The sequence below is a fragment of the Limnohabitans sp. genome, from assembly GCF_017848645.1.
Classification (GTDB): domain Bacteria; phylum Pseudomonadota; class Gammaproteobacteria; order Burkholderiales; family Burkholderiaceae_C; genus Limnohabitans_A.
The window spans coordinates 1-54150 of record NZ_JAFEIF010000054.1; the positions used below are offsets into that span (position 1 = coordinate 1).

Here is a 54150-nt window from a genome sequence, read left to right on the forward strand (position 1 = left end):
CCCAGGCCCCGCCCACGTTCAGCACCCAATCCAGGTTGGAAGGCACCCGCACCGGCAAGAACATCTGCAGCGACTCCATCGCCAAGGACAAGCCTCCTGCCACCAAAGCTGCGAGGGTGACGGCTGGCCAGTGTCGGCGGCTGCGGTGCACGGCCAGCGCCAGCAAAAAGCCCAAGGGGGCATAGCCCAACACATTGGAAAACACGTCAAACCCGGTCCAGTAACGTGGCCAGGGTGCCGTCAGGAATGACCAGGACACCAGGCCCTGAAACCGCCAGTTTTCAAACGGGTACAGGCTGGCGTAGACGATCAGGACCGCATACAGCCAAAACAAAGGCCAGGCGGTTGTTTTGCGCCAGGTTGGCTTGCGCATAAGCCTTGCTTGTCAGGCCTTAAAAAGGCTTGACCACCACCAACACAACGGCAGCGAACATCATCAACACCGGCGCTTCGTTGAACCAGCGAAACCAGACATGGCTGCGCTGCATCTGGCCGTTCTCGAACTTGCGCAGGAGCACACCACAACTGTGGTGGTAACCCAACAAAGCCAGCACGATCAGCAGTTTGGCGTGCATCCAGCCTTGGCCCGGACCCATGCCTATGCCGTAGTAAAGCCAAAGCCACAGGCCCAGCGCCAAGGCCGGAACGGCCAGGATGGTCATGAAACGGAAGAGTTTGCGCGCCATCAGCAGCAGGCGATCGCGCTCGGCGGTCGAGTCGGCCGGCACCATGGCCAGGTTGACGTAGATGCGAGGCAAATAAAACAGACCAGCAAACCAGCTGGCGATGAAAACGATGTGAAGGGCTTTGATCCAGAGCATGCGTCGAGTGTAGCCAGTGATGCCCGAGCCAAGGGCCTGTGCGCGGAGCAAAAAAAACCCCCGACCAGAGGCCGAGGGCAGGAAGCCTTTTTGCTGTCACACATCAAGGCGCCCGCTCAGGGAGGAAAAGCGGGAGGCAGCAAGCTGCCCGAGGTGGAATTTATCAAATAACAAAACCAATAACAAGCATGTGTTTGTCTTTTATGTTGTTTTTATCATTTGTGGTCGGCGTGCCGTTCTGGTCACCCAAACTGCCGCCTGAGCGACTGCGCGCAACCTGCAACTTTTGGCATCCACGGGGACTTCAGGCACAATTTTCGACATGAACCCTGTCGCCCCCTTCCCCGCCAACCGCCCACGCCGCTTGCGCCGTGACGAATTCACCCGCAACCTGGTGCGCGAGCACCGGGTCACAGCGCATGACTTGATCTACCCGGTCTTTGTGCTGGACGGGCAAAACCAGCGCCAGGCCGTGGGCTCCATGCCCGGTGTCGAGCGCCTGAGTCTGGACCTGCTGCTGCCGGTTGCCGAAGACTGCGTGAAGCTCGGCATCCCGGTCATGGCCCTGTTCCCGGTGATCGACGCCAGCCTGAAGGACCCGACAGGCAGTGAAGCCATGAACCCCAACGGCCTGGTGCCGCGCGTGGTGCGTGAGCTGAAAAAACGCTTTCCCGAGTTGGGCGTGATGACCGATGTGGCGCTCGACCCCTTCACCAGCCACGGCCAGGACGGCCTGCTGGATGAGACCGGCTACATCCTGAACGACGAAACCACCGCCGTGCTGGTGCAGCAAGCCCTGACCCAAGCCGAAGCGGGCGTGGACATGGTGGCACCCAGCGACATGATGGACGGGCGCATCGGCGCGATCCGCCAGGCGCTCGAGGCGCGCGGCCTGATCCACACCCGCATCATGGCCTACAGCGCCAAATACGCCAGCGCCTTCTATGGCCCCTTCCGCGACGCGGTGGGCTCGGCCGGCAACCTGGGCAAGAGCAACAAAAAGGTCTACCAGATGGACCCCGGCAACACCGACGAAGCCCTGCGCGAAGTGGCCATGGACCTGGCCGAAGGCGCCGACATGGTCATGGTCAAACCCGGTATGCCGTACCTGGACATCGTGCGCCGCGTCAAAGACGAGTTCAAGGTGCCCACATTCGCCTACCAGGTCTCGGGCGAATACGCCATGCTCAAGGCCGCTGCGCAAAACGGCTGGCTGGACCACGACCTGGTCATGATGGAAAGCCTGCTGGCCTTCAAGCGGGCGGGTGCCGATGGCGTGCTGACTTACTTTGCCCGCGACGCCGCACGCTGGATCGCCACCCATTGAAAGACGCCCACAGCCCTGCCGAAGTGCCCGGTGTGCGGGTGTTCGGCATCCAGGGCAACCAGGTGCAGGCTTGGCCTTCACAAGGCTCTGAGACCGCGTTGCCCCAGGCTTTGCCCGAGCAAGGCTTTCTCTGGCTGGCTTTTTCCCGCTCGCATTTTGAGCAGCACTTGCCCGCCATCCAGACCAGCCTGCAGCAGCTGACAGGCCAAAGCCTGGTGGACCTGCATGTCTCGGACTTGCTCAACGGCCAACTGCCTTCGCGCTACGACTTCACCTCGCACTACGACCTGCTGGTGTTTCGCCGATTGGCGCAGCACACGGGCACCGCACCCCGTCACAGCGAAACAAAGACCCCACACGCCCCGGGCAAACGGCCCGGCCCCCCCATCTTGCAGCGCATCGACACCAGCCCGGTGGGTTTTGCGGTGTTTGAGCGGGTGCTGCTGAGCGTGCACCCCGACGACTGCGCCGTGCGCGAAGCCTATGCCAGCCGCCTGTTGAACGCGACAGGCGACAAGGCCTTAGCCAACGACCCCCGCTCGGCCGGGGCACGCGGCATCCCACTGAGCCCTGCCGACATGATGCTGCGCATCGTGAGCCAGATGGTGGACGCCTACCTGGACCTGCGCCGCGAACTGAGCCGCCAACTCGACCACTGGCAGGCCGAGCTGCTGCATCCCCGCGCACGTTTTCGCCGTTGGGACGCCTTGCTGCAAGCCCGCCTGGCCCTGCACCAGCTTGAAGACCTGTGCGACGATCAGCACACGGCCATGCTCAACTGGAACGAAACCCTGGACGACTGGGTGGTGAGCGAAGACCCGGCCGCGCTGCGCGAACACGAGCTGCTGCGGGTGCGCTGCCGCGATGTGCTGGAGCACATTGACCGTGTCGTCCACCATGTACGGCGCCTGGAGCACAACACCGAAACGGCGGTGCAAATGCACTTCAACGCCCAAGGCAACCGCACCAACGACATCATGCGCACCCTGACGGCGCTGACCGCCATCTTTTTGCCGCTGAACCTGATCGCGGCCGTGTTCGGCATGAACTTCGAATTCATGCCCTGGCTGCACACCGCCAGCGCGTTTTGGTGGACGCTGGGCGGCATGGGGACCATTGCCACGACCATGGGCCTGGTGTTCTGGCGCAAGCGCTACTTGGCACGGACTGGCGATTGAGCGGCCAGATCAGCCCAAGTGCTGCTTGAAAAACGCCAGCGTGCGCTCTCGCGCCAGCTGGGCCGAGGGCGCATGCCATGAACCGCGCTGGTCGCAGTTGAAGCCGTGGTGCGCGGCATAGGTAAACACCTGAACTGAAGGATGGGCCTTTTTGAAAGTCTCGACCGTGTCCAAAGGAATCCACTTGTCCTCGTCGGCAAAGTGCGCCATGACAGGCACGCGAGGCTGACGAGCGGTTTCGGCTTCGGTAGTGACACCGCCACCGTAATAAGGCACCGCCGCGCTCAGGCCGGACAAGGTGCAGGCCGCACGCCAGGTCAGCAAGCCGCCCCAGCAATAACCCACGATGCCCACCTTGCCGCCTGAGGCCTGGGCCGCACGGTCAATCGCGGCTTGAATGTCCTGCATCACGCCGGGCGCAGGCAATGCCTCCGCCGCGGTTTTGTAGCCAAAGCCTTCGCCCATGTCGGCATCGGTGTAACCCAGCGCCACCCCAGGTTTGACGCGGTGAAACGCGGCCGGGGCCACGGCCAGGTAACCCTCGGCGGCACAGCCGTCGGCCACAGCGCGGATGTGGCTGTTGACGCCAAAAATCTCCTGAATCACCACCACCGCCCCTTTGGGTGTGCCAGCAGGACGTGCTTCGTAGGCAGGCACTTGCGTGCCATCGGCCGATTTCAGTTCAATCATCGATCCCATGTGTTTTCCTTTCAGGTGCAGACAGGTTCAACGCGCCAAAGCACGTTCGACAAAATCGAGACGGTCCTGGCCCCAAAAAATCTCGCCATCGACCACATAACTGGGCGCACCAAACACGCCCGTATCGATGGCCGCCTGGGTGTAGCTTTCGTAGCGCTCTTGCACTGCCTGGCTGCGCGAGGCCTCCATCCACTGGGCTGGCAGCCCCTGCTCGCTCAGCAGCTCGGCCAACACCTTGTCATCGGCCATGTTGCGCTCTTGGGCCCAGCAAGCCGCCAAAATCGCGCCCGCGATTTTCATGGCCGCCTGTGGGCCTTGGGCCAGATCCGCGGCAATGATCAGACGGGCCGAGTCGTCACCCCCGACGGGGAAATACTTGGGCTTGAGGTTCAAGGGCACATTCAGGTGCCGGCTGAAACGCTGCAACTCCACCAAGCGGTAAGCCTGACGTTGCGGCGCTCGCTGCCCCAAGGGCAAGCCGCCCGAAATCGGAAACACCTTGCCGCCCAGGTCGATGGGCATCACGCGCACCGTGGCCCCGGTGCGCTGCACCATGTCGGCCAGGCGCTGGTGGCCCAAATAAGCCCAGGGGCTTTGCGGTGCGAGGTAATAGTCCACTGTGCGACCCATGCTGTCTCCTTGTGTGTTGTGTAATCTTAGAAGCTGCGGTTGTAACCGCAAGCGACCATTTTTGCAGGAGACACGCGATGAACAAGGTCTTGTTGGTGACGGGTGGCAGCCGGGGCATCGGGGCGGCCACCGCCCTGTTGGCGGCCCAAAACGGCTGGTCGGTGGCGGTGAACTACACCGCCAACTCGCTGGCCGCCGACGAAGTAGTGCGCCAGATCCGGGCCATGGGAGGGCAAGCCATGTCGGTGCAGGCCGACGTGGCCGAAGAAGACCAAGTGCTGCGCATGTTCGAGCACATCGACGCCAAGTTCGGCCGGCTGACCGGTCTGGTCAACAACGCAGGTGTGGTCGACGTCAAAGCCCGCGTCGACGAAATGAGCGTGGCCCGGTGGAAGCGCATGCTCGACATCAACGTGATCGGCAGCCTGATTTGCGCCCGAGAAGCCGTGCGGCGCATGAGCACGCAACACGGCGGCGAAGGCGGCAGCATCGTCAACGTGTCCAGCGCGGCATCCCGTTTGGGCGCGCCTGGGCAATATGTGGACTACGCCGCCGCCAAGGGTGCGATTGACGCCTTCACCATCGGTCTGGCCAAAGAAGTCGCTGCGGAAGGCATCCGTGTGAACGCCGTGCGCCCAGGCCTGATCGAGACCGAAATCCACGCCTCGGGCGGCTTGCCCAACCGGGTCAAAGAGCTGCAGCACCTGGTGCCCGCCCAGCGCGGCGGCACGGCCGACGAAGTGGCCCAGGGCATCGTCTGGCTGCTGTCGGACAGCGCCAGCTACACCACCATGAGTTTTCTGGACATTTCGGGAGGCCGTTGATGGCCGAAATCAAATACTTTTGGGAAGACATGGCCGTGGGCCAAGTGCGCGATTTGGGCAGCATCACCCCCACCCGCGAAGAGATCATCGCTTTTGCCACCCAGTTTGACCCCCAGCCGTTCCACTTGGACGATGAAGCGGCCAAAGCCTCGGTCTTTGGCGCCCTGTCCGCCAGTGGCTGGCACACCTGCGCCATGGCCATGCGGCTGATGGTGACGAACTTCCTGAACAACACCTCCAGCCTGGGCTCGCCGGGTCTGGAAGGTATCAAATGGCTCAAGCCCGTGTTTCCGGGCGACGTCCTGCACCTGCAAAGCACGGTACTCGAGACCAAACCCATGAGCAAACGCCCCGATGTGGGCATGACACGCAACCTGTGGGAAATGTCCAAGCAAAACGGTGACAAGGTGCTGCAAATGGAAGGCTGGGGCATGTTCAGACGGCGCACGCCTGCGGCCTGAAAACAGCCCTGAAAGTGACCTGAAGGGGCACAATGCGGTGATGGACTTCAAACCACTCATCACCCTGCTGGCCATCGTCAACCCCTTGGCCATCGTCCCGTTTTTCATCCACTACACCCAGGGCTTCAGCCGAGCCCAGCGCCAACGCACCATCTGGGTGTCCTCGTTCAGCGCCTTCGTGGTCATTGCGGCCAGTGCCTTGCTCGGTCTGCAAATCCTGGAGTTCTTTGGCATCTCGCTGGCCAGCTTCCAGGTGGGCGGCGGCCTGCTGCTGCTGACCGCCGCCTTGTCGATGCTCAACGCCCAACCGGCCGAAGCCCGCGCCAATGCCGACGAGGTGCATGACGCCGAAGCCAAAGCCGCCATGGGGGCCAGCATCGCTGTGGTGCCACTGACCATCCCCCTGCTGACCGGCCCGGCCACCATGTCCACCGTGGTGATTTACGCCGAAAAAGCCAAGAACTTCGCCCAACTGGGCACCCTGGTCGGCTACGGCGTGGTCATTGCGATGGCCACCGCACTGTGCTTTTCATTGGCCACACCGATTGCCCGCATTCTGGGCAAAACCGGCATCAACGTCATGACGCGGTTGATGGGTTTGATTTTGGCCGCGCTGGCGGTTGAGGTGATGGCGGACGGGCTGCACAAGCTGTTTCCGGTGCTGGCCGGTCGCTAAACGGCCCCTTTACTGCGGGTTCAGACGCCAAACCCAGCCGCCAAACCTGACCTCAAATGCGCAACCAACGCCGCCACCGCCCGAGGAACATGCGGCGCGTAGGGGCGGATGGCGTAAATGGTTTCGGCAAAGGCCCCCACGGGTTTCCAGCCGGGCAGCACGCGCACCAACTGGCCCTTGCGCAATTCGGCTTGGGCGCTGAAGTCGGGCAAGAGGGCGATGCCTGCACCGGTCATGGCCGCTTCGCGCAAGGCTTCACTGTTGTTGGCGGCGAAGTTGCCGTTCACGGGCACCGTGACGCGTTCGCCCGCCTCTAAAGACTCTCGCCGCTCAAAGGTCCATGCAGGCGTGTCTTGCGAACGTGGGTAATGCAGGCAGTTGTGGGTTTGCAGCTCGGTGGGGGTTTGCGGTTCTCCGTGTTGGCGGATGTAGGCGCGAGTGGCCACCAGCACCGAAACGGTGGCGCACAGCGCCCAGGCCACATGGGTGTCGGGCGGGCGAGCGGTATGGCGGATGGCCAGGTCGTAGCCTTCGGTGGCCAAGGCGCTCAGGCGGTCGGACAGGTCCAGCTCGATGCGCACATCCGGAAAGTCTTGCAAAAAAGCGGCGAACAGCGGCACCAGTTGCTGGCGAGCCAGCGCCACCGGGGCCGTGACGCGGAGCAAACCGCTGGGCTGTTCGGCCAAGTCGCGCACCTGAGCAAAGCTTTGCTCAATCTGCTCAAAAGAAGCGCGGGTCTCATCCACCAAGCGCTGCCCCGCCTCGGTCAGCCGCAGGCTGCGGGTGGTGCGCTGCACCAAGGTCACCTTGGCGGCCCGTTCCAGCTCGGCAATACGCTGGCTCATCGCCGCTTTGCTCACGCCCAGACGGGCGGCGGCGGCCGTGTAACTGCCTTGCTGCGCCAGCACGCTCAGCCAGTGCAGGTGGGTCCAGAGGGTGTTGATTTTTTGCTCTTCCATGCAGGTATTGTTCATTATTTTGAACAATCAATTCAGATTTGGGGCATTGCCGGGGGAATCGAGGGTGCCTAAACTGCGTGCAAATCCACACACTCGGAGTTCATCATGAGCATTTCTCAAATTGGCCATTACATCAACGGCCAAACCGCCGCAGGCGCGTCAGACCGCAGCCAACCCGTCACCAATCCCGCCACCGGCGCCGTAACCGGCAACGTGGCCTTGGCCAACAGAGCCGAAGTGGACAAGGCCGTGGCCGCCGCGCAAGCCGCTTTCCCCGCTTGGTCCGACACCCCGCCCCTGCGCCGCGCCCGCGTGATGTTCAAGTTCCTCGAACTGCTGAACACCCACAAAGACGAGTTGGCCCACCTGATCACCGCCGAGCACGGCAAGGTGTTCACCGACGCACAAGGCGAAGTCAGCCGCGGCATCGACATCGTCGAATTCGCCACCGGCATTCCGCAGCTGCTCAAGGGCGACTTCACCGACCAAGTCTCCACCGGCATCGACAACTGGACCCTGCGCCAGCCGCTGGGCGTGGTGGCGGGCATCACGCCCTTCAACTTCCCTGTCATGGTGCCCATGTGGATGTTCCCCGTCGCCATCGCGGCAGGCAACACCTTCATCTTGAAGCCCAGCCCAACCGACCCAACGCCTTCGCTGTTCATCGCCGACTTGCTGAAAAAAGCCGGTCTGCCCGATGGCGTGTTCAACGTGGTGCAAGGCGACAAGGAAGCCGTGGACGCGCTGCTGGAGCACCCGGACGTGAAAGCCATCAGCTTCGTCGGCTCCACGCCGATCGCCAACTACATCTACGAGACCGGCGCGCACCACGGCAAGCGCGTGCAAGCCTTGGGCGGCGCGAAGAACCACTTGGTGGTCATGCCCGATGCCGACATCGATCAGACCGTGGACGCACTGATCGGCGCAGGCTACGGCTCGGCCGGCGAGCGCTGCATGGCCATTTCGGTGGCGGTCTTGGTCGGTGATGTGGCCGACAAAATCATCCCCAAACTCATCGAGCGCACCAAGACCTTGAAGGTGCTCAACGGCGAAAATCTGGCCGCCGAGATGGGCCCCATTGTCACCGACGCAGCGCGTCAACGCATCAAGGGCTACATCGACGCAGGCGTGGCCGAAGGCGCCAAGCTCTTGATCGACGGCCGCGAGTTTGACGGCTCCAAAGCCGGTGCCGGTTGCGACAACGGTTTCTGGCTCGGCGGCACGCTGTTCGACAACGTGACCACCGACATGAAGATCTACAAGGAAGAGATCTTTGGCCCGGTCTTGAGCTGCGTGCGCGTGCCCGACTTCGCTACCGCCGTGCAGATCATCAACGACCACGAGTTCGGCAACGGCGTGAGCTGCTTCACCCGCGACGGCAACGTGGCCCGCGAGTTCTCGCGCCGCATCCAGGTGGGCATGGTCGGCATCAACGTGCCGATCCCCGTTCCCATGGCCTGGCACGGCTTTGGCGGCTGGAAGCGCTCGTTGTTTGGCGACATGCACGCTTACGGCGAAGAGGGCGTGCGCTTCTACACCAAGCAAAAGTCCATCATGCAGCGCTGGCCTGAGAGCATCGGCAAGGGCGCTGAGTTCGTGATGCCCACAGCCAAGTGATGGGGCTTGGCTCCGAGCTTTGTTTGAAGTCCAGATTTTCGTGTTTCGACGGGATGCCCCTCACCGACTGTCAGTCCACGCGGGGCATCCGACAGCTCTGATTGTTTGCATGTTGTTACAAACAAAATCAGCATTGAAGATCATTTTGAATACTTTTGATGGCTACAATTTTGTCGGTTTAACCACCTGTCAACAATTTAAATCCATGAAAAATTTCATTCTTGCATCATCCTTGGCACTTTTGGCTATTTCTGCTCAGGCAGAAAAGGCTGGCTACTACATGGGTACCGAAGTGTTCAACAGCCGCTACGATGGCGACACCTCCACCACTGGCGGCGGTATTTTTGCGGGTTACCGCTTGGGCAACGGCCTGGCTTTTGAAGCCAACGGCAACCGCATTGGCACTTTTAGCTCTGGCCCATTCAAAGCCAGCGTGAGCCAGATGAGCGTGTCCGCTTTGTACTCTCTGCCTGTGTCCAACACGGTCAGCGTCTATGGTCGTTTGGGCTACGGCGGCATGCGCGTCTCTGACGCCAACAACATGCGCGATCGCGGTATCAAACTCGACAACGGCGTGGTTTACGGTGGCGGTCTCAGCTACCAAGCTACCAAGCAAGTGGCTGTCCGTGCCGAATTTCGCAAGCCAGAAGCCGACATCCGCAGCTTTGGCGTGGGTTTGAGCTACAGCTTCTGATTCAGAGTGGGTTTCGACCTGCTTGCAAAAGCCACCGTCAGGTTAATGCCAGTCAGTTAAGCGCTGACTGGTTTTAATTTAAAAAGGGAACCCTGTTCAAACACGGTTCCCTTTTTCATGAGCTGGCTGCAAAACGATCTTTCCCAAACACTTCAACGCACCCCCCAGCGGCTGGATCAACTCAGCAGCCTTATCGACCCTCAGTGGATTACCCAAGTCCTGAGCGCCACAGGCAAAGCCTCCATACGACGACGCAAGCTGCCTGCCGAACACGTTATTTGGCTGGTCAACGGATTGGCTCTTTTTCGCAATCAGCCCATCTGGGACGTGGCCAGGCAGCTGCAATTGACGTTGCACAATCAACCCTTAAGCGTGCCCAGCGCTGCCGTTGCCGGGCGTCAACGTTTGGGCGAAGAGCCTTTGGCACATTTGTTTCGCCTGCTTTGTCAGGGGTGGACAGCCTGCGAGTGCGTCTGTCAGCGCGTGCTGGGCCTGCGCCTTCTGGCCGTTGATGGCGTTGTCTGGGCGACACCCGATACCCCAGACAACCGCTTGGCCTTGGGCAGCAGCAGCAATCAACATGGCTCGGGTGGCTGGCCTCAAATTCGAGCAGTCTGCCTGATGGATACGTACAGTCATGAAGCGCCGGTTCATCACATCGCTGACGGATGCGAGTCGCTATCCGGCCAAAGAACTGGCCAAGCTGTACATGCAGCGCTGGGAGATTGAGTTGGGATTTCGGGAGATCAAGCACTCATTGCAAAGTTCGCAATGGACGCTGCGCAGCAAACAGCCGCAGCTGGTGCGACAGGAGCTGTGGGGCTTGCTGATTGCATATACGTTGTTGCGCAGATTGATGCGCCAGATGGCTGCACACGTGAAGGTGGAGCCATTGCGTATGGGCTTTCAAGTTGCGAGTATGGCCATCATTGATCTGTTGCGTTTTGCGCCACTGGAGTCGGCTGGGACGTTGCCCAAACGGTTGCAGCTGTTGTTTGACCAGGCACATTTATTTGTTTTACCGCCAAGGCGTAAACGTTCATACCCTCGGGTTGTCAAAACAAAGACAGCCAAATACCCAGCAAAAATGCCAGTCAGCTCTTAACTGACTGGCATTAACCGTCAGGTGGCTTTTTCTTGCCAAAAGCGGCTGCAGGTTCATTTTTTGACCTGTGGCGGGGCCATGGGCATCAGGGATTTCCCCCAAATGGGGAAATCCCTGAGAAAAATCGAGAGCTTGTTCCCTTACATTTCAATCACTCGATGCAAAGCAGTACTTGCATCCCGAGGGCCGAGGAGACAACTCGATACCCTGAGAATTCGAACATGAACCAACATCCGAACGAGGTGTGATTTTCCCAAGCGTCGCGCAAGCGGCGCTTTTTTTTGTCTGCTGCTGAAGCCTTTGAGAGACAGCCACTGCTACAAGCGGATGCCACAATCGCCTGCATGGAATTACTGATTGTTTCGCTGGCCTCGCTGCTGGCAGGGCTGATGGACTCGATCGTTGGCGGTGGCGGCTTGATCCTGATTCCGGCGCTGTTTGCCACCTTCCCCGGCGCGGCCCCCGCCACCTTGCTTGGCACCAACAAAAGCGCTGCAATCTGGGGCACAGCCTTTGCCAGCATTCAATACAGCCGTAAAGTGGTCATGCCCTGGCGCTCCTTGCTGCCTGCGGCCGGGGCGGGTCTGGTGGGCTCACCCATTGGCGCTTGGGTGGTCACGCAGGTCGACCCCGGTTTGTTGCGAAAAATGCTGCCCATCCTGATGCTGTCACTGCTGGTCTATACCTTGGCCAAAAAAGACATGGGCCGCCACCATGCGCCCCGTTTTGCAGGCAAGCAAGAGGCCTGGGTTGCCGCGGGCATCGGCTTGACGATCGGTTTTTACGACGGCTTTTTTGGCCCAGGCACCGGCAGTTTTCTGGTCTTTGCCTATGTATGGCTGTTGGGCTATGACTTTTTGAACGCTTCGGCTTCGGCCAAACTCATCAATGTCGCCACCAACTTTTCTGCGCTGATATTGTTTGCCATTCAAGGCCACGTCTGGTGGCATCTGGCCCTGGTCATGGCGGTCTCCAACATCGTGGGCAGTCTGATCGGCACCCGGCTGGCCCTGAAACACGGGGCTGGCTTTGTGCGCCAAGTGTTCATCTTCGTCGTGATGGCATTGATTTGCAAAACCGCCTACGACACCTGGCTGCGCTGAATGCGCTTCAGCGCATCCGCCACTTGATCTGCCCGGCGTACTGCGCCAGCGCCACACCCAACAAAGTCACGCCGGCCCCGGCGATCTTGATCCAGGTGTAGTGCTCACCCGACAGCGCCCAGGCAAACAGGCCCGCCATGGGCGGCATCAAATACATCAAAGGGGCTGTGCGGGCCACGCCGCGCACGTTGTTGATCCAGCCCCAGGCCAGCCAGCCGATGAAGGCCGACACCAGCACCGACCAGAACAGGCCCACCCAATCCCAAACCTCAAGTGCGGCCCAGTTCGCGTCCATGCCTGCAGGCAGCGACAGCAGCATGACCGGCAAACCGCCCAGCAAAGTGGCGTAACCCATGGTCAGCACCGGGCCGTGCTCTTGCATCACGGGTTTCACCGCCACGGTGTACCAGGAGAAAAGCCCCGCAGACACCAGCAAGACCAGATCGCCCCCGCCCGCGCGCCAGTTGCCACCCAGTAACTTGTCGGACAAAAAGATCAAGACTCCGCCAAAAGCCAGCGCCACGCCCAACAGCTGCGCCCCTGTCAGCCGCTCCAGGCCCTGGATGCGCAAAATCAACAAGGTGAAGATCGGCCCGCACGCCAAAATGACCGCGCTGGAGAACGCGGTGGACCAATGCACGCCGTACGACACGAGGCCCACATGCAAAGAGTGGCCAATGAAGCCCAACCAAGCCATGTGCAATACGTCCTGGCGCGGCAGCGGCGGCAGCCAGCGCCCAAAACGCCAGCGCATCAACAGCAGCGCGCACACGGGCATGATGAGGTAACGCGCCCACAAAAAACCACCGGGTGTGATCAGATCAAACAGGTACTTTTGCAGCGTAAAGTTGCCCCCCCAGATGACGATCAGGACCAGCGCCACCCACAAGGCGAGTTGGTCATGGGCGTGAGGTGGTGCGCGATGGGGCATGAACCCTATTGTGCGGCCACAGGCCTGAGGCCCATGTCACGCCCGCAGCAAGCTTTCAGTCTTGCACCAGCACAGGCACGCGCTGCGCCAGCGCACACATCAGCTCGTAACCCACCGTGCCCGCCGCTTGCGCCACCTCGTCGATACTGAGCACAGCGCCCTGGGCCGACTGCCCCCACAGCGTGACGGTGCTGCCCACGCCCGCATCGGGGAAGGGACTCAGGTCCACCGTGAGCATGTCCATGCTCACGCGGCCCACGGTGCGGCCCCTTGCGCCATCCACCAGCACGGGCGTGCCCGTGGGGCAGATGCGCGGGTAACCATCGGCATAGCCGCAGGCCACCACGCCGATGCGCATGGGGCCATCGGCCACAAAGCTGGAGCCATAACCCACGCTGTCGCCCGCCTGCAAATCCTGCACGGCGATGATGCGGGCGTTCAGGCTCATGGCAGGCAACAAACCCCAGTGCGCGGCGCTGTGCTCGGGAAAGTCCGGTGAGCTGCCATAAACCGCGATGCCAGGGCGAATCCAGTCGGCTTTGACGGCGGCGTCTTGCGCGTGGCGCAAGGTGGCGGCGCTGTTGCTGACACTGCGCTCGCCCGGCAAGTCGCGGGTGGCTTCTTCAAAGCGGGCCATCTGCTCGGCGATGCCTTTGGGACCATCGGCGTCGCTGAAGTGGGTCATGAGCGAAATCTCATCCACCTGCGGCAAGGCGTTCAGCCGCGTCCAGGCCGAACGAAAGCGCTGCGGCGCAAAGCCCAGCCGGTTCATGCCCGAGTTCATCTTGAGGAAAACCCGGTGCGGCTCGTGCGTCTTGTGCAGTGCCAGCATGTCGATCTGCTCGTCGCAATGCACCGTGTGCCACAGGTGCAGGCGCGAGCACAACTCCAGGTCCCGCGCCTCAAAAGCGCCTTCGAGCAGCAAGATCGGGCCACGCCAGCCCAGGGCGCGCACCCGCTCGGCCTCACCCAGGTCCAAAAGGGCAAAGCCGTCAGCACCGCGCAGGCCTTCAAACACCCGCTCGATGCCATGGCCATAGGCATTGGCCTTGACCACTGCCCAGGCCTGGGCATCGGGCGCGGCTTGCCGGGCTCGCGCCAGGTTGTGGCGCAAGGCGGCAGTGTGAATGGTGGCTTGGATGGGGCGGGGCATGGTGTCAGGGCTTGCACAAAAGAGGTTTGCAAGTGTGCCAGCAAAGTGCTGTCGCGAACCAGGCTTATCCGCGCCGCTCACATGGCGGTTCGACCGCCATGCCTTGGGAATACCGGTCTGACCCGTCTCTGGAAGGGGTTTGTAAATGATTTACACTGATCCGCTGCCTTTTAACCCCGCGCATTCCGTCTGAGCTTTTCAGGCGCTGGCTGAACCTTGTAATCCATGGAAGTTTTTCAGTTTTTGATGCCCATCTTCACCGAATACGGCTATTTGGCTGTGTTTGTGATGCTGTTGATTTGCGGCTTTGGCGTTCCTGTGCCTGAAGACGTGACCTTGGTCACTGGCGGCGTGATCGCAGGTCTGGGGCATGCCGATGTGCACACCATGTTTGCGGTGGGCATGGCGGGCGTCATGGTCGGGGATGGCCTGATGTTCACCTTGGGTCGGCTTTACGGCGAGCGCATTTCCAAATTGCCCGGCTTTCGCAAAATCCTCACGCCCGAGCGCTTTGCCAGCGCCCAAGACGCCTTCCAGAAATACGGCAAATGGGTCATGTTCGTGGCCCGCTTTTTGCCCGGCCTGCGCACCCCGGTGTTCTTCTCGGCCGGCATGAGCCGCCGCGTGAGCTTTTCCACCTGGTTTTTCATGGACGGCTTTGCCGCCTTGATCAGCGTGCCGATCTGGGTGTACCTGGGCTACTTTGGCGCGCAAAACTGGGACTGGATGTTTGGCGTGCTGCACCAGTTCCAGTACGGCATCTTTGCACTGCTGGGCATCGGCGGTGGCTGGCTGGGCTGGCGCTGGTGGCGCAAGCGCCAAGCCACGCGGGCTGCCAAAGCCTCTGGCGACGCCTCTTAAGCTGCCCCAAGCATGGGCCACACCTCCCCCAAAAGCCTGGCGGTTGCCGGGCTCCTGTTCAACGCCTTTGTTTGGGGCGTGTGCTGGTGGCCCTTCAAACAACTCGAGTCCCAAGGCCTGCACCCGCTGTGGGCCACGGCGCTGGTCTACGCCTTTGTCTTCGTTTCCATCGCCTTGTGGCTGTGGCGCAGCGGGCAGCTGCAAAGCTGGCGCGGTCACTCCGGGTTGTGGCTCTTGCTGCTGGCCTCGGGCCTGACCAATGTGGGCTTCAACTGGGCCGTCACGGTGGGCGACGTGGTGCGCGTGGTGCTGCTGTTTTATTTGATGCCGGCCTGGTCCGTGCTGGTGGCCTGGTGGCTGCTGGGTGAAAAACCCACCCCCATGGCCTTGCTGCGCTTGCTTTTGGCTCTGGCCGGTTTGTTCATCGTGCTCAAAACCCCCGAAACGCCCTGGCCCGTGCCCGAGAGCCTGGCCGATGGCCTGGCCCTGATGGGGGGCCTGACGTTTGCCATCACCAACGCCTTGCTGCTCAAGCTCAAAGACACCCCCAGCTCGTCGCGCACCCTGGCCATGTTTGGTGGCGGCGCGGTCATGGCCACGCTGGCGGCCTTTGTGGGTTTGGCCTCGGGCGTCGTGGCCATCGGCGCGGCACCCACCTGGAGCTGGTTGCCCCTGGTCGCCCTGCTGAGCATCTCCTTTTTGTTGGGCAACCTGGCGCTGCAATACGGCGCCGCCCGTCTGGCCGCCCACACCACAGCGCTGGTCATGCTGTCCGAAGTGCTGTTTGCCAGCGTGTCGTCGGTGCTTCTGGGGGCCTCCAGCTGGGACAGCCGCACCTTGATCGGTGGTTCTTTGATCTTGCTGGCGGCGTTGCTGTCCATCGTAGGGCCGGCCCACAAGGCCAAATGACGCAACTTGCACAGCCATGGGCTGTCGCTGGCATGATGTCCTTTTGCCCACTTCTACCGGAAAGCACCCCATGAGCCTGTACGACCTCGAAGCCCAAAGCATCGACCAGCAAACCGTGCCCCTGTCGCGCTACAAGGGCCAGGTGATGCTGATCGTCAACACCGCCAGCGCCTGCGGCTTCACGCCCCAGTTCACCGGGCTGGAAAAGCTGCACAAAACCTACGCCGACCAAGGCCTGGCCGTGCTGGGCTTTCCCTGCAACCAGTTCGCCAGCCAGGACCCGGGCGACGACGCACAGATTGCCAACTTCTGCCAAAAGAACTACGGCGTGAGCTTTCAGATGATGAGCAAGGTCAAAGTGAACGGCGACGAGGCACACCCGCTGTACCAATGGCTCACCGCCGAAGCGCCCGGCATTTTGGGCAGCAAGGCCATCAAATGGAACTTCACCAAGTTTTTGGTGGGGCGCGACGGGCGCGTGATCAAGCGCTATGCGCCGCAGGACTCACCCGAGAAGATGGCCAAGGACATTGAGGCGGCGCTGGCGGCTTGATCAAAACAGCGCTGGCTGAACCGGCGAAACCTGTTGGGACGCTTGGCCACACCCCATCGCCGCTGCGATTTTTCGGAAATCAGCCTCGCTGATCTTGAGCTGGCCAAATCGAAACACTGCCCCCCAATGGGTTTGATCGGTGATGAATTCCAAATGTGCAATCAAAGGCTTGATGGGAACCGGCTGTGTAAGCTGGTAATCCACATCGATGCGCCAAGGCACAAAGCCCGGCACGCCATCGGGCGTCATGTCATATTCATACACCTCACCCGATCGGATGAACCCCAAGGCCGTGAACGCTTGCAAAGGCGCACCGTCGGGATATGACTCACGCGGCGAGTAATAAATCAGGCCATCACCCGCCTTCATGCGCTTGAGCGGCGCCTGCTTGCCGTGGTTCATCTGCGCAAAGCCACCAGCCACCCCTCGCAACACATGCGAGCGGCTGACCACACCGATCCAGTAGTTCATGATGGCCGCACACCGATGAAAATTTCTGTCAGCCCATCAGGTGCATAACACTCAAAGTCTGTGCTGTAGGTCCGTTGGTGCGGGCACAAAGGGTCGGCAAAGTAGCGCCAAACACGTGTCCAAGCATCCACCACTGCTTGGGGCATGGCCCCCGGCGCGTCAAACACCAAATACGGCCCGGGGGCGATGTCAATTCGGGTGAGAGCGAGTGAATCACCTGCGGCGGGGGGCAAGGCATCGGAGCCCGCCAGCACATCAAAGGCCCCCTGGGCATCCGACTCATAGCCCTGATAAACGCCATACACCCGTGCGCCCTTCGCCAGATTTGGCGCGATCTGCGCGGCAAAGTCGGACCACAGTTGGCCTATTCGCGCCGTATCGGCCTGCATCTCTTCGGCGTTTCGGGTGCGCACCGACAGGCCCCACACAGCCCGCGTTTCGATCTCTGCGATTTTCATGAAAACGTCCTCTTCATCGACCCTCGGCCAACGCCTGCGGGTCCACGCCTTGTTGGCGCAAATAGTCGATCAGGCGTTGCCCCTCGACCAAGTGAAAGGTCTGCGGCAAGACTGTGATGGACTGTATGCGGTCGAGTCGGAAACTGCGAAAGTCCTGACGCATTTCGCACCAAGCCACCAGTGTCCAGACCGCGCCCCAGAAAAAACTGCCCAAGGGCCACACCGTGCGCTCGCTGGTGCGGGCTTGTGCATCGTTGTAAACCAGGGCCAACTTGTGCAGCCCCTGTGTGGCTTCGCGCCACAGCTGCAAGTGCGGTTGTTGCTCAGCGGTCAAGCCCCAAGGCGGCGAATACACCGGCGTGTGCTGCGCCGCATGGCGCTGGCCTGCGGGCAAGACACTGAGCACCCGCGACAAAGCCGATTCGCTCGCACGCGCCAGCGCCGGGTCCAGCCACTGCTGCGCCACCCGCGTCATCACTACCAAGGCCTGCGCCTCTTGCGGGGTGAAGATCAGCGGCGGCAAGTCAAAGCCCTCACCCAGGCGATAACCCACCCCCGCTTCACCCTCGATGGGCACGCCCTGGTATTGCAGATCGGCCACATCGCGGTAGACCGTTCGCTCAGACACCTCCAAGCGCTGCGCCAGCCACTTGGCCGTGGTCAGGCGGCGGCCCCGGATGAGTTGAACAATCTGGAAAAGGCGGTCAGCGCGGCGCATGGGATGAACAGTTGGGGTGGACAGATCAAACGCAAATTGTCAGGCGTACGCGTGCAAGCCGACCCGGTTGCCATCCACATCGAGCATGTGCGCCATGAAGCCCAGCCCCTCGGGCAAAGCCACCCGGCCCATGGCCACCTGTCCGCCTGCGGCCACCACGCGCTGCAAGGCGGTATCCAGCGATGCGCCCGCGTGCAGATACACCAGCGTGCCGCAAGCGCCCACCTGCAAAGCCGGGTGCCCCGACATCAAAGCGCCCTTGACCGCCTCACCTTCACCCGCAAACACCGCCATCTGCATGCCCGGCCCCGCGTAGCTTTGGCGCTGCAAAGTCGTTTGCAACACGGCCTCATAAAACGCCTGGGCACGCGGCATGTCGCTCACCGGAATCTCAAACCAGTCGATCACTTTTTGCATTTTTGTCTTTCTCCCTGAAGGTGCACAGACCATCTGTGCACTGGGAGAACTGTGCCTGAGGGGTACTGACAACGGGGTGTCAGTAGCGTGCAGACGTGCTCGTCAAGCGTTCAAAAGCCCAACAACCAAGCCACCCATTGGCCAAAATGGATGACGCGCGTCCTCCTTGGCTCAAGCCCACCAAGTCAGCACCGCCAACCACACCAACACAGCCGCGCCACCCCACACCAACACCCGCGTGCGCAAGCGCAGCATTTCCACGGCGCTGACCAAGCGCGCATTTTGTTCGGCCAACTCGGCCAGGGTTTCGGTGAGTTCGCGCTGGGTTTGGGCTTGGCGGTCGATCTGGCCTTGCGCGGCGATCAAGGCGTTTTTGAGCTCTCCCAAGCTGGGCACCGCACTGACGGGCGTGGTTGTGGCGGGGGTGCCAGCTTGACCGGGCGGCTGAGGCGGTTGGCGGTCCATCAGCTTGCGTGCGGCTTTGAGCACCGAAGGCGCGTGTTCGATCACATCGCCCCAGGGAATCACTTTGAGCGCCATCAACCAAGGTATCGCCATCGTCTTGTCCTTTGTGTGCGCTAATCAAGCGCGGTCTGCCGTCCAGCGCTGAATCCTACCCGGGTGGGCATTTTGGCGTGCTCGGGCGCGGGCCTTGCCGGATGGGCGAAAGGACTTTCGGGATTGGGACTCAGCTTGGCGAACCAGGTTTCGGGAGTCTCAGGCCGTTCATTCGAACGACAGGCGTTAGGATTTCAATGTTGCACGTTGCTCACGCAAATGAGCCCCATCCAGATACTGCGCCAACAGGTCAACGTCCGCATCGCGAGCATTCAGACCTTCGAACACCGCTTTCCACTGCGCCACCTGACTGGCGATTTCAGCCACAGTCACACGAGCTTGAGTGTCCGTCAGGCCAAACGCACGCGCCTCCGACAAGGCGTTGACCATACTGGCCTCATGACCCTGCGCACCCACACGCATTTGCTGATAGCCCAGTCCTTGCGCTGCGGGCAGCACATCAAAAGCGGGTGACAACGCATAAAAACCATCAGCGCCTCGAACCAGGGCGTGGTTTTTTTCATGGTCGTCGGTGTTGTCGATCAGGATGTTGAAGACCATGCGCCTGAACAACTCTTGCTGCTGCGCTCGCACTTGGTCAGGCCGCCCCAAGCGGCGAATTAGTTGCGCCAGTTCGGGGTAGCCGAGGACCTCACCTGCGGCCCGCAATGCAACGCAGGCGGACTGGACATGCAGGCGCTGTGAGCCCGCGCGGTCAAAGCGCCGGACAGCCACGGCGTGGCCTTGCGGCAATGGCAGCGCCAAGGTGTCTGCCGTTTGGATGCCGCAACGGCGCGCCAGCTGCATGCTGGCGTGTTCGATCAGTGGCGCGTCCAGCTCACCGCCTTCCGAAAACTTGACCACCCAGGACACGCCATCGATTTGCATCAATGACTTGGGTCGTGCGCCACCCATCGACACGCCAGGCTGCAGCAAGCGACGCTGCTGTTCGCTGACGGCATCACCCGCCATGACGCGCTGCACCGCCTGATGCATGTCGGTCAGTCCGTCAAACGTGGGCATGGCCGCTGTTGTGGCGGGGGCATAAGTTTGCGCTTGCAATGAGACACCCAAAGCCCCAAAGCGGTCATCGCCAGCAAAGTACAAATACTCCAGCAAAGACAAACGCGCAGGACGCTCGATCAATCGGATGACACGCTCGCCCCATTGATCGGGTCGTGCATCGTCCACCGCACCCGCTGCGGTATCGCGTTCGGCGGGCAACATCAGCCCCGTGCGCAAGGGCAGGTCTTCGCTCAAGGCAAAGCCCTGGGGCGATGACAGCCATGTGGGGTCGTAAGTTAGGGCCACCTTGCGGCGCTGGTCTTGCAGGCTCAGGGTACCGATACGCTGAGGCGCATGCGGATCACCCAACCACCACAGGCTCATGCTGTCTTGGGGTTGATAAGCTTGGCTCACAGCGCCTGCTCCGGTTTGCGCGACAAGCGTTTGCTGCGCTGGCGCACGGCTTCAATGTCTTGCTCCAAGGCATTCAAGTCTTGCGCAGGTGCGGCCACTTCAGGCAACGCAGCATGTCGGCCCATGAGCCAGAGGGCCGTGGCGTACACACCCATACCCACCGACGGATCACCCTTCTCCATGCGGATGAGCGTGGGCACCGAGACCGACAGGCGGCTGGCCCAGGTTCGCTGGCTTTCTTTGCGGCGCTGGCGGGCCAAGGCCAAGTTTTCGCCCAAGTCTTTCAGGGCGCGGGCTACCGCAGCAGGCAGAATTTCTGTGGCGTGAGCGGGTTTCGACATGAAACAAAATTTACCATGAATTTAAATCATGTCAATTTTGTTTTACCTCAATGGGATCGTCACCCGACCAGCAACGCCTCATCCAGCAACTCCACCCAATGCCGCACGGGCAGGCCGCTGCCGCTTTGCAGGTGGGTGATGCAGCCGATGTTGGCGCTGATCACGCCCTGGGGCTCAAGCGCGTTCAGGTGGCCCAGCTTGCGGTCGCGCAGTTGCTTGGACAAGTCGGGGTTGAGCACGCTGTAGGTGCCCGCCGAGCCGCAGCACAAGTGCGACTCGTTGGCCGTGACCTTGATTTTGAAGCCCAAATCGCCCAAATGCTTTTCCACGCCGCCTTTGAGTTGCTGGCCGTGTTGGAGCGTGCAAGGCGGGTGGTAGGCCTGCAGGCCTGCGGCTTGCAGAGCTTGGGGCTTGATCTTGGCCTGGAGCAGCGGCACCAGCTCGGGCAGCAATTCGCTCAGGTCGCGGGTCAGAGCGCCGATGCGGGCGGCTTTGTCGGCGTACACCGGGTCGTCTTTGAGCACATGGCCGTAGTCCTTGACCATCACGCCGCAGCCCGAGGCGTTCATCACGATGGCTTCGACCTCGCCCGATTCAACCAGCGGCCACCAGGCGTCGATGTTGGCACGCATGTGGTCCTTGCCGCCGCCCTGGTCGTTCAGGTGAAACTTGAGCGCGCCGCAGCAACCGGCCTTGGGGGCGGTCACGGTCTGGATGCCCGCAGCATCCAGCACGCGGGCGGTGGCGGTGTTGATGTTGGGGCTCATGCTCGGCTGCACACAACCGGCCAGCATCAGCACCTTGCGGGCATGCGTGCGGGTGGGCCAAGCCCCAGCGTTTTGGGGTGCGGGCACTTTGGCCTTGAGGCTTTCAGGCAGCAGGCCGCGCACCATCTGGCCCATCTTCATGGCGGGCGCAAACAGGGGTGAAGGCAGACCTTCTTTGAGCGCCCAGCGCACCAGCTTTTCACTGGTGGGGCGTTCGACTTTGGCGTCCACCAGTTTGCGGCCGATGTCCACCAGGTGGCCGTATTGCACGCCGCTCGGGCAAGTGCTTTCGCAGTTGCGGCAGGTCAGGCACCGGTCCAGGTGCATCTGGGTTTTGCGGGTAGGCGTTTCGCCTTCGAGCACCGCCTTCATCAAATAGATGCGGCCACGCGGGCCGTCCAGCTCATCGCCCAGCAGCTGGTAAGTGGGGCAAGTGGCGGTGCAAAAACCGCAGTGCACGCACTTGCGCAAGATGGCTTCGGCCGCCAGGCCATCGGGGGTGTTTTGGTATTCGGGGGCGAGATTGGTTTGCATGACGATTCGCCTCAGAGGAGGTGCAGTCGACCGGTGGCAAAAACGCCTTTCGGGTCAAACTGCTTTTGCAATTGCTGCTGGATGCGTTGCTGCACCGGCTCCAAAGGCGTGTTCACGCCTACGGCTTTGTCCGTTGCGGCATGGGCGGCGCTGGCTCGGAACAGCGTGGCATGACCGCCGACCTTCTGGGCCAACGCACGCAAAGTCACCGCAGCCGATGCGGGTGCCCACAGCCAGCGCTGCGCACCTTGCCACTCCACATAGGTGGGGTAAGGCAGGTCCAAAACCGGTGCGGTTTGCGGCACCGACAGACGCCACAGGCAGGCATCGGGGCTGGGTGTATCAAAAAAAGTGAGCGCCTGCTCTGTGCTGGCACGCCAGTCTTGCTCAGCTTCGGCATTGTCCATGGTCTGAACTTGCGCGCCCAAGGCAGCGGCATCGGCGCTCATTTTGACGGTGGCCGACTGCACTGCCGCCACCGCGCCGCGCAGGCGCACAAACAAATAATCGGCCACGGGCTGGGCCGTGGTGTCGCGCACCCAGGCGCTGGCATTCAGGGGCAGGGGCTGGCCACCCCAGCGGTGCAGCAAATCCAGCGCCGGGCCTTGGGCCAGACCCGCGATCATCAGCGTGGCCTCGGCCGGGGCCACCGGCAAGACCTTGAGGCTGACCTCGGTGATCAAGCCCAGTGTGCCCCAGCTGCCGGCCATGAGGCGGCTCACGTCGTAACCGGCCACGTTTTTCATGACCTGGCCGCCAAAGGTCAGGTGCTCACCCAGACCGTTGATGAAGCGCGCACCCAAAACATAGTCACGCACAGCGCCAGCGGTGGCGCGGGCCGGGCCGCTCAATCCAGCGGCCACCATGCCGCCTACTGTCGCGCCGGGGCCAAAATGCGGCGGCTCAAAAGCCAAGCACTGGCCTTTCTCGGCCAATGCAGCTTCCAGCTCGGCCAAGGGCGTGCCACAGCGGGCCGTGACCACCAGCTCGCTGGGCTCGTAACTCACGATGCCCCGGTAGGCCCGGGTGTCCAGCACCTCGCCCGTGAGGCTTTGGCCCCAAAAATCTTTGCTGCCACCGCCGCGCACACGCAAAGTGCGGCCTTGGGCAGCGGCGGCGCGCACGGCGTCGATGAGGGAATTGAGTTCAGCATCCATGGGCCAAGATGGTAACGCCCGGCCTTGAGGGACCGTGTGAATTTTTTGAACGGAAGTCTTGCTGGAAATTGAGCAGCTCAGGCCCGATAAGCACTCACCGGCAAACCCGGCACCTCCACCCGCGTCGCCAACACACACCCTGCCTCCGGGTATTGCGCCAGCTCTTGCGGGCTGCGGCCTTGTCGCGATGTGGTGATGAACAGGGTTTTCAGGTCCGGCCCGCCAAAGCAGGGCATGGTGGGGCAAGGTACAGGCGTGGGCACTTCGGCCAGCACCTCACCGGTGGGCGACAGGCGCAGCAGGCGCTGGCCTTCGTACTGGGCAGACCAGTAGCAGCCTTCGCTGTCCACCGCCGCGCCGTCGGGGCGACCGCCATAGGGGATGTCACTTCCCCAGCTCCAGCCAACGGGTTTGGAGGCCATTTGGTGGAACACGCGAGTGGCTGAAAGTTGGCCCGTCGCCGGCTCAAAGTCAAAGGCGCGCACCTGGTGCGCGGCCGTGTCGGCCCAGTAGGCCGTGCGGCCGTCGGGTGACCAGGCCAGGCCGTTGGCCGTCACCACACCGTCCTTCGCGCCACCCAACATGGCGTGCAGACCTTGACCGTCCAGCATGTACAGCGCGCCCAGCGCCTGGTCTTTGGGCTCGTACAAGCTGCCGGCCCAAAATCGGCCTTGCGCGTCGCACTTGCCGTCATTGAAGCGTTGCTGGCTCGTGTCATACGGCGCGGCCGCCAGCTGCTGCAAGGGGCCACCCCACTGGCGTGCCAGATAAATGCCATCGCGCAGGGCCATGACCAGGCCGCCACCTTGCACGGGGGCGATACAGCCCGGCTCTTGGGTCAAGGGCCAATAGTCGACCGGCCCTTGCGCCTGCAAACCCTGCACCGCCACGCGCGCGATGCGTCGGCCGGGGATGTCCACCCAATATAGGCGCTCGTCCTGCGGGTGCCAGAAAGGCGATTCGCCCAAGCCATCGGGCTCGGTGGTGATGGCGGTCCAGGGGGGCGTCAACAAGGCAGGTGCATGCATGAAATCCATTGTGCCCGAGGCCATGGGGTCCAGCGGCGCCTCGGCCGGCACGTACCCCGATCAAAACTCATGCCCAAGCGGCCAAAACCTGGCCCCCCAAAGAAACAGCCCGCAGGGCCGAAGCACTGCGGGCTGATGAGGGGGTGGCTTGCGCCACCACTTGCAATGAAACTTGTCGTATCCGGCTTTTAGCCGTGGTAGGCCGACTCGCCGTGCGAAGCGATGTCCAGACCTTCGCGCTCTTCTTCTTCTGTGACACGCAGACCGATGGTCAGGTCCACGATCTTGAAGGCGACCACCGAGACCACACCCGACCAGACGATGGTCAGCAGCACAGCCTTGGCCTGGGTCCAAACTTGCCCAGCGATGGAGTAAGCATCGGGGGCAATCATGGCCACCGTGACCCAGTCACCCACGGCGCTGGGGCCGCCCAGAGCGGGCGAGTTGAACACGCCGGTCAACAAAGCACCCACGATACCGCCCACACCGTGCACACCGAACACGTCCAGAGAGTCGTCAGCACCGAGCATCTTCTTGAGGCCGTTCACACCCCACAGGCAAGCAAAGCCCGCCACGATGCCGATCACCAGACCGCCGCCGATGCCCACGTTGCCTGCTGCTGGCGTGATGGCGACCAGACCGGCCACCGCACCCGAAGCTGCGCCCAACATGGAGGCTTTGCCACGCATCAACGCTTCACCCACGCACCAGGCCAGCACCGCACCGGCAGTGGCGACCAAGGTGTTGATGAAGGCGAGAGCCGCGAAACCGTTGGCTTCCAGGGCCGAGCCGGCGTTGAAGCCGAACCAACCCACCCACAGCAAGGACGCACCCACCATGGTCAATGTCAGGCTGTGCGGGGCCATGGCTTCACGGCCGTAACCCACGCGCTTGCCCACCATGAAGGCACCGACCAAGCCCGCCACAGCGGCGTTGATGTGCACCACAGTGCCACCAGCGAAGTCCAAGGCACCCCACTGCCAGATCAGACCGGCTTTGGAGGTCATTTCATCGGCGACTTCCTTGGCGGTGTAGGCGTCAGGACCCATCCAGAACCAGACCATGTGGGCGACTGGCAGGTAGCTGAAGGTGAACCACAGCACCATGAAGGCGAGCACGGCAGAGAACTTGATGCGCTCGGCGAATGCACCCACGATCAGTGCGCAAGTGATGCCTGCGAACGTGGCCTGGAAGGCTGCGAAGGTGATTTCAGGAATGACCACGCCCTTGCTGAAGGTGGCCGCGTTGGCAAAAGTGCCCGCAGCGTTGTCCCAGATGCCTTTCATGAACAAGCGGTCAAAGCCACCGATGAAGGCATTGCCCTCGGTGAAGGCCAGGCTGTAACCGTAGATGAACCACAGCACCGTGATCATGGAGAAGGTGACCACGACCTGCATCAGCACGGACAGCATGTTCTTGCTGCGCACCAAGCCGCCGTAGAACAGAGCCAGGCCCGGAATGACCATCAGGATCACCAAGATGGTGGAGACCATCATCCAGGCGATGTCACCCTTGTTGGGCACGAGCACAGGCGCTGGCGCAGCTTCTGCTGCAGCGGGGGCCGCAGCAGCAGGCGCTGCAGGTGCCGGGGCTGCATCGACCGGCTTGGCGTCAGCTGCAGGGGCCGTCACGGCAGCGGGGGCAGCGGTTTGTGCGGTGGCGACAGACGCCGTACCGAACACACCGAGACCCAGACTCAGGCCCAAGGCCAGGGTAGCGAGTAGTTTTTTCATTTATCGACTCTCTTTCTGATGCATCAAAGGGCTTCTGCGCCGGTTTCACCGGTACGGATGCGAACCACTTGCTCGAGGTCGTATACGAAGATCTTGCCGTCGCCGATCTTGCCGGTACGGGCACCGGCTTCGATGGCTTCGATCACGCGCTCGACGAGTTCGTCAGAGACAGCGGCTTCGATCTTCACTTTGGGCAAAAAGTCGACCACGTATTCCGCGCCACGGTACAGCTCGGTGTGGCCTTTTTGACGACCAAAGCCTTTGACTTCGGTCACGGTGATGCCCTGCACGCCGATGCCCGAAAGTGCTTCACGCACCTCGTCCAGCTTGAAGGGTTTGATGATGGCGGTCACCAGTTTCATGATGGCTCCTTGTTGAATTGAGTGGCGATCAGAAGGCGTATTTCAGGCCCACGACCACACCAGTCTTGCCGGTGAACTTGCCTGCGGGGGTGACATACATGGTTTTGTCAGCGTCCGTACCCACCACAGCGGCGGTGGCCGACAAGCCATTGCCCAAGTCTTTGCCCAAGGTGAGCGAGTAATCGGTGTACGAGTAAGCGCCATTGTTCTTGACGGACTGGTAACCCACATGCGGCAACAGGCTGAAACCGTTGCCCATGTCAAATGTGCCGCTCAGGTCCACGTAGTAGCTGTTTTTGCTGTCGGCAAAACCAAACAGATTGGACAAGGCGTGCGAGTATTTCAACGTGGCAGGGCCCATGGTGACGGCACCATAAATTTCATTGGTGTTGGCACTCACCGCCAACTTGTTGCTGGGGTACTCATAGCGCAAGAAGCCCACGTCATACGCCACATCGCCCACTGCACCTTTGTAGCCGCCGTACACATCGACTTCTACCGAAGCGTCACCACCAGCGTCCTTGATCCACTTGATGCTGGAAGCCCAGGCACCCACGTAAAAACCACTCTTGTCCGCGTAGTCGATGCCGCCTTGCACAGCAGGCTTCAGGCGCGACTGGGAAATGCCACGGTAACGGTAATCGCTGGTCGCTCCCACGTTGAACGACAAAGAGCTCTCGGCAGCTTGCGCTTGTGCTGCACCGGTCACGGCCAACAAGGACAGGGCCAACAAAGAAGGAACGAGCAATTTTTTCATGAAGAACTCCAAAAGTGAAGAAAGGACATAGCCTCCAAGCAGGGAGCGTGCCAAGCTGTTGGCCACACCCCTGCACAGGCGTTGACGGACGCTTTTCCCCTCTGAACGGGCACCCCCGGCATTCCACACCATGCGCTTGGCAAGCACTGTGGGCCAGCACACCCAACATGCACCAATTTGAGGCGCCAGCAGTTTTCGGGTCTCAGTTTGGTGCGCAGCTGCGCATGGCCAAGCCCGGATGCGCGCCTTGACACCTTTGCGGTGCACGCCACGGCCCATGCCCATCTGAATGCCCGCTAAGCGCTTGACACCACAACAACACTTACCCAAAACAGCCGCCCTCCTCTACACTGGTGCCCATAAAAAAGAGGGAGGACGAGACATGGCCCTGGCCACCATCCACAGCCGCGCCCTGGTGGGCCTGACCGCTCCGGCCGTCATGGTCGAGGTGCATCTGGCCAACGGCCTGCCCAGCTTCACGCTGGTGGGGCTGGCCGATGTCGAAGTCAAGGAAGCGCGCGAGCGCGTGCGCTCGGCCCTGCAAAACAGCGGCCTGGACTTCCCACACAACCAGCGCATCACCGTCAACCTGGCGCCAGCCGATTTGCCCAAGGATTCTGGACGGCTGGACTTGCCGATTGCGCTGGGCATCCTGGCGGCCAGCGGCCAGATCGATGCCAGCAAGCTGGCGGGTCACGAGTTCGCGGGCGAGTTGTCGCTGTCGGGCGAGTTGCGCCCGGTGCGCGGCGCGCTGGCCATGAGCCTGGTGCTGCGCCAGCAACATGTGCGCACCCGGCTGGTGTTGCCCCCGGGCAGCGCCGAAGAAGCGGCCCTGGTGCCCGATGCCGAAGTCTTTCGCGCCCAGCACCTGCTGGATGTGGTGCAACAGTTTTTGCCACCCTCGAGCGAACCCCCACCCGAACCCACCGACGGTTGGGCCCGCATGGCCGCCACCACGCCCAGCGCACCACCGCGCTACGCCGACCTGGCCGACGTGAAAGGCCAGGCGGGCGTCAAGCGCGTGCTGGAGATCGCCGCCGCCGGGGGGCATTCGCTCTTGATGGTCGGCCCGCCGGGCTCGGGCAAGTCGATGCTGGCGCAGCGCTTTGTGGGTTTGCTGCCGCCCATGTCGATTGAGGACGCGCTGGAATCGGCAGCGGTGGCCAGCTTGGCCGGGCGCTTTGATCTGAGCCAATGGGCGCAGCGCCCCACAGGCCAGCCGCACCACTCGGCCAGTGCAGTGGCTTTGGTGGGCGGCGGCTCGCCCCCACGCCCTGGCGAAATTTCGCTGGCGCACCACGGCGTGCTGTTTCTGGACGAGTTGCCCGAGTTCCCCCGGGCCGCATTGGAGGCGCTGCGCGAGCCGCTGGAGACGGGCAGCATCACCATCGCTCGGGCCGCACGGCGGGCCGAATTTCCAGCGCGGTTTCAGTTGATCGCGGCCATGAACCCCTGCCCCTGCGGCTATCTGGGGAGCAGCACGCGGGCCTGCCGCTGCTCACCCGACCAGGTCAGCCGCTACCAAGGCAAGCTCAGTGGCCCCTTGCTCGACCGCATCGACCTGCACATCGAAGTGCCCAGCCTAGGTGCACAAGACCTGCTGAACGCGCCACCCGGCGAAAGCACCGAAGCCATCGCCGCCCGCAGCGGGGCCGCCCGCGAACGCGCCCTGGCCCGCCAGGGCTGCACCAACGCCGCGCTGCAAGGCCAGGCCATCGACCAGGAGTCGCGCCTGGAGGACAGCGCAACGGCCTTGCTGCAAAAAGCCGCCGCCAAACTCGGCTGGAGCGGGCGCAGCGTCCACCGCAGCCTCAAAGTCGCCCGCACCATCGCCGACCTGGCAGGCAGCGACACGATCGCGTCGGTGCATGTGGCCGAGGCCCTGCAGTACCGGCGGGTGCTGCAGGGGCAGTGAGAGGGGGCTGCGCTGCAGGCCATTGGGATGCGCAACCCGCCAATCACCTCAGACCAAAGACAAACCCCCATCCATCATCAGGGTGTGGCCCGTGACCAGCCCCGAGGCCGACGAGGCCAGGAACATCACCGCGTGCACGATGTCTTCTTCGGTGCCGGTGCGCTTGAGCGGAATACTTTGCGTCTTGGTGCGCACATAATCCGGGTTGGCAAACAAGTCCTGCGTCATGCCCGAGGGAATCGCCGTGGGGGCCACCGCGTTCACACGCACCAACGGTGCCCACTCCACCGCCAGCACCTTGGTCATGTGAGAGACGGCCGCTTTCTGAATGCCATAGGGCGTACCCTTGCCCGAGACCACCACCCCGTTGACGCTGCCGATGTTCACGATCGCGCCGCCCCGGCTGCGCATGGGCTCGCCAAAGACCTGGCAGCTGCGGTAAACACCGTTCAGATTCACGTCGGTCAGGGTCATCCAGGTCTCTTCGTCGCAACCCGCAAAGTCCGAGCGAATCTGCAAACCATGCGCATTGACCAGCACATCCAGGCCCGCCGTCTGCGCCAGCTCGGCCTGCACCGCCTGCAGTGAAGCACGGTCACGCACATCGGCCACGCGGTGTGTGATGCGCGGATCGTTCTCACCCGCTTGTATCGGGGACTGGTCCACGCACCAGACCTGCGCGCCCAGCGAAGCAAAGCCCCGGCTGATGGCCGCGCCCAAAGTGCCACGCCCACCGGTCACCAGCACCTGCGTGCCCACCAAGTCACGGTAGGGAAACGCGTAATCACCCGAAGGCGCAAAGTTGCCCAAAGCCGCCATGGCTCAGTCCACCGTGGCGCCAGAAATCTTCACACCCTCAGCCCACAACTCGATCTGGCGGCCCACAAACTGGCGAAACTCATCTGGCTTGTTGCCCACCACGGTGCTGCCCAGCTCGTTCATCTTCTGCACCACGTCGGCTTGCTTGAGCGCATCGGCCAAGTCCGTGGCCAGTTTGTCGAGCACCGGCTTGGGCGTGCCCTTGGGCGCAAAGAAGCCGGCCCAAGGCGCGGCGTTGAAATTGGCAAAGCCTTGCTCGGCCACCGTTTTGTACTCAGGCGCACCGGGGGCGCGTTGAGGCGTGGTGATGGCGATCATCTTGAGCTTGCCCGCCTTCAGGTGCTGCTGCACGGCTGGCAAGCCGGTCACACCCACCATCAAAGTGCCGCCCAGCAAGTCGGTGATCATGGGCGTGCTGCCCCGGTAGGGGATGTGGGTCAGTTGCACATTGGCCTTGGACTTCAGAATTTCCATGCCCAAGTGCGATGCCGTGCCGTTGCCGTCCGAGCCATAAGAGAGCTTGCCCGGCTCTTTTTTCAGCAGCGCGATCAACTCGGCCAGGTTGTTGGCCGGTACCTGGGGGTTGACCACAATCGCGTTCGGGTAGATCGTGGCCTGCGTCAGCGGCTCAAAGTCATTGAGCGGGTGGTAGGGCATCTTCTTGTACAAAGAGATGTTGATCGAGTGCGAGCCCGTCACGCCCAGCACGATGTTGTAGCCGTCCGGGGCCGACTTGGCCACCAGGTCCGAGCCCACGTTGCCACCAGCGCCCGCCTTGTTGTCGATGACCACAGGCTGGCCCCACTTGGTGCTGAGTTTTTCGGCCACCACACGGGCCGTGATGTCGGTGGCACCACCGGGTGGAAAAGGCACCACGATGCGCACCGGCTTGTTTGGGAAGTCGGTGGTTTGTGCGGCCACAGGGCCGCTCAGCCAGGCGGCGGCCAGTACAGCGGTCGTCACAAGGGTTTTCTTCAACATGGTGTTTTCTCCTGGGGTGAATGCCAAAACGGAAAGGGACGGGCGTCAAGCGGGGCGTGCAGCAACTGCGCGGCCCAATCAGCGGCCTGCGCGGCAGGCAGGCTGCCCTCGCAATAACTCAAAAATTTGTCCCGCAGCTCGGGCTCGGTGAAGGGCATTTGCGCATCGCCGGGCACGGCCGTGATGACGTGTTCATGCCGGGTGCCGTCGCTGCAGTCGATCAACACCCGCGCACCGCGCTGTTGCTGCTGGGTCCACGGGGCATCGACCTGCACCTGCACCTTGCCTTCCAGGGCGCGCAGCAAAGGGTCTTGAAACTGGGGCTCACGGTAGACCCAAGGATCAAGACGCCCCCAACGCAGCATGGCGGCCAGGCCGAAGCTGAGGGAAAACTGCGCCTGCAAAGGCGTTTGGGGCGCACGGTTGCCGCAGTAAATGGTGGCCTCTTCGTAGACCTGCAACACCACGCGATCGATCTTGCTCACCTCCAGAGACAACCGCAGGGCGTGGGCGGCCAAAGCACCGTAATGCACATGACGAACCGCCGCATAGGGTTTGAAATAGCCCTGCAGCAACTCGAACCCCTGTGATGCGTCAAAAGGCACTGGCGGTTTGCCCAGTCCGATCTGGGCGTATTCGGCCACCGCCCCAGCAGGCGCTGTAATGCCACCGGCCACGGCCAGCGCAGCGCTTTGCCCCAGCTGAGCGGCGTGGCCCAAATAGGTATTGCGCGCGGTGGCCCCTGATCGCACGGGCAAATACAAGCTCATGGGCAATTGGCAAGCGGCCACCTGGACCGCATGCGCGATCTGCTCAGGGCTCAGGCCCAGCGCATGCGCCACCGCAGCAGCCGCACCCAAGGCGGGCCAGTTGCCATCGACGTGCATGCCTTTGTTGATGCGCAAGCTCGCCCCCATGCGGGCACCGACTTCGTAGCCCACCACCAAGCCATGCAGAAACTGGCCATAGGTCAGGCGCGAAGCCATTGGCAACAGCGCGGCCAAAGCCGCCACACCCGGACGGCCGTGGGCACCCGCATGGCCCTCGCAGGCCTCATCCCAACAGGCTGCCATGGCCAGCACCATGGCGGCATTGGCGGCCGACAGACCAACACCGGCATCCGGGGTGAAGCGAAAGCTGCCGGGGTCAGCGGCTGCAGCGCCTTGCGCCAAGCGCGTCACCGGCTCTGCGCGCAAGCCCGCCATGATGCAACCCAAGGTGTCCATCACCAACCAACGGGCACGGGTTTGCAACGCAGGTTCGGCATTCAAATCCAGCGTGTGCAAGCCCCTCAAAACACCAAGCAATTGAGCATCCATACCTTGTCCACTTTGCGCTCACTCTAAATGCGATCGAAGACGATCACAGCACCCATGCGACAGTGTTGGGGGTCCCATGGCACGAAGATGAAAGCAAGACCCTGTGAACAGATCACGATAATGAATCCATGCGTTATTTCCCTCGTCAACACATGAAGACTTTAGGCTTGGGGCCCTTCAGCGTCTGGCTGTCCCTGCCCCAGCTGATCACCTGGGGCAGCGTTTTCTACACCTTCTCATTGCTCATGACGCCCCTGGAGGCGGAGCTGGGCATGGGGCGGGCCGAGTCATCGCTGGCCTTCAGTCTGGCGCTGCTGGCCGAGGGGCTGATGGCTTACCGGGTGGGGCGCTGGATCGATGCGGGGCATGAGCGGCGGGTGATGACCTTGGGCTCTCTTTGGGTGGGCTTGGGGCTGCTGGGGCACAGCTTTGTGACGTCGGTGGCGGGCTTTTATGCCGCCTGGATCTGGCTGGGCCTGGGCATGGCGGCCACGCTGTACAACCCGGCGTTCGCCGTGGTCACACGGCGCTTTGCCCAGGACTTTCGGCGCGCCATCATCACGCTCACATTTTTAGGTGGCCTGGCCAGCACGGTGTTCATTCCGCTGTTTGCCTGGTGGATGGAGTTGTGGGGCTGGCGGCAAGCCCTGTGGGCGTTGGCTGGGCTACAGCTTTTGGTGTGCGCGCCTTTGCACGGCTGGCTGCTGCACGGGGCGCCGCGCCCCCACGCCAGCCACCCCGACCGCACACAACCCGAGCACGGCGCACCCGCCGACACGCACAACCCCGCCGTGCCCGTGCGCGAACACCTGCGACACGCGCCGTTTTGGCTGCTGGCCTTGTTCATGGTGCTGACCATGTCGGTGACCTCGGCCCTGCCCGCGCACATGATCGCCTTGCTGCAAGAGTCGGGGCTGTCCCCCGCTTGGGTGCTGGCCATTCCAGCGGCCATTGGGGTGATTCAGGTGCTGGGGCGCTTGGTGCTGTTTGTGTTTGAGCGTTATTGGGATGTGCACGCCGCCAACCGCTGGATTCCGACCCTCATCCCGGCGGGAATCGTGGCCTTGCTGATCGGTGGGCTCAGCCCCGTGGCCTCGCTGGTGTTTGTGCTGCTTTACGGCCTGGGCAATGGCATGAACACCATCGTCAAAGGCACGGCCATGGCGCAGTACGTGAGCCGCGCGCATGTGGGGCAACTCAATGGCCTGCTGGGTTTGCCGATTGCGCTGGCCCGTGCTGCCGCGCCTTTGACGCTGGGTCTGCTGTGGTCACCGCAACACGGCTACACCCTGGCGCTGTGGTGGCTGCTGGCGGCCAGTTTGCTGGGTACTGGGGCGCTGTGGGCCGCGCAGCGGTATGCCCTCAAGCCCAGGCACTGAGTCGGGTTCCATGTTCCCTTATATCTGGCTTGGCATATATAACCAACAAAAAAATCGTTCCCATGTCTGAGGGGCTTGGCCACAATCGCGCCATCTTCTGTTCATCCCCATCAGGAACGCCTCTCATGAAACGCATCTCTGCCCTGGTTCTGGCCTTGTCGGCCACCGCCTTCTCTGCTTCCGCTTTCGCCGCCCAGCCCTTGCTCAGCCCTGCCGAGCTGCAGGCCAAGCTGTCCGACGCCAACGTGCGCGTGGTCGACATCCGCGACCCCAAGTCGTATGCGGCCAACCACATCCCCGGCGCGGTCAATGCCCCTTATGGCACCTGGCGCGGCCCGGCCAACAACCCTGGCGAATTGCCCGCTCTGCCCAAGCTGACCACCCTGGTGCAAAGCCTGGGCCTGACCCCCAGCACCCATGCGGTGATTGTGTCCAGCGGCGCAGACGCCACCGACTTTGGGGCCTCGGCCCGGGTTTATTGGACCCTGAAAGTGCTGGGCCTCAAAGAGCTGTCGGTGCTCAATGGCGGCGTGAAGGCCTGGACCACCGCCGGTTTGCCGCAAAACAACGAAGCCGTGAAAGTAGCCGCCAGCAGCTTCCAGCCGCAAATCGACAAGAGCCTGGTCGCCACCAAGGAAGAGCTGGTGGCCCGCGTGAAAGCCGGTGACGCCGCCTTGATCGACGCCCGCCCGGCCGAATTCTTCAAGGGCGACACCCGCCATGTGGCCGCCAGCGTGCCCGGCACCTTGCAAGGCGCGGTGAACGTGGAACACAGCAAATGGTTTGCCCCCGGCAGCGCCACCTTTGTGAGCCCCGAGCAGGCCCAAAAAGTGGCGGCTGCCAGCCCGATCGACCCAGCCAAAGAAACCGTGTCCTTTTGCAACACCGGCCACTGGGCCGCAACCAACTGGTTTGCCATGTCCGAAGTGCTGGGCCAGAAAAACGTGAAGCTCTATGCGGGCTCGATGGTGGAGTGGTCCAAAGACGCCAGCGGCCTGCCCATGGCCAACGTGCCCAGCCGCCCCAAGCAACTCCTGATCGACACCAAGCTCTGGGCCGAGAAAACCTTCAAGTAAATTCAGCTCATGAAACGCCTTCCTTTGGCGGCCTTGCTGGCCGCCTTTTTCATCTTTTTGGCGCTGTCCGTGTCCATCCGCCAAGCCGTGCTGATGCTGGTGGGCGTGGGCATGGGTGCAGCTTTGGCGGCCGCCCGCTTTGGTTTCACCACCGGCTGGCGCCAGCTCATTGAGCAGCGCAACCCGCAAGGCGTGAGCGGCCAGGTGCTGCTGCTGGCACTGGCCAGCTTGGCAGCGCTGCCGCTGCTGGGCCAGTTTCCTGAACTGCACGCGGCCCTCGGGCCACCGAGCGTGAGCTTGCTGGTGGGCGCTTTTGTTTTCGGGCTGACCATGCAGATTGCCGACGGCTGCGGCTCGGGCAGTTTGTACAAGGCGGGCCTGGGCGTGCCGCTGAACATGGGCATCTTGCCGCTGTTCGCCTTGGGCAGCTTTTTGGGTTCGGTGCACCTGGACAGCTGGTTGTCACTGGGCCAAACGGCCCCGGTCAGTTTTTCTGCCGAATACGGCACGGGCGGCGCTTTGGCCTTGACGCTGACCCTGCTGGCCGCCGTGCTGGTGGCCGTGCGCCTGTGGGTGGGCGCGGGCCAAAGCTGGTTCGACAAACGCTGGGTCTGGGGCGCGGTGGTCCTCGCCGTGCTGGCGACTTTGAATTTGTTGCTGGCCGGGCAGCCTTGGGGCGTGGTCTATGGCTTTGGGCTGTGGGCGGCCAAGATCTCGGTGGCGCTGGGCGCATTTGACCCCGCAGGCAACGCGTTTTGGGGCCAGGCGGGCAACGCGCAGCGCCTGACACAAACCGTGTTCATGGACGTGACCACCATCACCAACATCGGCATTCTGGGCGGTGCGCTGTGGGTCTCGGCCAAGTCCCCGGCCGCTAGCAAGCCGCTCACTACACAACAATGGGTGATTGGCTTGGTGGCCGGTTTCGTCATGGGCTACAGCTCACGCCTGGCCTTTGGCTGCAACATCGGCGCCATGCTCAGCGGCATTTCCACCGGCAGCTTGCACGGCTGGCTGTGGGTGCCTTTGGCCTTTGCGGGCACGCTCATTGGCGTGCGCGTGCGCCGCCACTACCAGTTCTGAAGGAGGCCACATGAACACAACGCACAAACTGCAAGCGGTTTTCTGGCTGACGCTGGCCGCTTTTTTGGCTTGGGACTTTCAGGCCTCCGACCCGGTGGACCTGCGCAATGAACCACCCCTGATCGCCGCAGGCTCGGGCCAGGCCAGCAGCGGGGGGCATTGCTCGATGGCGAAGTGATCACGCCCAATCGTTGGCAACGCCTTCACACCGGCACCTGCCGCAAATGCAAACGCGCAGCGGTTTTGACGGCTTCGGTCAGGCGCTGGGCTGACGGGGCCTCGCGGGCCCAGTGCTGCCAGTACAGGGCCACATCCACCGTGGCACCGGGCAGCAACTCTTGCAGGGCTTGCGCAGGGTCCGTGTGCAAGGCCGCACGTTGCGCCAGGTGCTGCTCGGGCACCATGCCCCAGCCCAGGCCCAGCGCGATGGCGGTCTCGAAGGCCTCGACCGCCGGGGCAAAGTGGCGTGGGTAATGGGGTTGCTGCAGGCCAAAGTGCTGAGCCAAAAACGCGTCTTGCAAAGCGTCCTTGCGGTTGAAAATGACCGAAGGCTGGGCCAGCATTTTGTGCAGCGACACCGCGCCGCTGGGCGTTTGGCAGCGCTTGACCACCGCAGGCGTGGCCACACAGCAATAACGCATGGTGCCCAGCGGCTCGGCCACGCAGCCGCGCATGGGCTCGGCCAGGGTGCTCACACAGCCGATCACGTCGCCGCTTTTGAGGGCGTCGTGTGTGTGGTCCTGGTCGTCGATCAGGATTTCGAGCAGCAAATGGTGCTTCAAAAGCAAAGGGGCCACACCGGGCAAAAACCAGCTGGCCACCGAGTCGGCGTTCACGGCCACGCTCAGCGATTGCCAGCGCGGGGCCTTGCGCGCACCAGTTTGGGTGGACGTGCCTTGCAGGCCGCCCAGCAAATCGGCTTCCATCATGCGCACCTGTTTGACATGGGCCAGCAGGCTCTGCCCAGCCGGGGTGGCCCGCACCTGCTTGCCCCGCACCAGCAGACGCTGGCCGAGCGTGTCTTCCAGCGCCTTGATGCGCAAAGACACGGCCGCCAGGGTGAGCGACAGCGCCTGGGCCGCCGCACCAAAACTGCCGTGCTCGACCACGGTGGCCAGGGCTTCGAGTTGGCGGGCGTCCAGCATGTTTGAATTAAAAATTAATTGAGTGATATGAGTTTAATTGAACTTGGTTTAAATCATGGCGCTTGGCGCGCACACTCGTGACCATTCATCGGCAGCGCCATCCAGTTGCCCAGCATCACACCGCCACACACGGCACCCGGAGATTCCCATGGTTCTGAGCATTCCCACTTTCACCGCCGGCATGGTGCTGAGCATCTCGCTGATCATGGCCATTGGCCCACAGAACGCGCATGTGCTGCGCATGGGCCTGCAGCGCCAGCACCTGTGGCTGACGGTGGCCGTGTGCGCCGTGGCCGATGTGGCGCTGATTGGGCTGGGCGTGCTGGGTCTGGCGCAGCTGGGCGGCCTGAGCGACAAACTGCACGGCGCGCTGGTGGGTGCAGGCATGTTGTTTTTGGCGGTCTATGGCTGGCAGGCGTTTCAGCGGTTTTTGCGGCCCCGTGTTTTGACACTGGATGTGCCGTCGGGCGACACATCGAGCGCATCGGTGAACACCCTGGCCAGCCCCCGGCCACAACCCGTCACGCGCCGTCAGGCCGTGTTGTCGGCGCTGGCGTTTTCATGGCTCAACCCGCACGCTTGGCTGGACACGGCCGTGCTGATCGGCACCGCCTCGCTGGCCTATGGACACGGCAGCACCACTTTTGGCCTGGGCGCGGCAGCGGGTTCGATGCTGTGGTTTTTGGTGCTGGGCGCCGCCGCCTTCTGGCTCGGCCGCCGCCTGCATTCCCTGCACATCTGGCGCGCACTTGACGGCGCGGTGGCGCTGATGATGTGGGGCACAGCGCTGTGGCTGGGCTTCAGTCTGGTTTGAGCAGGTGAAGGTCTACTGATCCCAACAAGCACTCAGCACCAGCACGCCTCGATCGCCCACGGGGTGAGCGCCTACAAACTCAAGGCGCCAACAGTTCAGCGCATTACCGTGTCAACCAGCGCCGCGCCGCAAAGCTCAGCGCGTCCACACAGGCCACCATGAGCAGCATGGCCGCCAAAATGGTGGCCGTCTTGTTCATGTGGAACAGACCCATGTGGAAAGACAGCATCTGGCCCAAACCACCCGCGCCCACCACGCCCAGCACAGCGGCAGCGCGGATGTTGTTCTCCCAGCGGTACAGCGTGTAGCTCATGAGCTGCGGCAGCACCTGCGGCAAGGTGGCGTAAAAGAACACGCGCAGCGGACCCACGCCCTGGGTGCGCAAGGCGTCGCCCGGCCCGGCGGGCACGTTTTCCATCGCCTCTGCAAACAACCGGCCCAGCACGCCCGTGGTGTGCAGCGCCAGCGCCAAAGTGCCGGCCATGGGGCCGAGGCCCGCCGAAATCAACAACAACGCCGCCCACACCAATTCAGGAATGGCGCGCAAGGCATTGAGCAACCAGCGCGTGGGGCCGCGCAGCCAAGCCGGGTCTTGGGTGGACATGCGGCTGGCGGGAACAGCCAACGCCAGGCCCAGTACCGCCGCGATGGCGGTGCCCAAGGCCGACATGGCCAAGGTTTCCCAAGCGGCCCAAACCACCTTGTTCACAAACACGGGCGACAAATCAGGCGGGAAAAACTCCGCCACAAAGCGGCCCATGCTGCGTGCCGCTTCCATGGACGCAAAAGACGCCCAGTCCAGGTCGAGCGAGACAAAGCTGGCCACCACCAAAACCAGCAAAGCCAGAGTGAACCAACACGCTTTGCAGCGGGCGTCAAAGATCGGCGGCGGCAATTTGTAGGGCGGGTTGGCCGCTTCGCGTGAAGAAAACAAGGTGCCTGAAGACTTCATGCCAGCGCCTTTCGCAACCAGGCGCTCACGCGGTCGGCCAGCGCCACCAGCGCGATGAACACCAGCAGCATGGTGGCCACTTCGCCGCCGTTGAACATCTTCATCGAGTTGTCCAACTGCTGACCCAGTCCGCCTGCGCCCACAAAGCCCAGCACCACCGAAGAGCGGATCGCGCATTCCCAGCGGTACACGGTGTAAGAGGCCAACTCAGCGGCGTGACTGGGCAGCAAGGCGTACACAAAGGCCTGCAGGCGGCCACTGCCATTGCGCATCAGGTTTTGGGTGGCATGGCTCTCGCCGCTTTCCAAAATCTCGGCGTAGACCTTCCCCAGCATGCCGCCATAAGTCAGGGCAATGGCCAGCACGCCCGCCGTAGGCCCCAGGCCCACCACGCGCACAAACACCAGCGCCCAGATCAACTCCGGAACGCTGCGCAGCACAATCAGCGTGGCCCGCACCAGCCAGCGCAGCACTGCGGGCCAACGGTCCATGCGGCCCGACAAAGCCGACAGCGACAAAACCCGCGTGGCCAACAGGCTCAAAGGAATGGCCAGCACCAGCGCCAGCGTGACGCCCGCGGTGGCCATGGCCACGGTGCGCCAGGTCTCACGCACCACCATGTCCATGAACTCGGCGTTGTAAATCAGCGGCCAAAAGGTGGACAAGAACTGCGCCGTCACTTTTCGGTTTTCAGGCTCCCACAGCACCCACAAACGGAACTCGGTGGCCACGCCCAATGGCCACAACAGCACCAAAGCCAGGCTCAACCAAAACACCCGCTTGAAAAAGGCCGGGTCGCGGGCCGGCGCATCCAGGCGAGGCCGGGGCGTAGGCAGGGGTGAAACAGAAGCGGTCATCTTGAACCAGGTGCAGCCAGCTACAGCGTCAACGGCAGTGCATCACCGCAGGCGCGGATTGGGTTGAAGATGCTTCTGCTGAGGTCATGGGCGGGGCTTCGCCACGCAACTCGTGTTCGAACTGGTCGTACAAATGTGCCAAGCGCTCGGGGCTGACCTGCGCAGAGGGCAGGTCAAACACCAGCTGCCCATCGCGCAGGCCAATGATGCGCGGAAAGTGCGCCAGCGCCATGTCCACCTGGTGCAGTGTGGCCACCAGCGTGACCTGACGCTCGGCCGCCAGGTTCACCAAAGCGGCCATGGCCATGCGGGCGCGCATGGGGTCGAGCGCCGAAAGAGGCTCATCGATCAGCCACAGGCTGGCCGGAGCCAACAGGGCGCGGGCCAGACCCACGCGTTGGCGTTCACCGCCCGAGAGGCGGTCCACGCGGTCGAACAATTTATCGCCCAGGTCAAAGTGCACCAGCGCTTCGTAAGCGGCCGGGATGTCGGTGGGGTAGAACAACGAGCGCAAGCTGGACCACAAACCCATGCTGGGCAAACGCCCGGCCAGCACCGAGGTCACCACGCGTTGGCGCGGCGGCAGCGGCGGCACCTGCGGGGCCAGAAACAACTGGCCGCGTGTATGGCGCAAGGCGCGTGCAGAAAGTGTCCAAGGGTTCACGTCCGACAACTGCAAGCTGCCTTGGGTGGGCCGCTGCGCGCAGGCCAGCACCTGCAACAAAGTGGTCTTGCCCGCGCCCGACGGGCCGATGATGGCCACCTGCTCGCCTGCGCCAAAACGCAGGTTCAAAGCCCGCAAGGCCGCTGGCACGCCAGGCAGCGCCGCCGGGTGCCGCGCCTCCAAAGCCGAGAGTTCGATCTTCACCGCCGTGCTGCTCAGGCTTTAGAGCAAGCCCGCGCTGCGTGCAGCCGACTCCAGGCCTTTGTAGTTCTCGGGCGTGGTGGAGATGTAGCGGGTCGAGCGGTTGAGCTTCAGGATCTCGGCGTGCTCGGGGTTGGCGGGGTTCAGGGCCAACAAGGCGGCCTTGATTTTTTCGCGCAAATCGGCAGGCATGTCGGCATGCACCGACCAGTTGTAGTTGAAGTAAGGGGGCGTGGTGTAGAACACGTTCACGTCTTGCGTGTTGACCTTGTTTTCTGCCACGAACTTTTTCCAGACCGTGATGTCCAGGGCCGCAGCGTCAACCTTGCCGCTGACCACCGAGGCGATGGTGGCGTCGTGCGCGCCGCTGTAGGCGATGCGCTTGAAGTCCTTTTCAGGCTCGATCTGGGCTTGCAGCAAGAAGCTGCGCGGCATCAGGTGGCCCGAGGTGCTGCTTTGTGAGCCAAAAGAGACTTGCTTGCCCTTCATGTCGGCCAGCGTCTTGATGCCAGAGTTGGTCTTGGCAATGAACACCGACTGGAAACGTGTGTCTTCTTCGCGTTGGGCAATGGGCACGATCTTGCCGCCCGAGCGGATGTTGGCTTGCACAAAGGTGAAGCCGCCAAACCAGACCACATCGACCTTCTTGTTGACCAGCGACTCCACGGCAGCGGGGTAATCGGTCACGGGCGTGAACTGCACCTTCATGCCCAGCTGCTTTTCCAGGTAGTTGGCCAAGGGCGTGAACTTGCGCACCTGCTCGGTAGCGGCTTCCTCAGGGATGGTGGTCACGCGCAGCGTGGTCTGGGCTTGGGCTGCCGAAGAAAAAGCGGCCGACAAAGCCAGCAGTCCCATCAGGGCCGAGGTCTGGATTTTGGAGAGGATTGAAGTGGACATGGAAAAACTCGCCTGAGGCAAGACACTGGGAAAAGGGTTGAATTAGACCCCATTTTGAAAGAACACGCCTGCCTAGCAGCGGGGCCTGAACGCCTCATCTGAAGCCAGGCTTGTTGCACGTCTCGCACGCTTGTTGCAAGCCGCGGAATTTGGCGAGAAGCGCATGCCGTTTGCAGCCCCCAAAGGGGCCTTTATCAGCAAGGCAATGGCCCACTGATCGTTGCGAAGCTTTCCTTCGCCGGGTCATCGAGCCAGGGCGAGGCTTGGATGGTTCGATTGCTCGACCAACCAATCCGTGAACCTGTCCCCGGCAGAAAAGCCGGGAGCATCCTTGTTGGAACATAAAAAATAGCCGCGTCCACAAGAAACTTCCATGTCGAAAGGCTTGACCAACTCGCCCTTGGAGAGCTCCATCTCAACGAGGCACGCAGGCACAACGGCCACACCCATGCCGGATTTGGTGGCCACGATCAGGTTCATGGTCAGATCAAAACTGGGGCCCAAGCGCGGTGAAAAAGGCACGCCTGCGGCATCAAACCACCGGGCCCAATTGTCAGGAAAATTGGTGTGGCCCAGCAAACACGCGGACTGCAGGTCTTTCGGTTGGCGAAATCGCGCTTTCAATTCGGGTGCACAAACGGTCACCAACTCGCGCCCCAACAAATAGTGGGTCTGGACATGGTCTGGCCATTTTCTGTGCGGACGCTTGACCTCGATCCAGAAATCCACGTCATCTCGGGTGAAGTCCTCGTCGTGCCTGAATTGCCGCATCTCGATGTCCACATCAGGACAACGCTGCCGGAACTGCGGCAAACGAGGCAAAAGCCATTGAATGCCCAAGGTGGGAATCACACTGATTCGAACAGGTCGGGATTGAAGGGAATTTCCAAAACTCTCAAAAGCCGACTCCAGCGCCAGAACATGTCTTTGCGTCAACTTTCTCAACTCGGCGCCGCGTTCGGTCAGCTCGGCACCGGCTGAATTTCTGTCAAAAAGCCGGATACCCCCCAGGTGTTCCTCCAGCCTCTGCACCGCCTTGCTGACAGCGGCTTGCGTGACACACAGCTCCTGCGCCGCGCCTTTGAAGCTTTTCATGCGAGAAACAGCCAAAAATGCATGCATCTCGACCATGGATGGGGAGCGTATTTTCATGGCCTGCTTTATAACATTAGGTTATCGGCAGAGATGCCTTTGTCGTTTGTATTGAGCCACCGTTGTCAGTAATCTCCAGACTTTCAGCACGAAAGCACCCCATGCAACTCAATCGACGCCAAGTGATGAGCCTGGCCGCAGCCAGCGCCTTGACGCCCCTTCACAACGCCTTCGCCCAAGCGGGTTATCCCGCCAAGCCCATCACCTTGGTGGTGCCTTTTGCGCCGGGGGGTGCTGTCGACAACTCAGGTCGCCTGATCGCGGAACGGCTGAGCAGGGTTCTCAAAGTTCCAGTGGTCGTCGACAACAAGGCCGGTGCTGGCGGTGCCATCGGGTCTTCTTTTGCTGCCAAAGCCGCGGCGGACGGTTACACCTTGGTGGTGACTTCTCAAAGTACGCATGTGGTCAATCCGGCCGTCAACCCCAGGCTGCCTTACGACGCACTCAAGGACTTTGCCCCCATCACCCTGATCGACCGCCTGGCCAACGTGCTGCTGGTCAACAAGGATCTGCCCGTCAAGACGTTTGCTGATTTGGTGAAATTCGCCCAGGCCAACCCGGACAAGCTGAGCTATGCCAGCGCGGGCATCGGTTCGGTGTCACACCTGAGCATGGAGTTGATGAAAGTCCAGGCGAAACTGCCCATGACGCACATTGCCTACCGTGGGGCCGGCCCTGCGCTCGTGGACCTGCTGTCCGGTCAGGTGCAATTGACCTGGAACAACCTGTCTTCCAACATGTCCAATATCCGCAACGGCAATCTGCGGGCATTGGCCGTGGCAGCACCACAACGCGTGCCACAACTGCCGGATGTCCCCACATTTGGCGAACTCAAACTGCCGGACCTGAACCTCACCTCCTGGACAGGACTGGCCGCCCCCGCCAACACACCCGAGCCGATCGTTCAACTGCTTTACAAAGCGGTGCGCAGCATCCTGAACGAAGCTGCCACCCAGTCGATCTGGACTGACAAAGGGATGATGGTGCCCGAAGACATCACGCCGGCCGCTTACCGCTCTGAAATCGCGGATCGCATCCAGTTTTACCAGCGCATCGCCAAAGCCAACAACGTCGTCGTGGAATGAGCGATTCCCTGTCATCACCGCCCGAGCGCCAGGCTCCCTACACGCGCATTGAGGATTTGATGCCGCAAGCGCAGGAGCTGACGCGCATCCGCCAACACCTTCACCAGCACCCCGAGCTGGCTTTTGAAGAACACAAAACATCCGGCTTCATTGCTCAAAAACTTCAGGACTGGGGCTTTGAGGTGACACGGGGCATTGGTGGCACGGGTTTGGTGGGCACGCTGAAAAATGGCACCGGCCCCAAACGTCTGGGCATTCGTGCCGACATGGATGCCTTGCCTATCCATGAGTGCACCGGCGCCGCGCATGCCAGCACCGTGGCAGGCCGCATGCACGCTTGCGGTCACGATGGCCACATGACCATGCTGCTGGGCGCTGCGCGCCACTTGGCCGAACACCGCCATTTTTCAGGCACCCTGAACCTGATCTTTCAGCCCGCCGAAGAAAAAGGCTTTGACAGCGGTGCCAAGGCCATGGTGCTGGACGGCCTGTTTGACCGCTTCCCGTGCGATGCGGTCTATGCCATGCACAACCACCCCGGGGCGGCGCAAGGCCGAATCTTGTTGCGCAGCGGCGCATTCATGGCGGCAGGCGACCGGGTGTTCGTGAAAATTTTGGGTGTTGGCGGTCATGCGGCCAGGCCGCATCTGGCCGCTGACCCCTTGGTGGCAGCCGCGGCCATCGTCACATCCTTGCAGACCGTGGTGGCCAGAAATGTCGATCCGGCCGAAACGGCGGTGGTCACCGTGGGGCGCTTGCGCTCGGGTGATGCGCTGAACGTGATTCCCGAGATGGCCGAAATCGGCATCAGCGTCCGTTCGTTTTCTCCGACCGTTCGCGCCCTGCTGAAAAAACGGATCACTGAGATCATCACCGGCATCGCGCAAGCGCACGACACCCAAGCCGACATCCAGTACATCGAAGGCTATCCCGTCTTGATCAACACACCGTCTGCCGTGGAGCTGGCCGCACAGGTGGCACAGGATTTGATGGGCCCCGATGCCGTTGAACTTGAACACCCCCAACTCACAGGCAGTGAGGACTTTGCCTATATGCTCCAGGCGTGCCCCGGCGCGCTGGTCAGGATCGGTAACGGCCCCTTGCAAAAAGGCCGAGGGCTGCACAACCCGGGCTACGATTTCAACGACGACAACCTGCCCTATGGTGCCGCGTTCTGGTGTCAGTTGGCCGAACGATTTTTGGTGTGACACACATTGCAAAAAACCGCGTGGCACCTGCCAACGCAGCTGCTGCCTGGTTTTTTCACCGACCAAGTGGCTCGGTTAGCATGGCCGCATGACCACCCCCCAATTCATCCAGCTGTACCAGCACAACGCCGCTGCAGTGGCGCAAGAACTCTTGCAGGGCCTGAGTGCCCCGCAGGCCTTCACCTCGCCCAAATACCTGTACGACGCGCTGGGCTCGCGCCTGTTTGAAGCCATCACCGAGCTGCCCGAGTACGACCTGACGCGCACCGAGGCGCAACTCATGCGCCTGCACAGCGCCGACATGGCCCAGCATGTGCCTGCAGGCGCTTGCTGGATCGACCTGGGCGCGGGCAACTGCGAAAAAGCCGGGCGACTGCTGGGGCCGCTGCACGCCGGGCGCTACGTGGCGGTGGACATTTCGGTGGACTTTGTGCGCCAAGCCCTGGACAGCCTGCAGCGCCAGCACCCGGGCCTGGCCATCGCGGGCCTGGGCACCGACTTTTCGGGCGGTCTGGCATTGCCGGACACCTTGGGCCTGGACCCAGCGCAGCCGCGCGTGTTGTTTTACCCGGGCTCGAGCATCGGCAACTTCACGCCCGATCAGGCCCTGGGCTTTTTGCAAAGCCTGCACCGCGCTTGTGGCACGGCCCCGGGCAGCGGTTTGCTGATCGGGGTGGATTTGCTCAAGGACGCGGCCGAATTGGAAGCGGCCTACGACGACGCCTTGGGCGTGACCGCGGCCTTTGACCTGAATTTGCTGCTGCACATCAACCGCTTGGTGGGCAGCAACTTTGCGGTGCGCGACTGGCGGCATTTGTCGCGCTTCAACGCCCAGGCATCGCGCGTGGAAATGCACCTGCAGGCCCGTCACGCAGTGCGCGTGCAGTGGCCGGGCGGCGAGCGGCTGTTTGCGGCAGGCGAGACCATCCACACCGAAAACGCCTGCAAATGGACGGTGCCGAACTTCGAAGCCTTGCTGCACTCAGCAGGCTTTGCCCAGACCCGCGCTTGGACCGATCCGGCCCAGCGCTTTGCGGTCTTGTGGGCCACGGCCTGATGGCACAGAACTTTTAAAGCGCCACCGACCGGAAGCCCGCAAAAATGTCGCGCCGCTCGGGCACAAAGAAATTGCGGTAACGCACATCGACCACGTTGGCCGAAGTGGCGGCGCACGCCCCACGCAGCACGCGGTGGCCGTGCCACCAGGGCGCTGAATAGTCGCGGTAAGGGTGCACCTCAAAGCCCGGATAGGGCGCAAAGTCACTGGCTGTCCATTCCCACACCTGGCCCCACTCAAAGCCAGGCTGTTGGGCTGCGCATGCCCACTCGGCTTCGGTGGGCAAGCGCCTGCCCGCCCATTCGCACCAAGCCTGGGCATCGAACGCATTCAGGTGCACCGCCGGGGCCTGCAGGTCAAGCAGCTGCCACTGGCCAAAACACTGTGCTTGCCAAGTGCCGTCAACGCAACGCACATGGGGCGGCTGCGCATGACCTGTGGCCTGCACAAAAGGCAAGTACCGCGCCCAGGTCACGGCGGCAGCGTCAATTTCGAACGCGGCCAGCGCCTGCGTGTGGGCCAGGCGCTCGTTGTCAAAAGCAAAGCCTGGCCCCTGATGGCCCAGCGTGTGAACCTGCGCAGGCACCAAGATGCCCCCAGAACGACCGGATGGTGAACGACCTGATGGTGTTGGTGCAGCCGCATCACCGGATGCGGCTGCGCGCCAACACAAGGCTGGTGGCAAATCCAGCCCCAGACCTTGCGCCATGTAGACCGAAGCTTCGTTGTGCATGTCTTCATGCTGCAGCGCCAAGCGCCAAAAATACAGCGCTTCGTCGCTCGCGCCCGGACCGGCCGCCAGGGCGGCTTGCAGGTGGTTCAGGCTGCGCTGCAGCACCTGCGCCAAATAAGCCTGAGTGCCGGCCAGATCGGGCAACGGCAGCGCCCAGCGGCTGTCGTGGGCGACTTCGCTGGAGTTGTAGAGCGCATCGGCATCGGGCAACAGCGAGGCGTCAAAGTCCGCGCCACTGCTGGCACTGCGCGTGCCCAGGTGGCGCTGGCGGTTGCGCACCGTCCACCACTCCTGAAACCAGGCGATGTGGCCCCACTCCCACAGCGGTGGGTTCATGCCCGGCAAGGGCGGCACCGACAAATCGGGCAAGGCGTTTTGCCAAGCCTGCATCAGGCCCAGCGTGCGCTCGCGGGTGCGTTGCAGGGCCTGGGCCAAATCCGCCGCACTGGCCGTGCGCACGGCGCTGTGCACAGGCCCCAGGCACGCTGGGAAAGACCCTTCAAAATGCCCACCCAAAGAGGCATTGAGAGCGGCCTGCCCTGCCCCCGCTGTGCGACTGCCATTCATGTATAAACCGTCCATGCAAAAACTTCGAGTGGTGATTGTCAGCCCTGCCTTGGCCGACGCCAACAACGGCAATTGGCAAACCGCCCGGCGCTGGCAACAGCTCTTGTCTGCGCATTCTGCCCGCATCGTGCGCCAGTGGCCCGACGCGCAGGCAGATGATGACGATGTCATGCTGGCCCTGCACGCCCGCCGCTCAGCCGACTCGGTGCAGGCCTGGCACGCACGGCATGGCCAGCGCGGCCTGGGCGTGGTGCTGACCGGCACCGACCTGTACCGCGACATCGCGCACGACCCGCAGGCGCAGCGCTCGCTGGCCTTGGCGCATTCGCTGGTGGTCTTGCAAGGCCTGGGCGTGAAAAGCCTGCCACCCCAGCACCAATCCAAAGCCCGCGTGATTTTTCAGTCGACCGGCACACGCCAGACCCTGCCCAAAACCCCGCGCCACTTGCGGGTGGTCATGGTGGGCCATTTGCGCGAAGAAAAAGACCCGCAGACCCTGATGGCCGCCGCGCGATTGTTGCCGCCAGACGCGGGCGTGTTCATCGACCACATTGGCGCGCCGCTCGATGCGGCGCTGGGCCAAGCCGCACAGGCCACGCAGGCGCAGTGCCCGCATTACCGCTGGCTGGGGGCGCTGCCGCATGCCCCCACCCTGCAGCGCATCCAGCGCGCGCACCTGCTGGTGCACTGCAGCCGCATGGAAGGCGGCGCGCATGTGCTGATGGAGGCGGTGTGCAGCGGCACGCCCGTGCTGGCCTCGCGCATCGACGGCAATGTGGGCCTGCTGGGCGAGGATTACGCGGGCTACTTCGAGCCCGGTGATGCGCACGCATTGGCCCAAGCCTTGTTGGCGCTGCGCTCGAATGTGCCAGCGCTGGCGCAGCTCCAGGCCCAGTGCGCTGCGCGTGCCCCTTTGTTTGCGCCGGCCGCCGAGCGCGCCGCTTTGCACCGCTGGGTGCAAGACCTGAGCCGCTGAGCCGCTCAGCGCCTCAGCACCGACAGCCATTGCGCCTGCTCGGGCGTGAGCGCCGTGTCGGGCGTGAGCATGGCACTGGCCAGGGCCTGGCGGATGGCCGGGTCCGGCTCGGGCAGGGGTTGCGACAGCAAGGCGTCGAGCACCTGCGCGGCTTTGCCCAGGGTTTGGCCATAGAGCTCAAAAATACCGGCCACGCTGACGTGCTGCGTGGGGTCCTCCAGCCAGCAGTCGTAGTCGGTGACCAGGCCCACGGTGGCGTAGGCCATCTGGGCTTCGCGGGCCAAGAAGACCTCGGGCACATTGGTCATGCCCACCAGGTGGCAACCGACTTGGCGCAGAAAATGGCTTTCGGCCTGTGTGCCCAGGCGCGGGCCCTCCACGCAGCCGTAAGTCAGGCCCCGGTGCACCGACAGGCCGCAGCGCTGCGCAGCCTGCGAAACCGCATCGACCAGCCCCGCACCAACGGGCTTGGCGGTGGACACATGGGCGGCCACGCCTTGGCCAAAGAAGGTGCGTTCGCGCTGGCCACGGGTCCAGTCAAAGTACTGCTCGGGCATGGCCATGTCGCCGGGCTTGACCGCCAGGCTCAAGCTGCCCACAGCCGAAAACCCGAGCAACTGCGTGGCCCCGGCCTGCTTGAGCGCAAAGATGTTGGCGCGGTAATTCACCTCGTGCGGCAGCAAGCGGTGGCCGCTGCCGTGGCGCGCCAAAAACAGCACCTCTTGGTCGTGGTACTGACCGCGCAGCACCTCGCCCGAGGCCTGCCCAAAAGGCGTGGTGTCCGCAATGCGCTGCGTGATGCGCAAGCCAGGAAGTTCGTAGAGGCCAGTGCCTCCGATGATCGCCAACATGCTCAAGTCTCCCAACGAATGACATCGGCTTCACGGTAGGCCGGGCCTGCCGCGATGCGCGAAAAATAAGACGCGTGTGCGTCGGAACCCTCGGGCCACTGCTGCAAAAAGCGCGCTTGCGCGGGTGCGGCAGGGGTCTCGATGGCGATGGCTTCGAAGTGCAGGCCGTGGGCTTGCACCGTGCAGCGGCGCTGCGGTCCTGCAAAAGGCACCGTCGCGATGCGCGTGAGCAAGCCCGCCGCATCACCTTGGAAATTGGGCATGCCCGCCGCACCGTTGTTGAGCACCCAGGCGCTGCGGGTGCGGCCGGGGACGCTGAACTGCTGAAACACCGGCAAGCAGGTGTGTGTGCTGGCAAAGACGTCCACTTGCGCCCGCTCGAACCAGCGCCGCACCAAGGGCAGGTGTTCGGGGTCGCGCAGGTGTTCTTGGGCGAAGCCCCAGCCGGCCAAGGACTGCGCGTCGCCGTGCACCAGACCCACACGCACATCGCCCACCTGCGCCACGCGCCACATGGGCAAAGTGGCCAGCTGGGCGCGCTGCTCTGGCGTGGTGGCCGTGCGCAATTGGTTCAGGATGCGGTTGGAGCGCGAGACCACGTCCTGCCCCACCCAGTCGGGGTAGGCGCAGCCGCAACCGGCCTCGGGGTCGGGGTCGTCTTCGGCCAATTCGGTCTCGACGTTGCCGCGCAGGGCCACATGCGACAAGACCACCGCTTGCACCCGCGCAAAGATGGCCGGGTCGATGTCGAACCAATGAAAGTCGCCATTGAACACCAGGCGCTTGCGGCCAGGCTCTTGTTCAAACAGGCGCAGCACCTCGTGCAGCGCCAACTCGTTGCCATACAGGCCGCCCACCACGTACAGCGTGTCTAGACCGCTCAGCACGGGGTCGGGGGCCGAATTGAAAACATCGGGGCCGTATTGGTAATGCAGCGGGCAGCTGCGGCCAGCTTGGGTTTCTGGGTTCATGGGCTGAAGGGTTGAAGGTTTCACGGGTTCATGGATTTTGCAATGCAACAGCTTCTGGGTGGGCAGGGGACTGGGAGAACAGCTCGGCCATGCGCGGGCCATCGGCTTGCTGCACCGGCAGATCGAGCACCACGCGGCCTTGCGACAAGCCCACCACGCGGTCGGCCAGGATGGGCAGAAGGTCCATTTGGTGCACCACGCTGATGAGGGTCAGGCCTTCGGCCATGGCGCGCAGCGCGTGGCAGGCTTCGATGGTCGCGCGCGGGTCCAGCGCCGAAGTCGGTTCGTCGGCCAGAATGATGCGCGGGCGCTGCAAACGCAGGCGCGCCAGGCTGACCTTTTGTTTTTCGCCGCCCGAGAGCCGGTCGGCGCGCACCTGGGCGCGGTCGGCCAAGCCCATCTCGTGCAGCGCCGCGTGGGCCTGGTCCAACAGGTCTTGCGGGTACAGCCGTGTCCAGCTGCGCCAGGCGGGCATGGCGGGTGCGCGGGCCAAAGCGCCCAGCACCACGTTCTCCAGGGCGGTCAGGCGCGGCACCAGGTGCAGGCCTTGCATGACCTGACCCACGTCGCGGCGCACTTGCCGCCAATCTTGGGCACTGGGCGCGGGCCGCACGTCGGGGCCCAGGGCCTGCCCCAGCACCGAGACCGCACCCGAGCTGGCGCGCACAAAACCGCCCAGCACGCGCAGCAAACTGCTTTTGCCCGCGCCATTGGGGCCGACCAGTGCCACGCGCTCGCCCGCCTCGATGCGCAGCTCGGCGATGTCGAGCAAGCGGCGTTGGCCCACGCGCCACTGCAGCTGCTGAAGGTGGATGGCGGCCTGAGGCATGTGCGCGCTCACAACAGAGCCTGCCGGATGCGGCGCGAGACGGCATCGAACACGGTGACCAAGGCGATCACCACCAACACAATCGTGGCCAAACGGTCCCACTGAAACAGGCTGGCGGCTTCGGAAATCAACAGGCCCAGACCGCCCGCGCCAATCAAGCCCAGCACGGTGGAGTCGCGGATGTTGAACTCCCACAGGTACAGGTGGTTGCTCACGAATTGCGGCAAGACCGAAGGCCACACCGCACTGAAAAACACCTGCGGTCCGCTGGCCCCGGTGGCGCGCACCGCGTCAATGGCGCCCATGTCCAGGGTCTCGATGCTCTCGGCGTACAACTTGCCGTAGGTGCCCATGGAATGCAAGGCAATCGCCAAGATCCCGGCCATGGGCCCCAGGCCCACAATGCCCACCAGCACCAGACCAAAAACCAGTGTGTGGATGGCGCGCGACACGCCCAACACCGAAGACGCGGCCTGCGCCAGCCAGCGCGGGGCCTTGAGGTTGCGCGCCGACAGCAGCCCCAAAGGCAAGGCCAGCAACGCGGCCAGCAAGGAGCCCAGCGTGGCGATCTGAAAGGTGGTCCAGGTGGCGCGGCCCAGGGCTTGCACAAAGGCCCACTCCACCGCTTGGCGGTTTTCGGTGCGCAGCAAAGTGCCGTCTTCGCTGCGGTACTCCAGCCGCTCGGGGCCGAACCAAATGTCCAGAAAACTGGGCCGCGCAAACTCACCCACCGACTTGAGCAGGTTGTCCCACGGGTTGCGCCCCCAACTGAGGTCGCCCGCCCACACCAGGCCCAGCCCGCAGGCCAGCACCACGGCGGCGTAGGCCAACACCAGCACGGCAAAGCCCAGGCGGTGAGAGGCCGCCAGGCGTTTGTCTGCGAATGCGCGCACCAACACCATCAGGACTTGGGCCTCAAGGTGCCGGTGGCCAATCCCGCGTCACGGATGGGCTTGTAGAACGTGTTGTCCGAATTGACAAAGCCGGTGTAATGGGCCGGCAGCAGCTGGGGCTGGGTTTTGAGCAAGGGGCCGATCTCGGCCACGGCTTGCTGCAGGCGCTGCACAAAAGCCTTGTCTTTGAACAAAGGCGCGCTCACGGCCAACGCGTCGTTGGGCAAGGGCGGCGACTGCCAGATCACCTTGCTGCGCTCGGCCCGGATCATGCCTTGGTCGATCATGGCCGTTCGGTTGCGGTTGTAATCGGCCCCGGCGTCGATTTGCCCAGCGGTCACCTGCATCTGAATGGCCTGGTGCTTGGTGTAGAGCACGCGCGAAAAATGCTTTTCCGGCTCAATGCCTTGCTGCATGAAGAAGTGCAGCGGGACCAAATAACCCGAGGTGGAGCCCTTGTCGCCAAAGGCGAAGGTGCGGCCTTTGCCTTTGGGGCCCAACAGGTCTTGCACACTGTTCAAGCCCGAATCGGGGTGGGTGACGATCATGCCGAAATACTCGGGTTTGCCTTGGTAGAGGATGGTGGAAACCACTTGCGCATCGGCCATCTGGTTGGCCAGCACATAGCCCCAAGGCCCCATCAGGGCGATGTCGGTTTCGCCATTGGCCAGGCTTTTGGCCAGGCCTTCCCAGCTGTCCACGGTGCGCAAACGCACCTCACGGCCCAAGCGCTGCGACAGGTGCTGTGCCAAGGGGCGGTAGGTGGCGTCGTTTTTCTCGCGGTCGGGCTGGAACATGCCCACCCCGAACACCAAAGGCTTGCCCTGCGCCCAGGCGCTGGGGCTGACCAGCACACCCGCCAGCATGCTGGCGCTGGCCAGCTGGAGCCAAGATCGGCGAAACAACTTCATACACAAATTCCCAATTGAAAATTCAAACCAGTACCCAGCCGCTGGGCAAGTGCACCAGATCAGCGGGCTCATCAATGTCGGCCAGCGCAGGCAACTCGGCCCACTGCAGGCCGGCCTGGCGGGCGCGCTGGCGCGTGTGCGCCATCACCTCAGGCGTGCTCCAGACCATGCCCTCAAACAGCTCGGGCGCAGGCCGGCGCAAACCCACCAGGGCGTAGCCGCCATCGAGCGCGGGCACAAACACCGCGTCGCGGGTCATCAAGGCCTGCGCAGCTTCTTGCAGCACCGTGGCGTTCAGGCCCGGGGCGTCGGTGCCCATGAGCAAGACCGCCGCGTGGCGCGACAAGCCGCGCAGCAAAGCGCGGTGCATACGTTGCCCCAAATCGCCATCGCCTTGCAGGCTCAAGGTCAAACGGCCGGAGTCGGTGTCCTTGGCCTTTTCATGGGCCCTGTTTTGCGCCTGGGCAAAGGCCGGGTGCGAGGTGTCGGGGCTCACGCACAGCTCCAGCGCGGCCCACGGCACTTGCGCGGCCTGCTGCACCGCGTGCATGAGCAGTTGCTGGGCCAAGCGCGCCGAGCCTTCGGCGCCCAAGGCGGGCATGAGCCGGGTTTTGGCTTGGCCCGCCACCGGGGCTTTGGCGAAGATGATCAAGGCGGTGTTCATCGGTAATCCTCTGCCAAGCTGTGCGCCAGCTCGCCGCGCCAATAACGCCAGCGCAAGCGCCACATCAAGAAAATCGTGCGCCACACGCCGCGCTGCTCCCAGCGCCGACCGGAGGTGATCACCCGCTCACGCAGGCAAGCCGGTGCGCCCACAGCGCGCAAGCGCTTGGATATGTCAATGTCTTCCATCAGGGGTTGTGGGGCAAAACCGCCCACTTGGGCGTAGGCCTCACGGCGCATGAAAAGGGCCTGGTCGCCGGTGGCAATGCCCGTCCAGCGGGAACGCAGGTTCATCATCGCGGCCACCACCCTCAGCATCCAAGGCCGCCCTGCAATGCGCACGTCAAAGCGCCCCCAGGCGTGGCCACGGGCCAGCGCCTGCATCAGGTGCTCATCGGCACGCTCGGGCAGCATGGTGTCGGCGTGCAAAAACAGCAGCACCTCGCCCCAGCCCAGCGCTGCGCCAGCGTTCATTTGTGCGGCCCGGCCGCGCGGGGAATCGATCACGGCATCAGCGTGCGCCCGGGCCAAGGCCAGGGTGTCGTCCTGGCTGCCACCGTCCACCACCACCACACGCGCACCGCGCTGGCGCAGTGGCCCCAAGGCCTTCAAAGTGGCTTCAATGCCCTGGGCTTCGTTGAGCACGGGCACCACGATGCACAGGCCTGTTGGCTTGGGATCCCCAGGCGTGAATGTGTGGGGCTTCATGCGTTCGTCTTTTGGCGCATCGGCGGTCCATCAGTTGGCCTCGGCCAGTTTGGGGTGGAAGTGGACAACGGATGCGGTGACGGGTTCTGCCACCTCGAGCGCGCCGCCGCAGCTGCTGCCTTGACCCGCCGTGCACCCGTAACAGTGGTCGGCAATGGCAATGGCTTGCCCGGTGATGTCGTGCTCGAGCAAGTCGGCCAGGTGGGGTGGGGCCGGGGTGCCC

At 62.9% G+C, this 54150-nt stretch carries 61 protein-coding genes; 23 read left to right on the forward strand and 38 right to left on the reverse strand.

The annotated features are described in order from the left end of the window. The coding region (locus QZ190_RS12480; protein ID WP_291916778.1) for a VanZ family protein at window positions 1-373 on the reverse strand (373 nt) is incomplete at its 3' end. Between the two features lie 19 nt (window positions 374-392). After that, the gene (locus QZ190_RS12485) at window positions 393-821 is read right to left on the reverse strand and encodes a CopD family protein (RefSeq protein ID WP_291916781.1); all 429 of its coding nucleotides are present in this window, start codon (window positions 819-821) and stop codon (window positions 393-395) included. A gap of 322 nt (window positions 822-1143) precedes the next feature. Between QZ190_RS12485 and hemB the strand changes: the two genes are divergently transcribed. Together hemB and QZ190_RS12495 are read left to right on the forward strand one after the other, a co-directional pair. After that, entirely contained in the window at window positions 1144-2148 is a 1005-nt protein-coding gene (gene hemB / locus QZ190_RS12490) for a porphobilinogen synthase (protein ID WP_291916782.1), read from the forward strand. Between the two features lie 47 nt (window positions 2149-2195). Next, complete coding sequence (locus QZ190_RS12495) at window positions 2196-3326, forward strand: magnesium transporter CorA family protein (protein WP_291916867.1); 1131 nt, start codon at window positions 2196-2198, stop codon at window positions 3324-3326. 9 nt (window positions 3327-3335) lie between these two features. Here the strand turns inward: QZ190_RS12495 and QZ190_RS12500 are convergent, their stop codons facing one another. Further along, complete coding sequence (locus tag QZ190_RS12500; RefSeq protein ID WP_291916784.1) at window positions 3336-4025, reverse strand: dienelactone hydrolase family protein; 690 nt, start codon at window positions 4023-4025, stop codon at window positions 3336-3338. A 27-nt stretch (window positions 4026-4052) separates the two neighbouring features. Beyond that, complete coding sequence (locus QZ190_RS12505) at window positions 4053-4655, reverse strand: 2-hydroxychromene-2-carboxylate isomerase (RefSeq protein WP_291916786.1); 603 nt, start codon at window positions 4653-4655, stop codon at window positions 4053-4055. A 77-nt stretch (window positions 4656-4732) separates the two neighbouring features. On the opposite strand from QZ190_RS12505, the gene QZ190_RS12510 reads away from it, so the two are divergent. The 3 genes from QZ190_RS12510 to QZ190_RS12520 are packed head-to-tail and all read left to right on the forward strand — an operon-like array spanning window position 4733 to window position 6616. Then, window positions 4733-5479, forward strand: coding sequence for an SDR family oxidoreductase (locus tag QZ190_RS12510; RefSeq protein ID WP_291916788.1), 747 nt, complete (start codon window positions 4733-4735; stop codon window positions 5477-5479). Beyond that, complete coding sequence (locus QZ190_RS12515) at window positions 5479-5940, forward strand: MaoC family dehydratase (RefSeq protein ID WP_291916789.1); 462 nt, start codon at window positions 5479-5481, stop codon at window positions 5938-5940. The genes QZ190_RS12510 and QZ190_RS12515 overlap by 1 nt, the downstream gene beginning before the upstream one ends. Before the next feature lie 40 nt (window positions 5941-5980). Then, a complete protein-coding gene (locus QZ190_RS12520) occupies window positions 5981-6616 on the forward strand; it encodes a MarC family protein (RefSeq protein ID WP_291916791.1) in 636 nt (211 codons plus the stop codon). 20 nt (window positions 6617-6636) lie between these two features. Here QZ190_RS12520 and QZ190_RS12525 read toward each other — a convergent pair whose 3' ends face one another. Continuing rightward, window positions 6637-7575, reverse strand: a complete 939-nt coding sequence (locus QZ190_RS12525) for a LysR family transcriptional regulator (RefSeq protein ID WP_291916868.1) — start codon at window positions 7573-7575, stop codon at window positions 6637-6639. A 105-nt stretch (window positions 7576-7680) separates the two neighbouring features. Here QZ190_RS12525 and QZ190_RS12530 point away from each other — a divergent pair, with 105 nt between their 5' ends. The 5 genes from QZ190_RS12530 (at window position 7681) to QZ190_RS12550 (ending at window position 12094) form a co-directional block, all read left to right on the forward strand. Next, window positions 7681-9192 carry a CoA-acylating methylmalonate-semialdehyde dehydrogenase gene (locus tag QZ190_RS12530; protein ID WP_291916793.1) on the forward strand — a complete coding sequence of 504 codons (1512 nt, stop codon included), beginning with the start codon at window positions 7681-7683 and terminating at the stop codon, window positions 9190-9192. 205 nt (window positions 9193-9397) lie between these two features. Further along, entirely contained in the window at window positions 9398-9886 is a 489-nt protein-coding gene (locus QZ190_RS12535) for a porin family protein (RefSeq protein WP_291916795.1), read from the forward strand. Window positions 9887-10003: 117 nt separating this feature from the next. Beyond that, window positions 10004-10615, forward strand: coding sequence for a transposase domain-containing protein (locus QZ190_RS12540; protein WP_291916796.1), 612 nt, complete (start codon window positions 10004-10006; stop codon window positions 10613-10615). Further along, window positions 10596-10991, forward strand: coding sequence for a hypothetical protein (locus tag QZ190_RS12545; RefSeq protein ID WP_291916798.1), 396 nt, complete (start codon window positions 10596-10598; stop codon window positions 10989-10991). Before QZ190_RS12540 ends, QZ190_RS12545 begins: the two co-directional genes overlap by 20 nt. Before the next feature lie 344 nt (window positions 10992-11335). After that, window positions 11336-12094, forward strand: a complete 759-nt coding sequence (locus QZ190_RS12550; protein WP_291916800.1) for a TSUP family transporter — start codon at window positions 11336-11338, stop codon at window positions 12092-12094. A gap of 7 nt (window positions 12095-12101) precedes the next feature. On the opposite strand, the gene QZ190_RS12555 is transcribed toward QZ190_RS12550, so the two are convergent. Beyond that, entirely contained in the window at window positions 12102-13025 is a 924-nt protein-coding gene (locus QZ190_RS12555; RefSeq protein WP_291916802.1) for a DMT family transporter, read from the reverse strand. Between the two features lie 55 nt (window positions 13026-13080). Continuing rightward, window positions 13081-14178, reverse strand: a complete 1098-nt coding sequence (alr, locus tag QZ190_RS12560) for an alanine racemase (protein WP_291916804.1) — start codon at window positions 14176-14178, stop codon at window positions 13081-13083. A gap of 225 nt (window positions 14179-14403) precedes the next feature. On the opposite strand from alr, the gene QZ190_RS12565 reads away from it, so the two are divergent. The 3 genes from QZ190_RS12565 to QZ190_RS12575 all read left to right on the forward strand — a co-directional run bounded on the left by QZ190_RS12565 (window position 14404) and on the right by QZ190_RS12575 (window position 16501). Further along, complete coding sequence (locus tag QZ190_RS12565; protein WP_291916806.1) at window positions 14404-15039, forward strand: DedA family protein; 636 nt, start codon at window positions 14404-14406, stop codon at window positions 15037-15039. A 12-nt stretch (window positions 15040-15051) separates the two neighbouring features. Further along, window positions 15052-15948 carry a DMT family transporter gene (locus tag QZ190_RS12570; protein ID WP_291916807.1) on the forward strand — a complete coding sequence of 299 codons (897 nt, stop codon included), beginning with the start codon at window positions 15052-15054 and terminating at the stop codon, window positions 15946-15948. Window positions 15949-16018: 70 nt separating this feature from the next. After that, window positions 16019-16501: a glutathione peroxidase gene (locus QZ190_RS12575; RefSeq protein WP_291916809.1), complete on the forward strand. Its 483-nt coding sequence runs from the start codon at window positions 16019-16021 to the stop codon at window positions 16499-16501. On the opposite strand, the gene QZ190_RS12580 is transcribed toward QZ190_RS12575, so the two are convergent. From QZ190_RS12580 to QZ190_RS12640, 13 genes are all read right to left on the reverse strand, one after another. Further along, window positions 16502-16972 carry an EVE domain-containing protein gene (locus tag QZ190_RS12580; RefSeq protein ID WP_291916811.1) on the reverse strand — a complete coding sequence of 157 codons (471 nt, stop codon included), beginning with the start codon at window positions 16970-16972 and terminating at the stop codon, window positions 16502-16504. Continuing rightward, a complete protein-coding gene (locus QZ190_RS12585; protein WP_291916813.1) occupies window positions 16969-17430 on the reverse strand; it encodes a GyrI-like domain-containing protein in 462 nt (153 codons plus the stop codon). Before QZ190_RS12585 ends, QZ190_RS12580 begins: the two co-directional genes overlap by 4 nt. A 13-nt stretch (window positions 17431-17443) precedes the next feature. Then, window positions 17444-18148 (reverse strand): YafY family protein, encoded by a 705-nt coding sequence (locus QZ190_RS12590; RefSeq protein WP_291916815.1) that lies wholly within the window; start codon window positions 18146-18148, stop codon window positions 17444-17446. Window positions 18149-18187: 39 nt separating this feature from the next. Beyond that, window positions 18188-18565, reverse strand: a complete 378-nt coding sequence (locus QZ190_RS12595; protein ID WP_291916817.1) for a VOC family protein — start codon at window positions 18563-18565, stop codon at window positions 18188-18190. A 171-nt stretch (window positions 18566-18736) separates the two neighbouring features. Beyond that, window positions 18737-19123, reverse strand: a complete 387-nt coding sequence (locus tag QZ190_RS12600) for a hypothetical protein (protein WP_291916819.1) — start codon at window positions 19121-19123, stop codon at window positions 18737-18739. Between the two features lie 186 nt (window positions 19124-19309). Further along, window positions 19310-20542, reverse strand: a complete 1233-nt coding sequence (locus tag QZ190_RS12605; protein ID WP_291916821.1) for a type II toxin-antitoxin system HipA family toxin — start codon at window positions 20540-20542, stop codon at window positions 19310-19312. Further along, a complete protein-coding gene (locus QZ190_RS12610; protein WP_291916823.1) occupies window positions 20539-20883 on the reverse strand; it encodes an XRE family transcriptional regulator in 345 nt (114 codons plus the stop codon). Before QZ190_RS12610 ends, QZ190_RS12605 begins: the two co-directional genes overlap by 4 nt. A gap of 59 nt (window positions 20884-20942) precedes the next feature. After that, window positions 20943-22184 (reverse strand): glycolate oxidase subunit GlcF, encoded by a 1242-nt coding sequence (gene glcF, locus QZ190_RS12615; protein WP_291916824.1) that lies wholly within the window; start codon window positions 22182-22184, stop codon window positions 20943-20945. 11 nt (window positions 22185-22195) lie between these two features. Next, a complete protein-coding gene (gene glcE, locus QZ190_RS12620) occupies window positions 22196-23341 on the reverse strand; it encodes a glycolate oxidase subunit GlcE (protein WP_291916826.1) in 1146 nt (381 codons plus the stop codon). A gap of 77 nt (window positions 23342-23418) precedes the next feature. Beyond that, the gene (locus QZ190_RS12625) at window positions 23419-24393 is read right to left on the reverse strand and encodes an SMP-30/gluconolactonase/LRE family protein (protein ID WP_291916828.1); all 975 of its coding nucleotides are present in this window, start codon (window positions 24391-24393) and stop codon (window positions 23419-23421) included. Window positions 24394-24557: 164 nt separating this feature from the next. After that, window positions 24558-26102 (reverse strand): ammonium transporter, encoded by a 1545-nt coding sequence (locus tag QZ190_RS12630; RefSeq protein ID WP_291916831.1) that lies wholly within the window; start codon window positions 26100-26102, stop codon window positions 24558-24560. A 23-nt stretch (window positions 26103-26125) separates the two neighbouring features. Next, the gene (gene glnK, locus QZ190_RS12635; RefSeq protein ID WP_062406859.1) at window positions 26126-26464 is read right to left on the reverse strand and encodes a P-II family nitrogen regulator; all 339 of its coding nucleotides are present in this window, start codon (window positions 26462-26464) and stop codon (window positions 26126-26128) included. Window positions 26465-26492: 28 nt separating this feature from the next. Beyond that, window positions 26493-27221, reverse strand: coding sequence for a TorF family putative porin (locus tag QZ190_RS12640; protein ID WP_291916834.1), 729 nt, complete (start codon window positions 27219-27221; stop codon window positions 26493-26495). Between the two features lie 382 nt (window positions 27222-27603). Between QZ190_RS12640 and QZ190_RS12645 the strand changes: the two genes are divergently transcribed. Further along, a complete protein-coding gene (locus QZ190_RS12645) occupies window positions 27604-29136 on the forward strand; it encodes a YifB family Mg chelatase-like AAA ATPase (protein ID WP_291916836.1) in 1533 nt (510 codons plus the stop codon). Between the two features lie 48 nt (window positions 29137-29184). Here the strand turns inward: QZ190_RS12645 and QZ190_RS12650 are convergent, their stop codons facing one another. From QZ190_RS12650 to QZ190_RS12660, 3 genes are read right to left on the reverse strand one after another with little or no spacing between them, the layout of a single operon-like run. Next, a complete protein-coding gene (locus tag QZ190_RS12650; RefSeq protein WP_291916837.1) occupies window positions 29185-29955 on the reverse strand; it encodes an SDR family oxidoreductase in 771 nt (256 codons plus the stop codon). A 3-nt stretch (window positions 29956-29958) separates the two neighbouring features. Further along, window positions 29959-30936 carry a tripartite tricarboxylate transporter substrate binding protein gene (locus QZ190_RS12655; RefSeq protein ID WP_291916839.1) on the reverse strand — a complete coding sequence of 326 codons (978 nt, stop codon included), beginning with the start codon at window positions 30934-30936 and terminating at the stop codon, window positions 29959-29961. Further along, a complete protein-coding gene (locus QZ190_RS12660) occupies window positions 30930-32255 on the reverse strand; it encodes an MmgE/PrpD family protein (protein ID WP_291916841.1) in 1326 nt (441 codons plus the stop codon). Before QZ190_RS12660 ends, QZ190_RS12655 begins: the two co-directional genes overlap by 7 nt. Before the next feature lie 128 nt (window positions 32256-32383). Between QZ190_RS12660 and QZ190_RS12665 the strand changes: the two genes are divergently transcribed. From QZ190_RS12665 to QZ190_RS12680, 4 genes are all read left to right on the forward strand, one after another. Next, window positions 32384-33634 (forward strand): MFS transporter, encoded by a 1251-nt coding sequence (locus QZ190_RS12665; RefSeq protein WP_291916843.1) that lies wholly within the window; start codon window positions 32384-32386, stop codon window positions 33632-33634. Between the two features lie 125 nt (window positions 33635-33759). Beyond that, the gene (locus tag QZ190_RS12670) at window positions 33760-34710 is read left to right on the forward strand and encodes a sulfurtransferase (protein WP_291916845.1); all 951 of its coding nucleotides are present in this window, start codon (window positions 33760-33762) and stop codon (window positions 34708-34710) included. Between the two features lie 9 nt (window positions 34711-34719). After that, on the forward strand, window positions 34720-35793 hold the full coding sequence (locus QZ190_RS12675) for a YeeE/YedE thiosulfate transporter family protein (protein WP_291916847.1): 1074 nt from the start codon (window positions 34720-34722) through the stop codon (window positions 35791-35793). A gap of 10 nt (window positions 35794-35803) precedes the next feature. Continuing rightward, the gene (locus QZ190_RS12680; protein ID WP_199225068.1) at window positions 35804-35971 is read left to right on the forward strand and encodes a hypothetical protein; all 168 of its coding nucleotides are present in this window, start codon (window positions 35804-35806) and stop codon (window positions 35969-35971) included. A 25-nt stretch (window positions 35972-35996) separates the two neighbouring features. On the opposite strand, the gene QZ190_RS12685 is transcribed toward QZ190_RS12680, so the two are convergent. Continuing rightward, window positions 35997-36938 (reverse strand): HTH-type transcriptional regulator ArgP, encoded by a 942-nt coding sequence (locus QZ190_RS12685; protein WP_291916848.1) that lies wholly within the window; start codon window positions 36936-36938, stop codon window positions 35997-35999. 148 nt (window positions 36939-37086) lie between these two features. On the opposite strand from QZ190_RS12685, the gene QZ190_RS12690 reads away from it, so the two are divergent. Then, the gene (locus tag QZ190_RS12690) at window positions 37087-37752 is read left to right on the forward strand and encodes a LysE family transporter (protein WP_291916849.1); all 666 of its coding nucleotides are present in this window, start codon (window positions 37087-37089) and stop codon (window positions 37750-37752) included. A gap of 103 nt (window positions 37753-37855) precedes the next feature. On the opposite strand, the gene phnE (QZ190_RS12695) is transcribed toward QZ190_RS12690, so the two are convergent. From phnE (QZ190_RS12695) to QZ190_RS12715, 5 genes are all read right to left on the reverse strand, one after another. Further along, the gene (gene phnE / locus QZ190_RS12695) at window positions 37856-38704 is read right to left on the reverse strand and encodes a phosphonate ABC transporter, permease protein PhnE (protein WP_291916850.1); all 849 of its coding nucleotides are present in this window, start codon (window positions 38702-38704) and stop codon (window positions 37856-37858) included. Continuing rightward, window positions 38701-39561 carry an ABC transporter permease gene (locus QZ190_RS12700; protein ID WP_291916851.1) on the reverse strand — a complete coding sequence of 287 codons (861 nt, stop codon included), beginning with the start codon at window positions 39559-39561 and terminating at the stop codon, window positions 38701-38703. Before QZ190_RS12700 ends, phnE (QZ190_RS12695) begins: the two co-directional genes overlap by 4 nt. A 28-nt stretch (window positions 39562-39589) precedes the next feature. Beyond that, on the reverse strand, window positions 39590-40429 hold the full coding sequence (locus QZ190_RS12705) for a phosphonate ABC transporter ATP-binding protein (protein ID WP_291916852.1): 840 nt from the start codon (window positions 40427-40429) through the stop codon (window positions 39590-39592). Window positions 40430-40447: 18 nt separating this feature from the next. Next, the gene (locus tag QZ190_RS12710) at window positions 40448-41281 is read right to left on the reverse strand and encodes a putative selenate ABC transporter substrate-binding protein (protein WP_291916869.1); all 834 of its coding nucleotides are present in this window, start codon (window positions 41279-41281) and stop codon (window positions 40448-40450) included. Window positions 41282-41566: 285 nt separating this feature from the next. Further along, window positions 41567-42475, reverse strand: coding sequence for a LysR substrate-binding domain-containing protein (locus QZ190_RS12715; protein WP_291916853.1), 909 nt, complete (start codon window positions 42473-42475; stop codon window positions 41567-41569). A gap of 101 nt (window positions 42476-42576) precedes the next feature. On the opposite strand from QZ190_RS12715, the gene QZ190_RS12720 reads away from it, so the two are divergent. The 3 genes from QZ190_RS12720 to egtD all read left to right on the forward strand — a co-directional run bounded on the left by QZ190_RS12720 (window position 42577) and on the right by egtD (window position 45825). After that, the gene (locus QZ190_RS12720) at window positions 42577-43560 is read left to right on the forward strand and encodes a tripartite tricarboxylate transporter substrate binding protein (RefSeq protein WP_291916854.1); all 984 of its coding nucleotides are present in this window, start codon (window positions 42577-42579) and stop codon (window positions 43558-43560) included. Beyond that, window positions 43557-44768: a M20 aminoacylase family protein gene (locus QZ190_RS12725; RefSeq protein ID WP_291916855.1), complete on the forward strand. Its 1212-nt coding sequence runs from the start codon at window positions 43557-43559 to the stop codon at window positions 44766-44768. The genes QZ190_RS12720 and QZ190_RS12725 overlap by 4 nt, the downstream gene beginning before the upstream one ends. An 88-nt stretch (window positions 44769-44856) precedes the next feature. Beyond that, window positions 44857-45825, forward strand: a complete 969-nt coding sequence (egtD, locus tag QZ190_RS12730; RefSeq protein WP_291916856.1) for an L-histidine N(alpha)-methyltransferase — start codon at window positions 44857-44859, stop codon at window positions 45823-45825. Between the two features lie 13 nt (window positions 45826-45838). Here the strand turns inward: egtD and senA are convergent, their stop codons facing one another. Then, window positions 45839-47125, reverse strand: a complete 1287-nt coding sequence (senA, locus tag QZ190_RS12735; RefSeq protein ID WP_291916857.1) for a selenoneine synthase SenA — start codon at window positions 47123-47125, stop codon at window positions 45839-45841. A 13-nt stretch (window positions 47126-47138) separates the two neighbouring features. Between senA and senB the strand changes: the two genes are divergently transcribed. Then, entirely contained in the window at window positions 47139-48101 is a 963-nt protein-coding gene (gene senB, locus QZ190_RS12740) for a selenoneine biosynthesis selenosugar synthase SenB (RefSeq protein WP_291916858.1), read from the forward strand. Window positions 48102-48106: 5 nt separating this feature from the next. On the opposite strand, the gene QZ190_RS12745 is transcribed toward senB, so the two are convergent. The 8 genes from QZ190_RS12745 to QZ190_RS12780 all read right to left on the reverse strand — a co-directional run. Continuing rightward, window positions 48107-48952, reverse strand: a complete 846-nt coding sequence (locus QZ190_RS12745; protein WP_291916859.1) for an MTAP family purine nucleoside phosphorylase — start codon at window positions 48950-48952, stop codon at window positions 48107-48109. Between the two features lie 2 nt (window positions 48953-48954). Then, window positions 48955-49923, reverse strand: a complete 969-nt coding sequence (locus QZ190_RS12750) for a hypothetical protein (RefSeq protein WP_291916860.1) — start codon at window positions 49921-49923, stop codon at window positions 48955-48957. A 28-nt stretch (window positions 49924-49951) separates the two neighbouring features. Next, complete coding sequence (locus QZ190_RS12755) at window positions 49952-50752, reverse strand: phosphonate ABC transporter ATP-binding protein (protein ID WP_291916861.1); 801 nt, start codon at window positions 50750-50752, stop codon at window positions 49952-49954. Between the two features lie 8 nt (window positions 50753-50760). Next, entirely contained in the window at window positions 50761-51654 is an 894-nt protein-coding gene (phnE, locus tag QZ190_RS12760; RefSeq protein ID WP_291916862.1) for a phosphonate ABC transporter, permease protein PhnE, read from the reverse strand. After that, a complete protein-coding gene (locus QZ190_RS12765) occupies window positions 51654-52556 on the reverse strand; it encodes a phosphate/phosphite/phosphonate ABC transporter substrate-binding protein (protein ID WP_291916863.1) in 903 nt (300 codons plus the stop codon). The genes phnE (QZ190_RS12760) and QZ190_RS12765 overlap by 1 nt, the downstream gene beginning before the upstream one ends. A 22-nt stretch (window positions 52557-52578) precedes the next feature. Then, entirely contained in the window at window positions 52579-53220 is a 642-nt protein-coding gene (locus QZ190_RS12770) for a TIGR04282 family arsenosugar biosynthesis glycosyltransferase (RefSeq protein ID WP_291916864.1), read from the reverse strand. After that, entirely contained in the window at window positions 53217-53927 is a 711-nt protein-coding gene (locus QZ190_RS12775; protein WP_291916865.1) for a TIGR04283 family arsenosugar biosynthesis glycosyltransferase, read from the reverse strand. The genes QZ190_RS12770 and QZ190_RS12775 overlap by 4 nt, the downstream gene beginning before the upstream one ends. Window positions 53928-53957: 30 nt before the next feature. Continuing rightward, window positions 53958-54150, reverse strand: a 193-nt coding sequence (locus QZ190_RS12780; RefSeq protein WP_291916866.1) for a DUF3641 domain-containing protein, incomplete at its 5' end; no start/stop codon positions are given.

Coding starts and splice junctions, on each gene's coding strand:
- QZ190_RS12770 (WP_291916864.1), bottom strand. CDS start 53,220: ATGAACACCGCCTTGATCATCTTCGCCAAAGCCCCGGTGGCGGGCCAA.
- QZ190_RS12630 (WP_291916831.1), bottom strand. CDS start 26,102: ATGAAAAAACTACTCGCTACCCTGGCCTTGGGCCTGAGTCTGGGTCTC.
- QZ190_RS12675 (WP_291916847.1), top strand. CDS start 34,720: ATGAAACGCCTTCCTTTGGCGGCCTTGCTGGCCGCCTTTTTCATCTTT.
- QZ190_RS12720 (WP_291916854.1), top strand. CDS start 42,577: ATGCAACTCAATCGACGCCAAGTGATGAGCCTGGCCGCAGCCAGCGCC.
- QZ190_RS12600 (WP_291916819.1), bottom strand. CDS start 19,123: ATGGCGATACCTTGGTTGATGGCGCTCAAAGTGATTCCCTGGGGCGAT.
- QZ190_RS12530 (WP_291916793.1), top strand. CDS start 7,681: ATGAGCATTTCTCAAATTGGCCATTACATCAACGGCCAAACCGCCGCA.
- QZ190_RS12650 (WP_291916837.1), bottom strand. CDS start 29,955: ATGGCGGCTTTGGGCAACTTTGCGCCTTCGGGTGATTACGCGTTTCCC.
- alr (WP_291916804.1), bottom strand. CDS start 14,178: ATGCCCCGCCCCATCCAAGCCACCATTCACACTGCCGCCTTGCGCCAC.
- QZ190_RS12745 (WP_291916859.1), bottom strand. CDS start 48,952: ATGTTGGCGATCATCGGAGGCACTGGCCTCTACGAACTTCCTGGCTTG.
- QZ190_RS12485 (WP_291916781.1), bottom strand. CDS start 821: ATGCTCTGGATCAAAGCCCTTCACATCGTTTTCATCGCCAGCTGGTTT.
- egtD (WP_291916856.1), top strand. CDS start 44,857: ATGACCACCCCCCAATTCATCCAGCTGTACCAGCACAACGCCGCTGCA.
- QZ190_RS12725 (WP_291916855.1), top strand. CDS start 43,557: ATGAGCGATTCCCTGTCATCACCGCCCGAGCGCCAGGCTCCCTACACG.
- QZ190_RS12670 (WP_291916845.1), top strand. CDS start 33,760: ATGAAACGCATCTCTGCCCTGGTTCTGGCCTTGTCGGCCACCGCCTTC.
- QZ190_RS12690 (WP_291916849.1), top strand. CDS start 37,087: ATGGTTCTGAGCATTCCCACTTTCACCGCCGGCATGGTGCTGAGCATC.
- QZ190_RS12665 (WP_291916843.1), top strand. CDS start 32,384: ATGCGTTATTTCCCTCGTCAACACATGAAGACTTTAGGCTTGGGGCCC.
- QZ190_RS12640 (WP_291916834.1), bottom strand. CDS start 27,221: ATGAAAAAATTGCTCGTTCCTTCTTTGTTGGCCCTGTCCTTGTTGGCC.
- QZ190_RS12750 (WP_291916860.1), bottom strand. CDS start 49,923: ATGAACCCAGAAACCCAAGCTGGCCGCAGCTGCCCGCTGCATTACCAA.
- QZ190_RS12660 (WP_291916841.1), bottom strand. CDS start 32,255: ATGGATGCTCAATTGCTTGGTGTTTTGAGGGGCTTGCACACGCTGGAT.
- QZ190_RS12610 (WP_291916823.1), bottom strand. CDS start 20,883: ATGTCGAAACCCGCTCACGCCACAGAAATTCTGCCTGCTGCGGTAGCC.
- QZ190_RS12625 (WP_291916828.1), bottom strand. CDS start 24,393: ATGGCCTCGGGCACAATGGATTTCATGCATGCACCTGCCTTGTTGACG.
- QZ190_RS12700 (WP_291916851.1), bottom strand. CDS start 39,561: ATGACCGCTTCTGTTTCACCCCTGCCTACGCCCCGGCCTCGCCTGGAT.
- QZ190_RS12510 (WP_291916788.1), top strand. CDS start 4,733: ATGAACAAGGTCTTGTTGGTGACGGGTGGCAGCCGGGGCATCGGGGCG.
- QZ190_RS12655 (WP_291916839.1), bottom strand. CDS start 30,936: ATGTTGAAGAAAACCCTTGTGACGACCGCTGTACTGGCCGCCGCCTGG.
- QZ190_RS12545 (WP_291916798.1), top strand. CDS start 10,596: ATGCAGCGCTGGGAGATTGAGTTGGGATTTCGGGAGATCAAGCACTCA.
- QZ190_RS12755 (WP_291916861.1), bottom strand. CDS start 50,752: ATGCCTCAGGCCGCCATCCACCTTCAGCAGCTGCAGTGGCGCGTGGGC.
- QZ190_RS12515 (WP_291916789.1), top strand. CDS start 5,479: ATGGCCGAAATCAAATACTTTTGGGAAGACATGGCCGTGGGCCAAGTG.
- QZ190_RS12775 (WP_291916865.1), bottom strand. CDS start 53,927: ATGAAGCCCCACACATTCACGCCTGGGGATCCCAAGCCAACAGGCCTG.
- QZ190_RS12500 (WP_291916784.1), bottom strand. CDS start 4,025: ATGGGATCGATGATTGAACTGAAATCGGCCGATGGCACGCAAGTGCCT.
- QZ190_RS12710 (WP_291916869.1), bottom strand. CDS start 41,281: ATGGGACTGCTGGCTTTGTCGGCCGCTTTTTCTTCGGCAGCCCAAGCC.
- QZ190_RS12520 (WP_291916791.1), top strand. CDS start 5,981: ATGGACTTCAAACCACTCATCACCCTGCTGGCCATCGTCAACCCCTTG.
- QZ190_RS12590 (WP_291916815.1), bottom strand. CDS start 18,148: ATGCGCCGCGCTGACCGCCTTTTCCAGATTGTTCAACTCATCCGGGGC.
- QZ190_RS12535 (WP_291916795.1), top strand. CDS start 9,398: ATGAAAAATTTCATTCTTGCATCATCCTTGGCACTTTTGGCTATTTCT.
- QZ190_RS12555 (WP_291916802.1), bottom strand. CDS start 13,025: ATGCCCCATCGCGCACCACCTCACGCCCATGACCAACTCGCCTTGTGG.
- phnE (WP_291916862.1), bottom strand. CDS start 51,654: ATGGTGTTGGTGCGCGCATTCGCAGACAAACGCCTGGCGGCCTCTCAC.
- QZ190_RS12595 (WP_291916817.1), bottom strand. CDS start 18,565: ATGCAAAAAGTGATCGACTGGTTTGAGATTCCGGTGAGCGACATGCCG.
- QZ190_RS12575 (WP_291916809.1), top strand. CDS start 16,019: ATGAGCCTGTACGACCTCGAAGCCCAAAGCATCGACCAGCAAACCGTG.
- phnE (WP_291916850.1), bottom strand. CDS start 38,704: ATGAAGTCTTCAGGCACCTTGTTTTCTTCACGCGAAGCGGCCAACCCG.
- QZ190_RS12680 (WP_199225068.1), top strand. CDS start 35,804: ATGAACACAACGCACAAACTGCAAGCGGTTTTCTGGCTGACGCTGGCC.
- QZ190_RS12715 (WP_291916853.1), bottom strand. CDS start 42,475: ATGAAAATACGCTCCCCATCCATGGTCGAGATGCATGCATTTTTGGCT.
- hemB (WP_291916782.1), top strand. CDS start 1,144: ATGAACCCTGTCGCCCCCTTCCCCGCCAACCGCCCACGCCGCTTGCGC.
- QZ190_RS12505 (WP_291916786.1), bottom strand. CDS start 4,655: ATGGGTCGCACAGTGGACTATTACCTCGCACCGCAAAGCCCCTGGGCT.
- QZ190_RS12765 (WP_291916863.1), bottom strand. CDS start 52,556: ATGAAGTTGTTTCGCCGATCTTGGCTCCAGCTGGCCAGCGCCAGCATG.
- glnK (WP_062406859.1), bottom strand. CDS start 26,464: ATGAAACTGGTGACCGCCATCATCAAACCCTTCAAGCTGGACGAGGTG.
- QZ190_RS12570 (WP_291916807.1), top strand. CDS start 15,052: ATGGGCCACACCTCCCCCAAAAGCCTGGCGGTTGCCGGGCTCCTGTTC.
- QZ190_RS12525 (WP_291916868.1), bottom strand. CDS start 7,575: ATGGAAGAGCAAAAAATCAACACCCTCTGGACCCACCTGCACTGGCTG.
- senB (WP_291916858.1), top strand. CDS start 47,139: ATGCAAAAACTTCGAGTGGTGATTGTCAGCCCTGCCTTGGCCGACGCC.
- QZ190_RS12685 (WP_291916848.1), bottom strand. CDS start 36,938: ATGCTGGACGCCCGCCAACTCGAAGCCCTGGCCACCGTGGTCGAGCAC.
- QZ190_RS12565 (WP_291916806.1), top strand. CDS start 14,404: ATGGAAGTTTTTCAGTTTTTGATGCCCATCTTCACCGAATACGGCTAT.
- QZ190_RS12645 (WP_291916836.1), top strand. CDS start 27,604: ATGGCCCTGGCCACCATCCACAGCCGCGCCCTGGTGGGCCTGACCGCT.
- senA (WP_291916857.1), bottom strand. CDS start 47,125: ATGAATGGCAGTCGCACAGCGGGGGCAGGGCAGGCCGCTCTCAATGCC.
- QZ190_RS12550 (WP_291916800.1), top strand. CDS start 11,336: ATGGAATTACTGATTGTTTCGCTGGCCTCGCTGCTGGCAGGGCTGATG.
- QZ190_RS12540 (WP_291916796.1), top strand. CDS start 10,004: ATGAGCTGGCTGCAAAACGATCTTTCCCAAACACTTCAACGCACCCCC.
- QZ190_RS12580 (WP_291916811.1), bottom strand. CDS start 16,972: ATGAACTACTGGATCGGTGTGGTCAGCCGCTCGCATGTGTTGCGAGGG.
- glcF (WP_291916824.1), bottom strand. CDS start 22,184: ATGCAAACCAATCTCGCCCCCGAATACCAAAACACCCCCGATGGCCTG.
- glcE (WP_291916826.1), bottom strand. CDS start 23,341: ATGGATGCTGAACTCAATTCCCTCATCGACGCCGTGCGCGCCGCCGCT.
- QZ190_RS12585 (WP_291916813.1), bottom strand. CDS start 17,430: ATGAAAATCGCAGAGATCGAAACGCGGGCTGTGTGGGGCCTGTCGGTG.